We start from the raw sequence: 42,245 nt of genomic DNA on the forward strand, positions 1-42,245 counted from the left end.
GCGAGTTTTTATTAAACATGAGGTTTATTCTAAACATTAAATTTCTTAGGAATCACTGAAGAGTGTAAGCCTTATTCAATAAAAGGTTTGCAAGTCATTAAAGGAGAAAGAAACTTTGAAAACAGTAGAAAAAACCATTTATAAATATGTTGAAAATATACAGAAGTTAAGAAGTATGATGAAACCATCTGTTGAGCAGGAGTCTGCGAATAAATTACTTCATTTAGTTCAAAAACTAGAAGCAAAAGATCTATATCTCACTTTTTGTGGTCATTTTTCCGCTGGAAAATCTAGTTTAATAAACAAGTTAAGTGGGCATGAAATTTTACCATCTAGCCCCATTCCAACGAGTGCAAATTTAGTTGCTATATCAAATGGTGATCCTAAAGTTAAAATTAAATATAGAAATGAACAAAAAACGAAGCAGAGTTTTCAAAACATACAGTTGGACCAATTACAGGAATTTAGTAAAAATGGTACAGAAATTGAATCAGTTGAAATTCAGTATCCAATCCCTATGCTTGAAGATCATGTTTACTTACTAGACACACCGGGAATTGATTCTACTGATAAAGCCCATTTATTATCTACAGAGTCGGCATTACACTTAGCAGACATTGTTTTTTATGTAATGGATTATAATCATGTCCAATCTGAGATTAATTTTGCTTTTGCTAAAAGATTACAAGAGCAAGGGAAGAAATTTGTTTTTATTGTAAATCAAATTGACAAACACCAGCACCAAGAATTATCTTTTTCTGACTTTAAACAAAGTGTAAATCAAGCCTTTTCTGATTGGGATATTCATCCTGAAGCATCATTTTTTATTTCTGTGAAACATGATGATTTTCCATTAAATGAATTTGAACAACTTAAGTGGTATTTAAATAGATTAACGGAGATACGTGATGACTTGATTATTTCTAATGTGGAAAAATCAATGCAGTTTCTTTTGAAAGAACACATAAAAGAGTATAAAGAACAGAATCAATTTAAAAGACAACAGCTGTCAGAAGACGAGAATGTAAACAGTGATATTCTCTTGGAGAAACTGTCCAGTCTTACAAATCAAAGAAAAGAAATTGAGCAATCTTCTAACACATATTTAGAACGATTAAAACGTGAGCTTAATGATATTTTACAAAATGCAAACATCATTCCAGCTGGAACAAGAGATTTAGCCCATGATTATTTACAAAGTCTACAACCTGGGTTTAAATTAGGTTTCTTTTCTACTAGAGGGAAAATCCAGGCAGAACAGGAAAGAAGGTTACATCACTTTTTTGAAGATTTTTCAGAGAAGGTACAAGCTCATATCACTTGGCATGTGAAGGATTTATTACGTAAATATCTAAATATGAATGGTTCAAATGATCAGACAAAATTAAAAGTTATGGAAAAAATCGAAGCGATGGATATAAAAATATCACCAGATTGGTTAGTAAAGCAGGTGAATACCGGGGCCGCATTTTCAAATGAATATACATTAAATTATTCCAAACATATTTCTCAGGAAATGAAAACAATTTATCGTAAAAAAACTATGGAAGTTGTACATCATTTAGTTGATATAGCTAAACAAACATATCATAAAAAGTTAAAACAAGTAAAACATGAAATGAATCAAATTGAACATGAATTGGTGAATTACAAACGATTGCAAGAGATTAACAAAGAAGAAGTGGACTATGAGCAGCAATTATTTTCTCTATTTCATTGGGTGAAGCAAGATATATGTTTGCCTAATTTAAAAGATTATACTTCAACATTTTCTTCGAATGTTACAAAAAAGATTGATAAGGTTTTAGAAAAAAAGATACTTGAATCAAATGAAATTGTTTTATCTAGTTCTAGCAATCAAAAAAATCTTATCTCAAATTTCTCTAAAAAGGACTACAAAGAAAAAATAAAAAATACAGTTAAAAAAATAAATACAACCTATGAAGTGATAAATGATTTCCCTGCAATGAATTCATTAAGTAAGTCATTACTAGAAAAATCTGATCGTTTAAATAATCGAAAATTTACAATTTCATTATTTGGTGCTTTTAGTGCTGGAAAATCTTCTTTCGCAAATGCCTTATTAGGTGAAAGATTACTTCCTGTTTCACCTAATCCTACAACAGCTACTGTAATCAAAATTATGCCGCCAGATCATGATTGGTTGCATGGTTTTGCTAAAGTGAAGTTGAAATCGCTAGAAGCTTTCAAAGACGAAGTTGAATATGCCGTGGATCAATTAGGGCTTCAAAAGATGACATTAGATCAATCATTTCAACAAATATTAAAATTAAAAGCAAGTTTAATTCATCCCAAGGCAAAACCACATTATGTTTTTTTAAAGGCTGCTGCACATGGATGGAATGAAATGCAATCAAACTTAGGCCTAGAAATGAAAGTGGATTTAGAAATTTTTCAAAGTTATGCAGCTGATGAGAATAAGTCGTGTTATGTTGAACATATTGAATTATATTACGCTTGTCCATTTACAAATTCAGGTATGATTCTTGTAGATACACCTGGGGCTGATTCGATAAATGCCAGACATACTGGTGTTGCATTTGACTATATTAAAAATGCGGATGTTATTCTTTTTGTAACATACTATAATCATGCATTTTCTAGAGCAGATCGTGAGTTTTTGCTTCAATTAGGGAGAGTAAAGGATCAATTTGAACTAGACAAAATGTTCTTTATTCTAAATGCAGCTGACTTGGCATCATCGGATCAAGAACTTAAGGATGTAACAGAACACATGATTCTTAATTTAGCTCAGCATGAAATTCGAAATCCAAGAATTTATCCAGTATCTAGTTTGAATGCTTTAGAAGGTAAACAATCAGGTGATGAACAAATAATGGTTCATTCAGGTATCGAGACGTTCGAATTAGATTTTATTAAGTTTACAAATGAAGAATTAACCGAAATGATCATCCAAGCTGCGAATAGTGAAATAAATAGAGCCAAAAACATATTAGAACAATGGAGAAATAATGCACTTGAAGAAGCAGAAATCAAGCAAAAAAAAGTTAAGCAATTAGGAGATTCTTTTATTGAATTAAATGATTGGTTGCATCATTTTGAACTTTCTGAATCTGAAGTAAACTTACTAATAAAAGAAATAAAAGAGCTTTTATATTATGTAAAACAACGAGTAACGTATCGTTTTGGTGAATTATATAATTTATCCTTTCATCCATCCGATTTTCAATTGACTCGTAAAATGGATGTAAAACAAGCATTAGCTTCAGCTTGGAATGAGTTAAATCGGTTATTGTCTATGAATTGCTCTCAAGAGGTCTTGGCCACGACGCTTAGAATAGAAAATACAATGAATCATCAGCTTAAAGAAATCAATAAGCAAATACTTCAACAAGTAGTTTCAAAGCTGTCTCAGTATGAAACAGAACCCCTTTCTTTTCAGAATTTTAAAGCTCCGTCCATTAAGGAGTCTTTGAATCATGCAGAGATTGACTTCACTTGGTTGATGAAACAATTTAAAAATCCTAAAGCTTTTTTTGAAGAGCAAGGAAAAGATAGACTTAAGTTAGAATTGGAAAAGAAAATGAATCCAGTGGTTGAATCATATATAGGAGAACACGAAGATTTGTTAATTCAACAAGTAATAGAAGAGATGAAAAACTGGATTAAACATTTGGTGAAAAAACATACTACGGATGTTCAAGAACATGTGGAAGGATTAACTTCTGCATTAGAGATGAAGTTAAATGTTGAAGAAATTGAAATGAAGATTAGTATGCTGAATAAGCCAGATACTTAAATTCTCCAATATTTATATTAATGATTAATCAATTTTGTTTCTCTTTCCCTTGTTATTTATATTTATTTTGTTTTGGTTCATTTGATTAGAGCGAATAGCATTACCATCATTTATAATGTTAATACCAGCTCCATCATTATTGCTAACTGTATTTTTATCAACTAAATTTCCATTCCCCTCAAGGCTAATCCCATGGTAATTGTTGTTGGTTAATATATTATGAAGCATGCGGCTTTTAGTTTCTTTTTCTTTTGAAGAAAAAACTTCGATCCCATTTTTTTTATTATATTTACATTCATTTCCTAACAATAATGAATTTGAGTCAACTTCAATTCCATCATCCTCATTTTGAATTGATTTATTCCAAAATAAAAAATTGAGATTTTTTTCAGAATCGAATCCATCTTCCCCATTCTTTGAAGATGTATTATATATAAATGCGTTACATTCATTATCTGATAAAAAACCATCAAAGCGATTGCCAGTTGAATTATTGTTTAATGCCAGATTATGTTTACCTTGAATATTTACTCCACAGTCTTTGTTACTGCTTAATGTACTTTTCATGATAAAGTTATGATTTCCAAGGACAAGTATCCCATCTCTTTCATTTTCTATGGATTCACATTGCAGAACAACATTGTGGTAAGCACCGTTTTCTATACACACTCCATCACGTTGATTTTTTGTAATTTTAAGCTGGTTTAGAATATTCTCATTTTGCTGAATAAAAACACCAAATCGACTGAAATTTTGAATTGTTATGTTTTCGATCGTAATGAAGTTAGAGGCTTGAATATTAAATCCATCCAGGTTTGATCCAAGATTTGTACCATCTAGGATGGTTTTCCCTATCCCAGCCCCAATGATCCGAATTTTATTTTTGCCCACGCCGATAATCACTGCTTCGTTAAAAAAACCAGCGGCAATAAAAATGGTATCACCTTCTTTTGCTGCATTGATAGCATCTGTAATTGAAGGTTCATCTCCTGGTACATGAATAATCATACTGGACCCTCCTCTTAATTATTAATTTATTATATTCAGAACGATCAAAAAGGTCTTTTTCTAATAAAAAATGGGTGTTTGAGCAGGTAAAGAGTTTTTTATTGGTTCGGATCTTAAAGAATTATTAACATACGTGGCAGGGTCATTCATTTGCAAATGGAATAAAGAATTAGTAAGATAAAATAACATACTTACTTACGTTTTTACATTGATTTAAGGAGGATGAACTTTGAGATCGTCACGTTTATTATGGTCTGTTATTTTAATAGTGGCTTTATTAACAACCTCAATTTTTATTTATGGATTTGTGAATGCAATTCAAACGGTGGTGTATCCAGATGGATCAAACTTAACAACACCTGATGAGGAGAGGATAGAAGATATAGCTCCATCTGATGATGACATTGTAATTTTATCTTTAGGTGACTCACTAACAGAAGGTACTGGGGATAGAAGTGAGAATGGATATGTGGGAGTAGTAAAAAATCTTTTAGAAAAAAATGAGGAAAAACCGGTCTTTCTTCATACTTTTGCAGTTGATGGTTATACAACATCTCAATTGTTAGATTTTATTTCTACACAAAATGGAACACGGACGTCTATCAAACAAGCCAATTTAATCTTAATGACAATTGGTGGGAATGATATGTTTTCACCTGGAGAAGAAATTATTATAGAAACTTCGCGTGAATATATGACTAATGCTCTTGAAAACTTAGATAAGATATTTGCAGAACTTCAATCTTTAAACCCAGAAGCAGATATTATTTATGTAGGATTATATAATCCTTTTACAGAGATTGACAAGGATGGTGAAATATCTTTATTTGTCCAGGAATGGAACAATGAAGTATTTAAAATCACTACGAAATATAAACAAGCATTGTTTATTCCTACCTTTGATTTATTTTATAAAAACACTAAAAACTATTTATCTTCAGATGTTTATCATCCAAACGAAGAAGGTTATAAAAGGATAGGAGAAAGAATTGTTAAAGCTCTTCAATAACATCTAAACTAATATATTTATAGTTCTAGCAACAATTACGTTTTGAGATACCCTTAAACTGGAGGTTGAATTTATGGGAACAAAGGGAGAAGTCCTCGTATTATCTGTAAAACATTTGAAGAAAAAAATAAGCAATAAGTGGATTATTAAAGATATTTCATTTGATATTTATGAAGGTCAAATATTTGGATTTTTAGGACCCAATGGTTCAGGAAAAACAACAACAATTAGAATGTTAGTAGATTTAATTCGTCCTACTGAAGGATCAATATATGTATGTGGAAAAAATGTACAAACTGAACACGATGAAGCTTTGAAAAATGTAGGTTGCATTGTTGAGAATCCAGAGTTGTATTCCTATTTAACAGGATGGGAAAATCTTGAGCATTTCGCGGCTATGCTGCCAAATATATCAAAGCAAAGAATTCAAGAAGTAGTTGAAATTGTTGGTATGGATCAACGTATTCATGACAAAGTAAAAACATATTCACTTGGCATGAGGCAAAGATTAGGTATAGCTCAAGCTTTACTAGGTAAACCAAGACTTCTTATATTAGATGAACCTACAAATGGACTAGATCCTCAAGGAATTAAAGAACTTCGAATTTTTATTCGAAATTTGGCTAAAGAAGGGTTGAGTCTTTTCATATCAAGTCATTTATTAAGTGAAATTCAACTGATGTGTGATCGAGTAGCGATTATTAGAAAGGGAGAAGTGATTTCGGTAGGAAATGTGGATGAACTTCTTGAGCAATCCACAAGTACAGTATTATGGGGAATATCTCCTGTTGAACAAGGAAAAGAGGTACTTCAATCATTTCAATCCATTGAACTAATACAACTTAACGATATGGAAATAGATTGTTCTCCAGCTTCACAAACCGTTGCAACGCAGATGAATCCAGATGAAGTCTCTAAAGTAAACGAACAGATGGTGAAGTCAGGTATACAAGTAACATCTATTGAAATAAAAAAACCATCCTTAGAAGATATGTTTTTAACATTAACGGAGGGGGAGAAAATTGACTAATATTTACCCATTAGTTCGTAACGAAGTATTGAAAATATGGAAGAAAAAAAGATTTTTTGTCATCGTGCTTATTTTAGCTGTACTCATCCCAATTTTTACTTATGCTCAATTACGTGTTGCTTTAAATGTGCAGAAACAAATGGGGACAGAGGACTGGCGAATTGTTGTTCAACAACAAATTCAAGATTATGAAAATCGTGTTAGCAGCCCAAGGATGCAAGAAGAATGGAAACGTTGGTATATCGTTGAAATTCAACGATTACAACTTCATTTGGATCAAAATATAGATCCAAAATCTCCAAATGGAGTGACATTTACGAATCAGTTTGTTGCAAATTCTGTCGGTTTGTTTTTACCCCTATTGGTACTTGTTATAGCGGCAGATTTAGTTGCAGGTGAGCATTCAGCAGGTACGATAAAGCTGCTATTAACGAGACCTATCAAAAGATGGAAGGTGTTATTAAGTAAATACATAGCTTTAACCATTTACGTATCCATTACTGTTCTATTGTTAGCTGCCATGAGTTATCTCATCTCAGGTCTTGTGTTTGGTTTCAATGGTTGGATGCAGCCTGTTTTAACCGGATTTCAAGTGATTGGATCAGAACTGAATATAAACAATATTAACATTATCCCTCAGTGGCAATTTCTTGTCATGGAATTAGGATTAGCATGGTTTTCATCTTTGGTTGTAGCTTGCTTAGCTATGATGGTATCCGTATTAGTTAGAAGTATCGCTGCAGGAATGGGTATCATGTTAGCTACATTGATTGCGGGAACGATTTTAACGAATATGGTTTCTTCATGGGAAAGTGCGAAATACTTCTTTATGGTAAATTTACAGACTGTTTCATACTTATCAGGTGCAGTACCACCTATTCAAGGCCTTACTCTTTCCTTTTCTCTTTTAAATTTAAGCGTATGGGCCATGATTTCAATTGTCATTTCTTTTATTGTCTTTACGAAACGAGATATATTAAATTAATAACTGGGATCATTAATTTCAACAGAACTTGGGAATATAAAACAATGAAATAAGGTAGCCTGGTTAATAATCTTGATTTCTAAACTCAACAAAATATTTAAATTCATGGTATAATGCTAAATATCGTTTGAAGTCATTGGCAAGGAGGCGACATACTTTGGAACAGATTGATTTATTTTCGGAGCCAAAAGAAAAACAACAAACTCAATATGGTGCGGATGATATACAAGTATTAGAAGGATTAGTTGCCGTTCGTAAAAGACCGGGAATGTACATAGGAAATACAGGCAATTCAGGACTACATCACTTGGTATGGGAGATCGTCGATAACGCAGTTGACGAACACCTTGCTAAATTTTGTGATCAAATAGATATTACTATACATAAAGACGAATCTGTTACAGTTTTTGATCATGGACGTGGTATTCCTACAGATATGCACAAAACAGGCATTCCAACTCCTCAAGTCGTATTTACCATTTTACATGCAGGTGGAAAGTTTGGAGGAGCGGGATATAAAAAATCAGGTGGACTTCATGGAGTAGGTGCATCCGTTACAAATGCACTATCTGAATGGTTGGAAGTTGAAATTTATCGAGATGGAAAAATACATAAACAACGATATGAATATTGGATAGATAAAGATGGAAAAGAACACGTTGGTGAGCCTGTCACACAATTAGAAGTGATTGGGAATACACGCAGAACAGGTACAAAGGTTACGTTTAAGCCAGATCATAAAGTATTTAAAAATGGAATTCATATTCAATATGATACATTAGCTGAACGTTTGCAGGAAATTGCCTTTTTAAATTCCGGTTTAAAAATTAATCTAAAAGATGAACGAACAAACGAAGAAGTGACTTTTGATTATAGCGGCGGAGCGAAGCAATTTGTTGAATATTTAAATGAAAATAAATCTGTCTTACATGATGTCATTCATTTTTATGGAGAGAAGGATGATATTGAAGTTGAGATTGCTATTCAATACAATGACGGTTTTACTGAAACGATTGCATCTTATGTAAATTCAATACCTACTCGTGGTGGAGGAACACATGAGACAGGTTTTAAAACGGCATATACAAGAATCATGAATGAGTATGCTCGAAAATCTGGTTTGTTAAAAGAAAAGGATAAAAACCTGGAGGGTTCTGATTTACGAGAAGGTTTAATGGTTGTTATCAACATTAAAATGGGTGATGTAGAATTTGTAGGTCAAACGAAGGATCAATTAGGAAGTAGTTCAGCTAGAAGTGCAACAGATGCTGTTGTAACAGAAAATATGGCTGTTTTTCTAGAAGAGAACCCTAAGGTTTCGCAATTGCTGATCAAAAAATCAGTTCAAGCAGCTAAGGCTAGAGCTGCAGCTAGAAAAGCTAGGGAAGAAGTTCGATCTGGAAAAAAAGGAAAAAGTCAAAGCTCAAATCTAGGTGGAAAATTAACACCAGCACAATCTAAAGATTACTCACGCAACGAGATTTTCATCGTTGAGGGAGATTCTGCAGGAGGGTCTGCTAAACAAGGCAGAGATTCAAAACACCAGGCCATTTTACCTTTAAAGGGGAAACCGATGAACCCAGAAAAGGCAAAACTTGTGGATATATTAAAAAATGAAGAATATCGAGCTATCATTGCTGCTATTGGAGCAGGAGTTGGACCTGACTTCGAATTAGAAGAAAGCAACTATAATAAAATTATTATTATGACGGATGCAGATACGGACGGAGCACATATTCAAGTCTTGCTTCTTACGTTTTTTTATCGTTATATGAAACCTCTTGTAGATGCAGGGAAAGTATATATTGCACAACCGCCTTTATTTAAAGTGACCAAAAAAGGAAGAAAAACAGCTATGAAATATGCTTTTTCTGAGGAACAGTTACAAGACATATTAAAGGAATTTGGGAAAAATGTTGAACTGCAAAGATATAAAGGTTTAGGTGAAATGAATCCAGACCAACTATGGGAAACTACAATGGACCCATCCCTAAGAACCTTGTTACAGGTGCAAATTGAAGATGCTGCCATGGCAGAAAAAAGAGTATCCACTTTAATGGGCGATAAAGTTGACCCCAGAAAAAGATGGATTATTGAAAATGTAGACTTTACTAAGTTTGATGAATAGAGGGGATAACATGAGCCAAGTTGAACAGTTTTTACCCGCTTTTCTTGAAGAAGTGGTAGGAGACAGGTTTGGTAGATATTCAAAATATATCATTCAAGATCGTGCCATCCCAGACGTTCGGGATGGCTTAAAACCGGTACAAAGACGTATTCTTTATGCAATGTCTGAAGCAGGTAATCATTCGGACAAGCCGTACCGCAAATCAGCAAAAACAGTTGGGGACGTGATGGGGAATTATCATCCACATGGTGATTCTTCAATTTACGATGGTATGGTGCGTATGGCGCAATTTTGGAAAATGGGCCATGTTTTAATTGATGGACATGGGAACTGGGGTTCAATGGATGATGATCCACCAGCAGCTATGCGTTATACCGAAGCACGTTTATCTTCTATTGCGTCCGAACTTTTAAGAGATATTGAAAAGGATACCGTACTTTTCAAAGATAATTTTGATAATACAATGAAAGAACCTGTAGTACTGCCTTCTCGTTTTCCTAACTTGTTAGTTAACGGAGTAAGCGGTATTTCTTCTGGTTTTGCTACTGAAATCCCGCCCCATAATTTAGGTGAAGTGATAGAAGCATGTATTGACTTAATGGATAATCCTCAATTAACACTTGAAGATTTAATGAAAAAAATAAAAGGACCAGACTTCCCTACAGGCGGCATCATCATGGGAGAAAAGGGTCTTAAGGAAGCCTACACTACTGGTAAAGGGAAAATATTTTTACGAGCGAAAACAAGCATAGAAAACTTAAAAGGTGGCAAACAACAAATTGTCATTTCTGAAATCCCATATCAAGTTGTAAAATCTCGCCTAGTAACAGCTATGGAGAATATCCGTTTAGAGAAAAAAGTAGAGGGAATTGCTGAGGTTCGTGATGAAAGTGGACGTGATGGCCTGAGAATTGTTGTTGAATTGAAGAAAGAGGCTAATGCAGAAGGAATTTTAGCTTATCTGCTTAAAAAGACAGATTTACAAATCAATTATAATTTTAATATGGTTGCTATTGTAAATAAAGCCCCGAAACAGTTAGGATTAAAACGAATACTTGAAGCCTATATCGAACATCAAAAAGAGGTCGTGACTTTTCGGTCTCAATATGATTTGAATAAAGCACAAGACAAAGCCCATGTTCTTGAAGGACTTGTCAAAGCATTAAATATTCTAGATGATGTTATTGAAACCATTAAAGCCTCTAAAAACCGTCAGGACGCTCAGCAGAATTTAGTTGCTAAATTTACTTTTACAGAAAAACAAGCGGATGCGATTTTGACGTTGCAACTTTATCGTTTAACTAATTTAGAGATTTCCTCTTTAGAAAAAGAATTAGTGGAAGTAAATAAAATGATTGCAAAATTAAGAGCCATATTAGACAGTCCAAAGAAATTAATGAATGTAATTAAAAAAGAATTGACTGAAATCTCTAAAGTGTACGCTATCCACCGTAGATCCAATATACAAGAGGAAGTTGAAAAATTAGAAGTTAATCTTGAGGTCATGGTTAATCCAGAGGATGTTCTTGTGACTGTATCTAAGGAAGGGTATATTAAACGGAGCAGCTTATTATCTTTTACACGTTCTGGTGGTGAATTAGAAAGCACAGGACTAAAAGAAGGGGATATGGTTCGTTTTATAATGGAAGTGAATACAATTGAGAATCTGCTTATCTTTACAAAGAGTGGTCAATATTACATGCTGCCTGTTCATCAAATTCCGGAATATAAATGGAAGGATAATGGTACCGCAATCGTAAATGTGATTCCAATTGATAAAGAGGATCCAATTGTAAATATAATCCCTGTCAAAGATTTTGAGGAAGAAGGCAAATCCCTTGTATTCATAACTAAAAATGGACAGGTCAAGCGGAGTTTATTGAAAGATTATGCCACGAAACGATCGATTGGAATCGTTGCGTGTAAATTAAATCCTCATGATCAAATCATCGATGTACAATTAAGTGATGAAATGGGCGATTTATTGTTAGTTACTAAACTTGGAATGACCATTCGCTTCAGAGAAAATGAAGTGAAATCCATGGGTAGAGTATCTGCAGGTGTAAAAGGAATCCAGCTAAAAGACCTTGATGAAGTCATTGCAGCAGCATGGATTAAAGATAATGATTCAGGTGAAATATTCGTTATATCAGAGCGAGGATATGGAAAAAGTACATTGGTTTCCGATTATATGCTGCAAGGACGTGGAGGTAAAGGAGTTGTCAGTTTTGAATTTAAAACTGGTAAAAGAGTCAGATCCAATGGGTATCAATTAATGTATGCCTGTCTGATTAAAGAGCCAGAGAATTTAACTGCCATCCTCAACAATGGTCAAATCCAACAATTTACAACACAAGCAGCACCGATTCAAGAACGTAAATCTACAGGTAAGCAGCTTATAACTATGACAAAAGAAGAACAGATTTCAGAAGTTGTGAAAATATCCAAGTTGTAATAAAAATAAAAGTAAAATGGAATAAGATGAATCAGGACAAAAGATCACCAATTGGTGATCTTTTTGTTGTATTATTTTCCAAGTTACTGTAATATTAGAACAATATATAGTTAATTATAACTAACGTAAGAGATTGTTTATGTAAATAATATTCTGAATATTCTTGTAAAATAAGATCTTTCAAATACAAAGGTAATTGTTTATTTAGTTGTTAAAATTTAGATCAATATTAAGAAATGAAGAGTATAGATTTTATTTATCTTTATATTATTTTACAATAATCTCTTTACATATATATTTTTTCATAGAGAGGAGGGAATTAAACGATTTATATAGAGGCTTTGCAATTGTTTTCATTGTAGTTAATGTGGAACAGGATAGATTACTTCTAATTCAGTCAGAATATTCACAATTGTAAGTGATTTCATATGAATATAATAGGAGTGAGACTATGAAAATGAGAAAAAGATGGTTTAATAGTTTACTAGTTTTTGTTATGTTTTTTACGATGATTTTTCCTTCTATGGGGAATACCCAATTAAAAAGTACATTAGTAACGGGAAGTACCTGGAGTGGAATCATTCCAGAACTTCACTTTCCATCAAATACGAATTCTCATTTGCCAGATGATACATATGACAATAGAACAATATATAAAGGTTTAGATCCAGAAGATTTCGTGCCAGTGCTTTTAACGATAGATAATAGAGACTATTACGAAAGTCAACTGGCTGGTGAGTCTCTTAGTAAACTAAATGACAAGTTTGATGAATGGGATCCTAACCTAGATACGTTTATTGGTATTTATCGAACAACACCGGATACTATTGTCGATGAATTTGTTTCAGGTGTTACCAATATCACATTAATGATGAATAAAGATTCATATTTTGCTAGAGGAGTAACAGTGGACGTTGAAGAGTGGTTAGTAAAAAATGCAGGAAGCCGTACGTCGGCACAAGATACATTTTCCTATAATGTAAGATTTGGTTTATCTGAAGGACAGCAGCAGGATGTAAGTTTAACTACAGGATTTAAAGGCTCAAATACAACTACCCTTGGGTTTGAATTACATGGATTGTCTGCATCTAGGTCTTTTACATTTGAAATTTCCCAATCTGAATCAACCTCAACAGGTTGGAGCAGAAATATTACCACAGAAGACTCCCAAACTAGAAGTGCTACCTTCGGGAGAAATATCCCTCACCTTTACAGTGAATATAATTGGGGTGTATATCAGTTAGAATCGCGTTTGAAAATGAACTATTCTACTTCAAACACCTTTCATGAACTTGATGATGTCTTTTTGAATGACATCAATTGGTTAGGTCTTGTTCTAAAGAAAAAAAGTTATGTAGAAAACATTACTTTTGATAACTTTGTTTATGGTCGAAATGAAGAAGTTTCCGTTGTACCACAGGAGTATGTAGAAGAGCAGTTAGAAGAATCATTTGGATCGGACCATGCAGAACCAATTGAAATACCTGTAGGAGTTACTGTAACCGCTTTAACTAACGATGGGTCTGTAGAAATAGCTTGGAATGAAGTAGATGACGACCGAGTTTCTGGTTACTATATCCTTAAAGATGGGGAAGTGTTAACGAGAATTTCTGAAAGAAATGAAACAAGTTGGAAAGATTATGGGATTAAACCAAACACGAGAAGTGAATATCAAGTTGCTTCTTATATTGAAATTGATCAAACATATGGGAGTAATACAATACAACACAATAAAATAGATTTAGTTTCAAGTTTAAGTGATGAGGTAAGTGTGATTTTACCTATAAATAAAGTGTCTTTAAATGATCCCGTTATTGATTCTTGCTCTTTTACTTTCTCTTGGGAGGATGATGGGGCTGCATTTGGGGAGAGAGTTTATTATCAGTTGTGGCATGAAAACCCTTCAAATGGATCAACTTATTTCATTGGAAAATTTGAAGGAGATGGTGTCAAATTTAACTTAAATCCTGAATTGAGAGATAGATTGTCAATAGGTTCTAGCAATAAATTCTTTGTAGTTAAAGAGGTTTTATATAACGGCGAGTCTCTTGAATCACAACCTTCAAATTCAGTTAATAAAACAGTAACATTTGATGAAGGCGTATACTTGTTTACCAAAAAGGATTACAAAGGAAATTGTGTCAGAGTTGGACATGGAAATTACAACAATATAACAGATGTAGGCATAAGTGATAATGTATTGTCTTCAGTAATGATGATTGGAGATTACTTAACACATCTTTATAGAGATACTGGGTTGAATAATGATTTAGATGACAATACGAATCAAACATTTTTTTCCGATGTTAGTAATCTTGGGGATAAAGACATCGGTAATGACAAAGTTTCATCTTTAAAAGTAAGAGAAAAGAAAGATGGAGTGTATTTATTTAGAGGCAAAAATTATAAAGGCGGTTATAATCGTGTGGAGACTAGCAGCTCATATACTAAATATAATCAAATGACTGATGTGAATTTCCCTAATAATGAATTGTCCTCTCTAAAAATAGTTGGGGATTATGCAGCCATTTTATATGATCTTAAAGATTTTACAGAAGGATATGATGTTTGTTATCCAGGATGTACGTATCAAGAACAAAACTCAGTGAGTGCCTTTAAAGAAGGAACAAATGACTTGTCAGATTACTTAGTAGGCAATAACACAGCTTCTTCTATGAAAATATTAAAAGGAAAAGGTGTCCATTTATTTACGAATGATAACTGGAGAAAAACAAATGCTAAAGCAGGGATAGGAAATTACAATAATATTGATGATGACCTTCCATTTCCTAATGATAAATTATCAGCGATTGTATTAATAGGAGATGTAACGGTTGAGCTGTATCAGCATAATAATTATGAAGGAAGGAAAAGCACCTTCACTAGTCATGATCGATTTCTAATAGACAACAATATAGGGGATAATTCCACATCTTCATTAAAGGTATATGAAACACCAAGGAATGAAACAGACAGTGAGGATGATCAGTATGAAAATAAAGGGGTAGATGTCTTAAATGTGCCAGATGATTTACAATTGTTAGAATCACCAAACGATTTCTCTACTTTTAACTGGTATAATGGAGGGGTAGAGATTCAGGATATAGATGGTGTTGTCTCAACTTCAGAAGGAAGTTATCCATTTCAAGAACTTACACCTAATAATATAAATACATCTGTCTATCAAAATGTTTCTTTGAACCCACAAGGTAAGACCTTTACTTTCGGCATTTGGTTGAGAGCTGATGAACCGCATAAAACCACAATAAAAGTTCAAAACGCAGATTATAGCCAGTCTAATGGAGTTAAAGTTGATGTTACTACAGATTGGCAATATTTCGAGGTGTCGAAGGAATTCACAGAGAAAAGTGATAAAGTAACTGCAGTTATTTGGCCTGGAGGATATAATGAAACAACCGAGTCCGTTTATGCTTTTGGAGCTAGTCTTATAGAAAACTAAAATGCAAAAACAATAAATAGCAATAATACTATATTTAAAGCCCCAACTTTTTTAGTTGGGGTTTTAATGTTTTTATCTAAATAAAAATAACCATTATTTTCATTTTTAAAAATACCAAGGAATTCTTCACCTCATACCTTCATTGTAAACACTTAAATTTGCATCTAACTCCTCATAACTGTCATACCATATCCAATTGTAATCTTTTATGTAAATCCCCTTGTGATCGTAAACGAAGTTGATAGCATTAATTCAGGGTTTGCGCTATCCGAATCAAACCTTTTGATCTCATTTTGAATAGGTAAAATCAGGTGTATGTTCCTTTATTTATTATGTACAAGATCAAAATATATGAAAGAGAGAAACTAAAAGGGAAATAGATGAAACCTTTCTAAATCTCTAAACGTACTTATGATTATATGAATTTTTCAAATGATTCATATTGGTAGTTTGATAGTTTTTCAGACACTCTTTCTAAAATTGTTAATAATCAAATCAACTAGAAAGGAAAATGATAATGAGAAAAAGTTATGTTCTTATGTTTCTTTGTTTTCTTCTTGTTGTTAGTGGATGTTCTGTATCAACTACAGATTACAGTGATGTTCCAGATCAATTGAAACAAGATAAAAATGAAATCGAGTTCAAACCACTTGTAATCAATAATAAAGAAGAGCTTGAAACACAAATAGAAAAAGCAGTGAATGGATTTACAGAAGAGTTTTCTTTCTCAGGTGCAGTTTATGTTGGTGTAGGGGAGTTGGATATTTTCTCAAAAGGAGTAGGATTTGCAGATTATGAGGAGCAAATAGATAATACAGTCGATACAAAATTCTTAATAGGAAAAGGTACAACCGAGTTTACTGCTGCTGCGATTTTAATGTTAGAGGATGAGGGTTATCTTTATCTTGATGACCCAATTACAGAGTATTTCCCAGAACATACACATTGGGAAGAAGTTACGATTGAACATTTATTATCGATGTCATCAGGAATCGTTAATTATATGGAAGAACCTTATTTTAGTCAAATACCGGAATGGGTGTACACTACGACAGATGAAGGAAAAGACTTGGATGTCATTATGGGTATTTTTGAAAATGAGGAATTAAACTTTATACCTGGTGAGGAATTTGAATACAGCTTTTCAAATTACATATTATTAGGACGTATTATTGAGCAAGTTACAGGGATGCCATTTCATGAGTATATAAAGGAAAATATATTTAACCCACTTGAGATGACGAATTCAGGTTTAGGAAATAACTGGATTGATGAATATGATAAAGCCATTGGATATTCAATGATAGGTCAAGGGTATGCAGATGAAATGGAATTATATAATACTGGTGGTGTAGATGCATCCGCTGGTTTATACTCAACTGTAAATGATTTATCAAAGTGGTATAAAGCTATAAATACGAATGAAATTCTGTCCAAAGAAGTAGTTCAAAAGATGTTTACCACACATACCTCCATAGAGAATAAACCGAATAACATCAATGAATTTAATTATGGGTTAGGGACTTATTTGTATGGAAATGTAGCGGTTAATATAAATAGAATGCTTGGATACACTAGTTTAGTACATTATGAACCCGAAACAGGAGTACTGATTATTATATTAGGAAATCATGAAAGAATTTTTTATACTAATAATTCTCTTAAGAACATTCTGTTAGAAGTTATATATGGAAGAAGTTAAGTTTTCTATTTACTTTCAGAGAATAACAATAGGTAACTGAGTCGGTCATAAATTTCTACATAATGTGGTCAAGAAGAATATTTCTATTAGTTGGCTTTCCCGCCAATGGGTATTGTATTAATTGAATTAAGATGATGAGTAATATCCTCAAAATAGGTTTCAAGCAAAGGATAAGTATTTGTTGGGAGGAACTCGTCTTCTTTTGTTGTAATCACTTTTTCAATAGGCAATACCCTAAAGTTTCTTTTATTATTAGCATAATATTTATGTACCCAAGTTGGAATCGTTTGAATGTGAGTTAATTCTATTTTATTTTCTGGGAAATGTTTCTGGATTTCTACCTTAAAAATCACTCCAACATCTGTATATTTAGCGGTTCCTTGATCAGGACCTTGATTGGAAATGAAATTTCCCATTGAATAAATAACGACGCCTTTTCTCTTATTTCCATCATATCCTTCAAGTTCTAAAATTTCATATGGTTGAACAACATGCGGGTGACTACCTAAAATAATATCTGCACCTGCTTTAATTAGATGTTCAGCAATTTGTTTTTGTTTCTCATTTGGAGTTCTTGTATATTCTGTTCCAAAATGTACTGAAACAGTAACAACATCTGCTCCAGCACCTTTTAGTTTTTGAATATCTTTAGACATTTTTTCAGGATCAATTAGGTTGACTAAATAATTTTTTCCTTCTGGTATAGGAATTCCGTTTGTTCCGTATGTATAAGCCAAAAACCCCATATTAATTTCATTTTTTGAAATCATTAACATTGTTTGACCATCCTCTTTTGAAGCGGCAGTTCCTGTGTAATAAATATCTCGTTCATTTAAAAACTTCAGTGTATTTATAATACCGTTTTCACGTCGATCCAAAGAATGGTTGTTTGCGGTTGTAAGTACATTAAATCCAGCATTTTTAAGTGCATCTGCTAATTGCTCAGGTGCATTAAATTGAGGGTACCCAGAATAACCCATTTCTTTACCTGCAAGTGGAGTTTCAAGATTGCCAATAATCCATTCCCCTTCAAGAAATAAATCTTTTACTTCTGTGAAATAAGAATCGAAAGAATATTGACCAGTTTCTTTATTATACCCATGAGAGATTTGGGGGTAATGCATCATAATATCTCCAACTGCAAAAAGTTCGGCAGATGTGGAATAAGCTAAGGGTTGTTGATTTAATCGTACGTAATTTCTTTTAGCGACTGCTTTTTTAATGTCATTAAAAAGCTCATGTTCATCTAATGTAAGTTCATCAATAGATTCATTTTGTTGTAAGTCATCTGCAGTAAAGTTATTGCTGCAGCCAGATAAGATAATCATTGTGATAAGTATTATTTTTTTCATATTTACCTTCTCTTTTTTTAAAATAGAATATCCCTTTTCTCTTATTTTGACTTAAAATAATTAAAAAATACAACATGTGTGGAAATTAAAGGATATATCATGCTGATATTTTACATAAAGATTAAAAATCTGGCAATAGTAAGTGAAAGTTATGATCTAATTTCCTCCCACATATTCCACGGATATTCGGAAGGGGGAATGGAAAAAAACTCAACCTCTTTTTTTAAAGTTGGATGGAAAAAGCTTATTCTTTTTGACCATAATGCAAGCTGTTGATTTTTTTTGCTGATTTTCTCTCCATACTTTTGATCTCCATATAAAGGACAACCTATTTCAGAGAATTGAACTCTAATTTGATGTGAACGTCCAGTATGTAAACGAATTTGTACGAAGCTTAATCCATTGTTAAATCCTTTTACTTCATATTCAAGAATGGCCTCTTTACTATTTTTCTCATTTTTTGAGACACTAAATACTTTATTAATAGATGTATCTTTTTTTAAATAGTGAATCAATTTTCCTTTATGTTTGCTTGGTGATCCATGAATAACTGCTATATATTCCTTTTGCAGCTGATGAGTCCGAATAGCATTAGATAACCGTGAAGCAGCTTTGGATGTTTTTGCAAACACCATAACCCCGCCAACGGGTCGATCGAGCCTGTGGACTAAACCTAAATATACATTTCCTGGTTTATTATATCGCTTTTTTATGTCTTGTTTTAGTAAATTTAATAAATCTATGTCTCTAGAACTATCTTGCTGTGTTGGAATATTTATAGGTTTTTCTACAATAAGAATATGATTATCTTCAAAAATAATAGGTATAGGATGAATTTTATCCATATAATCCTCCACTTTCAATAATATAGCTTTAGCTTGTCCAATTTTACATACAATTTCTTTTATAGGCAAGTTTTAAATATAATAAGCGGTGCGTATAAGTTTAATTATAACGCACCGGAAAAATTAGATTATAACAGTATTTTTGAAAATACTTATATAAAAAAGCCTCCTGGAGGTGCACCACTGCTAGAAGCCCCGCCGCCACCTAACAAGCCACCAAGGCCACCGCCACCGCCGGAACCACCACCGCCGAGCATACCGCCTAATAAACCTGGTAACATTCCTCCGAGGCCACCACCGCCGCCGGAACCACCACCAGATCCACCGCCACCGAGCATACCACCTAATAGACCTGGCAACATTCCTCCGAGGCCACCGCCACCGCCGGAACCACCGCCGCCGAGCATACCGCCTAATAAACCTGGTAACATTCCTCCGAGGCCACCGCCACCGCCGGAACCACCACCAGATCCACCGCCACCGAGCATGCCTCCAAGAAGACCTCCTAAGCCACCACCACCAAGTTTACCCATGCCTAACATACCTTTTAATAACAAAGGTAATAAAAATTTGGTCTGTGCTTTATTACCACTTTTTGGACTGATATATATAGTTCCACCTTTGACTTTAACAAGCTTTCCAACATATAACGTTCCATCTTTTTTTATAGCATAAATATCTTTACCAACAAGTTTATTTACTTCTTTTTTAGATATCATTGGGTTTTTGGAATATTTTTTTGAATGTTTTTTGTGTTTCCTCTTTTTCTTTGTCTTGTTAACTTTTTTTGGCATTTATTAGATCACTCCTTTCCGTACAATGTTATCCCTCATTGATTGTCCGTAAGATTTCATTGTCTTCACCTTATTCGTTCTCCATTTATTGTATGTTTGAAGATTGAAGGTGGTATGGACATTCGTTTAGATTAACTAAATTGTACATTTGTCTATACATTTCATTGAACTGCAAACATTGGGAAGCAATACTTCATTTGAAATGGTACTTAGTTCATATTTTTGTGGAAAAATTTTCTCATATTACGATTATTATGTTCATACATATAAAAAGAAGTTTTGGGAGCATGGTTATATTTTTATATTTAGTTTTAAAAGGAGTTGAATTTATGATAGATTTGCTTCCAACTATTGAACATTTAGATTTGTTTAAAGAGGGGAATTTATTTCATGCCTTTAAAGTGTTCGGGGCCCATTTAGAATGTGAAGGTGAGGAAATGGGGGTTCGTTTTACCGCTTGGGCACCAAATGCAAAAGAAGTCAGAGTCGTTGGGGATTTTAATGATTGGAACGGTAAGGAACATACGATGCATGAAATAGAAAGTACTGGAGTATGGAGTCTGTTTATCCCTCAGTTATTTGATGGCACATTATACAAATATGAAATACATACAAATGAAGATAAAGTATTTCTCAAATCTGATCCGTATGCTTTTTATTCAGAAAGAAGACCTCAAACAGCCTCTATTGTAAAGTCTTTAAACGTTTATAAATGGCAGGATGAACAATGGCAAGATAAAAAACGAAAAACAAATGTACTGAGTAATCCAATTAATATATATGAGGTGCACTTAGGTACTTGGAAAAAGGTAAATAATGAGTCTTTATCCTATTTTGAACTAGCCAATAAACTTATTGAATATGTAGTGAGTATGGGTTATACCCACATTGAGCTTTTACCCATTATGGAACATCCATTTGATCGATCATGGGGTTATCAAGTTACAGGATATTATTCTATAACTAGTCGTTATGGTACGCCAGAACAATTTATGTATTTTGTAGACCGTTGTCATCAAAATGGAATTGGGGTCATTTTAGATTGGGTGCCTGGTCATTTTTGTAAGGATGATCATGGATTGAGGGAGTTTGATGGTACTCCTTTATATGAATATAAAGATGGTATGAAAGCTGAAAAACCGTCATGGGGCACATTGAGTTTTGATTATAGCAAACCAGAGGTTGTATCTTTTCTCATCTCTAATGCGCTGTTTTGGATGGATGTATATCATATAGATGGACTTCGAGTAGATGCTGTGGAAAGCATGATTAATTTAAACTTTGACAAACCTCCGGGCCAACACATAAAGAACAAACAAGGTGGTACTGAGAATATAGAAGCCATCTCCTTTATAAAAAAACTGAATGAAACTGTATTTCATCACTATCCTAATGCATTAATGATGGCAGAAGATTCTTCAAATTGGCCTTGCGTTACTTCTCCAACCTATATGGGTGGATTGGGGTTTAATTTTAAATGGAATATGGGTTGGATGAACGATATGTTGCGTTATATGGAATCAGACCCAATTTATAGACCTTATAAACATCAGTTAATTACCTTCTCATTACTTTATACGTATTCAGAGAATTATATTTTACCTTTTTCACATGATGAAGTTGTTCATGGAAAAAAATCCATGTTAAATAAAATGCCAGGAGAATATTGGCAAAAATTTGCTAACTTAAGATTACTTTATAGTTATCAAATGGCTCATCCTGGAAAAAAACTTACATTCATGGGTGGTGAACTTGCACAATTTGAAGAGTGGAAAGACTTGGAACAAATAGATTGGATGTTATTAGATTTTGATATGCATCATATGTTTCAACAATTTGTTAGAAGTTTAAATTTATTCTATAAACAAGAATGCGCATTATGGGAGTCAGATTATCATCACTCCGGTTTTATGTGGATGGATGCGGACAATAACAAGGACAGCATCATTTCATTTATTAGAAAGGGGAGGTGTGAGGAGGAAATCATTCTTGTCGTTTGTAACTTTACACCATTATCGCGTCAAAGTTATGACATTGGAGTTCATATCCCTGGCATTTATGAAGAAGTTTTTAATAGTGATGATGTGAGGTTTGGGGGAACAGGAAGAAAGAATGGGAAGGTAAAAGCCGGATTAAAATCTTGTCACTTTCAAGATTTTAGTATTCAATTAACCATTCCTCCACTTGCCACCATCATGCTAAAAAGAATACCTGCTATATCTAAAGAAATAAATTAGTTTTTTATTGTAGGGAGAGATTAAATGAGATCAAAAGAATGTATAGCCATGCTGCTGGCAGGTGGGAAGGGGAATAGATTAGGTGCTTTGACCAATAAATTAGCAAAACCTGCCGTTTTTTTTGGAGGGAAATATAGGATCATTGATTTTACGCTTAGCAACTGTACCAATTCTGGAATCGATACGGTAGGTGTTCTAACACAATATCAACCCTTAGCATTAAACTCATACATTGGGGCAGGAAAACCTTGGGATTTAGAACGTGAAGATGGAGGTGTGACTTTACTACCTCCTTATGTAAAACAAAATGGAGGAAATTGGTATAGTGGAACAGCAGATTCCATTTTTCAAAACATTGATTTTATTGAACAGTATAACCCTAAATATGTACTAGTTATTTCTGGTGATCATATATATAAAATGAACTATGAATTGATGTTAAATTATCATATACAAAAAAATGCAGATGTAACGGTTGCGTCCATTCGCGTAGATTGGAAAGAAGCGAATCGCTTTGGTATTATCCATACGAATAATGAAGAAAAAATTATTTCCTTTTCTGAAAAACCTAAAAACCCTAGCAGTAATCTTGCATCCATGGGTATTTATATTTTTAATTGGAATGTTCTAAAACAAAATTTAATTTCTGATGCAAATGATAACAATTCAACTCATGATTTTGGAAAAGACATTATACCAAAGATGCTGGGGAACGAGTATGTTTTGTATGCATATTCCTTTGAAAGTTATTGGAAAGATGTAGGTACAGTTAATAGTTTATGGGAAACACATATGGATCTTTTAAAAGAAAACTCACGGCTAAATTTAAATGATAAAAAATGGAAAGTTTACTCAAGGAATTTAAATCAACCACCACATTATATTTCTTCAAAAGCCACAGTGAGAAATAGTTTAGTGAATGAGGGGTGTACTGTATTTGGAGAAGTTGAAAATTCCATCCTTTCGTATGGCGTTTATGTAGAAGAAGGAAGTAAAATTAGGGATTCTGTGATCATGCCAAATGTAAAGATCGGTAAGTATGCGGACATTAATCGATCAATTGTAGGTGAAGGAGCGGTTATTCATGATCACAGTGTTGTAGGAGATCAGAAGGAGATCACTTTAATCGGACATCGTGAGATTGTTTCGTAACTCTAATTCATATGAAAGGGTGAAACTTCTATGAAAAATGTGATGGGCATCATTAATCTGGTCAATGAGATAGACCAACTTGAAGAGTTAACCTACAACAGATGTATTGCTTCAACTCCTTTTGGGGGCAGATATCGATTCATTGATTTTATCCTATCTAGCTTTGTTAACTCGGGAATACACAAAGTATGTATGTTTACTCATACGAAATATCGTTCCTTGATGGATCATCTAGGTTCAGGTAAGGAATGGGATTTGGATAGAAAACAGCACGGGTTGAGAGTATTACCTCCTCTTTTTGAAGAACCAAAAGAGATCAGAGGTGATTTACATTATTTTTATGGTCATAGAGATTATTTTTTTCGAAGTAATGAAGAGTATGTGATCCTTACAAAATCTCATATGATTTGTAATATCGATTTTGATCCCATACTTAAGTTTCATAAAGATCATAAGGCGCAAATAACATTATTATATAAGGATATAAAAGATGAACAATTCTCATTAGCTCGTCCTATAAAAGTGAGTTCAGATCAAACCGTAACCTCTATGTTAGATCATCAAATAAATGCAACAAATGATCAAATCAGTATGGAAATGTTTCTAATGAAAAAAGACCTGTTTCTAGATTTAGTAGAAACCTCAATCGCTAGTGGATGGAAAGATTTTATAGAAGATGCTGTGATCAAAAATTTAGACATTTTGAATGTGTATGGATATAAATTTACAGGTCATTTAGGCATTATGAATACAGTTCAAAGTTATTATAAAAACAGTATGGATTTATTGAATATGTCTTTATATCAAACATTATTTCAACAATCTTATTCTATATATACAAAAACAAAGGATGAAGCTCCTGCTACTTACAAATCGAACGCATTAGTCTCAAATTCTTTAGTGACAAATGGATGTATTATCGAGGGTACAGTAGAAAATAGTATTTTGTTTAGAGGTGTTGAGGTAGGAAAGGGAGCTCGGCTCAAAAACTGCATTATCATGCCTAACTCTGTAATTCAACAGAACGTGATTTTAGAAAATGTCATTTTAGATAAACATGTGATTGTAAATATGGATAAGGAGATTATTGGTGATCCAAAAACCCCATATATTGCAGAGAAGTTAAAAGTAATTTGAGAGGAGGTATAAGTATATCATGAATATACTATTTGTTGCATCAGAATCAGCTCCTTTTGTGAAATCAGGAGGGCTGGGTGAAGTAATTGGCTCTTTGCCAAAACAAATCAAAAAGAAAGGTGCAGATATCCGAGTGATTCTGCCCAAATACGGAGATATTCCAGAAAAATTTAAGAATAAAATGACTACAAAAACTGAATTTACTATCCAGCTTGATTGGAGAAATCAGTATTGTGGTGTTCAGGAGCTTCAAGAAAACGGTATTCATTATTATTTTATAGATAACGAGTTTTATTTTAAGAGACCAGGACTGTATGGTTATGGAGATGATGGTGAAAGGTTTGTTTATTTTAATAAAGCTGTATTAGAAGCAATTCCACACTTAGATTTCATTCCAGATATCATTCATTGTCATGATTGGCAATCTGGTTTGATTCCGGTTTGTTTAAAAGCTCAATACGCTGATAAACCAATGTATAGAAACATAAAAACCATTTTCACAATTCATAATTTAAAATATCAAGGGGTTTTTCCAAAACCATTGTTGAAGAGTTTAACTGATCTTGATGATTCATACTTTGCTAATGATTCACTTGAATTTTTTGATCAGGCTAATTGTATGAAAGGTGCACTTATATATTCTGATGTTATAACAACAGTTAGTCATACCTATGCAGAGGAAATTCAGACCTCTGATTGTGGAGAACAACTTGAAGGAGTTATAGAAAAAAGGAAAAAAGATTTGTACGGCATTTTAAATGGGATAGATGTTAAAAACTACAATCCTGTTACTGATCCAAATGTGAGAGTAAAATATCAAAACTCACTATTTAATAAAAGACTGAACAAAGAACGTTTTCAAAAGCAAATTGGCTTGCCTGTTAACAAGGACATTCCTATGATTGGAATGGTTTCACGATTGGTTGAACAAAAGGGTTATGACTTAGTTGCTCATGTATTGGATGAAATATTGGAAATGGATATACAGCTTGTCATATTGGGAACAGGTGAAAAAAAATATGAACTGTTTTTTGAAGATGCTGCGAAGCGAAATTCAAATAAAATGGTGACAATAATCAAATTTGACGAAGTACTAGCGAGAAAAATATATAGCTCTTCAGACATGTTCCTTATGCCATCTTTGTTTGAACCGTGTGGAATAGGTCAATTACTGTCCTATCAGTATCGAGCTGTTCCGATCGTTAGAGAAACAGGGGGGTTAAAAGATACGGTTAAACCTTATAACCAATATTCTGGTGAGGGAACTGGTTTTACATTTGTAAACTATAATGCTCATGATATGTTATTTACGATTCAAAGAGCAGTTGAATGTTATCATAATAAAGAGGTTTGGCATAGCATTATAAACAGTATAAAGAAGGTTAATGTAAGTTGGGATAAACCTGCTAGAGAGTATATTTCCTTATATAAACAATTGGTATTTGTCCTTAATTAATCTAATTTTTAGTTTACAAACACCAAGTTCCTACTAAAATCTATTCTGTTCTTGAATGAATGATAATTTTGTTTATAAATAAAAGATAGGAAAATTCGTGGTCTTATTTCAGTTATACAATAAGACCACTATTCTATTAACATAAAGGTTCAGTTTTATTTGCTGGAAATAAATCAGGATAAAACAATGAAGCTAAAAGTTCGATGCCCTCAATTACTCCGATACTTGGCTGTGTAAAGAAGTTCGCATCTAAAAGAAAAACTTGATTATTTTTGACTGCTTTAAGTTCTTTCCAACCTTCCAAATCTTCTAATTGAAGTACTTCTTGTTTCGCTTTTTCACCATTATATCCACATGGTGATATTACAATCATTTCTGGATCATAGTTTTTTAAATCCTCAAAATGTATAACATTAGAGTGACCTTCTGGTGACGCTAATGCATCTTTGCCTCCAGCCAGCTGTACAAGCTCTGGAATCCAATGTCCTGAGTTGTAGATAGGGTTTATCCATTCCATGAAAAACACAGAAATTTTTTGTTTATTGTTGTGTTTTATCTTATTTTGAATATGAATAATTCGTTTGTGGTAACTTTCTACTAATTCGATTCCTTTTTGCTCTGTACCTAATTCTTTAGCAACTATTAGTACATTTTCAAATATTTCATTCAGATTTTTTGGAATTAGAGGAATGATTTTAGGTTGTTTTTTTAACTGATAGACGGCTTTTTCAACATAAGAGGTTCCCACCTGACATACATCACAAACATGTTGGGTAAACATGATATCTGGTTCAATTTTCTCAAGTAATTCTTGTTCAATATAATAAAGTGACTTATCTTCCTTCACATGTTGTGAAACAATTTCATTAATTTCTGAAGAAGATAAATCCTTGCCTTCTAATACAGATCTTACAACTTTAGGTTTATCTGATGGACATTCAAAAGTTACTCCACTTAAATATGAATCGAGACCTAATTCGTAAATCATTTCAGTTGCAGCAGGTAAACATGAGATTACTTTCATGATTTTTGTTCTCCTCAATGTAAGATTTATTTCATCCTATCATAAAAATTCATATTTTGGTTTATTAGTTACAAAATCAGGACTATTTTGATTGGATTTAATCTTACGTATGTACTGAATAATAAAATTGTTCTGTTGCATATGATCCTGTACATCTTATATAATAAGAACAATTGTTTCGTTAGAGAAGAATAAATGAAGCTATTTTTGAATCTAACTAGGGGTGGAGTAAATGAAAATACTAAATATTCTCGGTAGTTCTAGAAAAGAAGGAAACTCTGAGATTTTATCAGATTATGTTTTAAATAATATAGATCACAATAAAATCTATTTGTCTGATAAACATATAAATCCAATTATAGATAAGCGGCATACTAAAGAAGGTTTCAGCATTGTAGAAGATGATTACGAAGAAATTTTACCTGCATTATTCAGTCATAATATATACATATTCACAACTCCACTATATTGGTATGGCATGTCTGGACCCATGAAAATCTTCTTTGATAGATGGTCCCAATATTTACGTGATGAAAGGTTTGATTTTAAAGAAGAAATGTCAAAAAAGAAAGCTTATGTCATTGTTACTGGTGGTGCAAATCCTCAAATAGAAGCTTTACCTCTAATTCAACAATTCAAATACATTTTTAACTTTGTGAATATGGAATTTGTAGACTATATTACTGGACGAGGGAATGAGCCAGGTGATGTTAAAGAGGATCAAGCCGCAATTTCAAAAGCTTTATTATGGAATAAATCATTAAAAGGTGAATAGATATTACAGCCATCATCATTTCAAATCATGATCCTATCATAGTGACACAATTATAAATTGAAAGAAAACATCTAATTTGGATGTTTTCTTTTTGGTCACTTAAAAATCTATATGTATAACCACCTAACGTAATTTGGTCAGATGATTTCTCCTGGGGTATGTGGTTTTAGAATTTATTAATCATGGAGAATAGGGAATTGCATTAGAAGTAATTTGTAGTGTTGTTGAAAAAGTTAAATGAGATATTAGAGAATATCGTTAAGGATTAAATTCGAGAAGGTGAACCTTATAAAAAGAAAAATAATAGTCATAATTTTATTTACATTAATTGTTTTGATTACTACCGTCATTATAACTAAACCAGATAAAAATGATTTTGTTAATTGGTTTGAAAACGAGCATGATATTAAGTGCTATGATCCAGAATGCGACACAATTATATTAAAATTATATTATGGTGAGATTTCAAAGAGTACAGCGCTTGGCCTAGAAGAAGAGTCGTATTCTAATGGGATATTCAATATAAAATTGTCAAGGTTATATAGAGGCGTAGATGATAGAGATGATTCGTTCTTTATAGATGCGGAGGTTTTTTTGGTAAATTTAAAGAAGTTGAACAATGGGAAAGAACTGGAAAATTAAAAAATTCTTCAAAATAATGGTTAATATATTATTTGGAGTAGCCTTTAATAACCAATATTCTTTGTTAGCTTCGGCATTAGGGTTTACCTTATTCATATTTTAAGATTTTATATGCCGTTTCCAGATTCTAATATAATTAAGGAATGGGATAAAGTTAATAAGGTTAAAAAGAGAAGAAGTTGTTGATTTGGAAAGTTACTGACTTACTAAAGTCAGTAGGCAGTCAGCTTTTATTTTGTTTTTCAAGCAATTCAATGACTCTATCAAGCTTTTTACTAATTTCATCATTTTGTGTCATTTTGGTAGATGAATTAATAAGTAGTCTTCGAATAAAAAGAATAAAATTACGGTTCTTAATTTTTTAGTAGATTTCTTCAGTAGATATAAAAAAATCATCGTATTAAATAAGTAAAAGAAAAAAGTAACAATCAAGATAATTGAATCCGTGAAATAAAATGAATCTAAATCGGGGCTATTTATGATAACATCCATTATTTTAATTATTGGAAGTATTTCTACCATAGGTGGAAAAGAGACAATCGTAACTATAAACGAATTAAGGATTTCCCAAAAAGAAGTTATTTCTTTTTCAAAAACCATGTCAAATTTAGATGCCATATATGAACAAATTATTGATATAGTGAGAGAAATTATAAAATTGGTACTGCGTAAATAATTGATGAATTGTATCATAAACCTCCAAATTAATGAAATGAGTTTTAACTATGTATCCTTAAGTGTTCTAAAAGGTCTTGGAGAAGGTAAAGAGATCAAGTGTTGAACTAATTCTATATACTCTTCTTCAGTAATTTGGAATGGTTCCCATTCAGCAGCACAAGGGTAACCACCTTCTAAGAACATTCTATTAAGGGTGCTTAGTGGTGGAATTACCTTATCAATACTTGAATCTAGTAACATTCCAGTATCAACTATTAATTCAGCAATTGTTCCTTCTTTAGAAACAAATTTATTTTTTGCACCATATGCTTCAGGTTCTAACTCATATTTTATAGTTCGCATTTATGTGTACCCCTTTTACTTTCAAATTAATTGATATTTAAAGGTTATCACAGGCGTAGATTAAAGAAAAATCTTTTTTAGTGAACTGTGTAGATTGTTATAGTGCAAAGATAGTAAACCGAGAGAGGAAAAATCATATGGTAAAATAGAATATAGATAACTACTTTTCGAAGGGGATAAGGGATATGGACTTTTTATTGTACTTTTGGTCACTGGCTCTCGTTAATGCTGTATTAGCTCAAATGAAGGGAATGAATACATGGTTTTGGTTTATAATTTCATTATTCATTGGACCTGTCGTTACTATTTGTATTTTATTTGATAAAGGACATAAAAATAGGAATGTAAAGATTAGGTGACAATTCATAGTAATCTTAGGTACTGGAAAGATGTTCAATAGATAACTTTTAAATGTGTAATCAGTTCGCAATGTTGGAGGATACAATGGGAAAAGAAGAGTTTCTAAAGGAATTGGAAGAAATAATTGAAGAAAATATATTCATTGGTAACACAATTGATGACTTAGATAAAGAAATATCACAAAACAATTGGTCTTTTTCATTGACACAAGAATTAGTGCAGGAGTTTACGGCTGATGATTTAAAAAATTTCTTTGATAGATTGCTGAAAAATAGAAAAGATCAATTTTTGAATGCCAATAGTAAGCACGGTATGATTTTCTATGCTTGGTTTGAGTGGCAATCAGGAAGGATTCTGTTTACTTTAATTTCTGATTTTCATTCTAAATTACCTTTTGGTAGGGAATATAAGGTTGTCAACAATATAGAATTAATAATAAAAGAATTTTTGAATTATCCTTATCACGATGGAATTCCAATTATAGAAATTGAAAATGATGAGATAGAGTGTGATGATCAAATAATAAATAAGCCTTTTAATATTTATGTAACTAATGTTCATGTAAATTAAAAGCGGAGGGAAATATAATGGGATACAATTGGAAAAATTCAGTTAAGTACCTTATCTATGGTGTTGGATTTATTGTTTTGCTAATTTTTTTAAGTGAAATGACTAATTATTTTCAAAACATAATGCAACGAACATACAATTTTTATCCTTGGACAATGTATTCAACTTTAATTTATCTCCCAATTGGGATATATCTTGGGGTTCCTAAACTATTAAAAGAATTTAAAAAAACTGGAAAGTGGAAAATAAATTTTCAAAAGTTAATTTTTATCGGATTACCAGCTCTATATTATGCATTTTATTTGTATATACCGTTTTTCCGCCCTATACCGAGGTTCTTAATTCCTTTAAATAGTATTTTTAGTCTTAGCATTATTATGGTGGGTTATATAATAATTGATAGTTTTATCAAAGAACAAGAAAACGAAAAATAGCAAAAGCATTTAGTATAACACCTTGCCATTCATCCATCTATATAAATTTAAAAAAGGGCAGCTACATTCCTCTGAGACAGGGTGGTTTGACAAACGACACCCAATATATCAAAAACGGTACGATCCATGATTGATTCAAAAAACATAAATCCCCATAAATCATCTTTTTATCTAAATTCCATTAATATCTCTGTTCACCCTTTATAGTACAATTTATACTCTTGTTTTCCTCTAACAAAAAAACCTTTCTCTGTTATGAAAGGTTTATTTTGATTTCTCTTTAAGATTAACAATCTTTAAAAGTAACATATTTCCATTAGAAATAAGAAAAAAATTTGTATATGATTTAAAGGTAAATTAATGAAGGTTTTAGTAAATGAAGGGGGGAAATTGGTTTTAAGAGTCTACTAGATTATATAAAAAAGTAACTAGGAGGGAAACAATGAAATATTACTCGACAAAATCTAGTATCTCAAAGGTACTAGTCTTTTCAATTCTTTTATTAACTTTTTTACCTGTACAGGGTCAAACGAATATGGATGTTTCTTCTGCAACAGATATAGAATATGAATTAACTTATTCAGGCGTATTGAATTCCAACGACCCTGAAGGTTTATACAAATATGAAGCATCAGGAACTGGGATAGATACGTTATCTCTTATCGTTCCAAATGATGTCAATTATGATGTTTATATTTACGATGAGAATTTAAATATAATAGGATCTGACATTAGCAGCTTAGGAGTTGAAGAAGAACTATACAGAGTCAATAGAGGGAAGATTTATTACATAAAAATTTTTAGCAATGACGGGATGTATTCAAGTAATGAATATATTCTTAATATAAAACCTTACAAGTTTAATCTTCAAACGAACTATGAATACGACAAGAATGGAAGTTTAGTTCGAACAGAAGTATTTGATGTACAAAAACAAAAGGAATTATTGAAAAGTGGGTTGAACTATGTCGAAGTAGATATGGATACCTCTGCATCACTTACTTCACTAAAAGGACGTACACTTGTCAATTTGTTAGGGAATGAGGGAAACTTTGAAGAGCAAGGTTTATGGGCAAATACCTTAACTACTGATATTTCAACAAACAAATTTGGTACATCAAGTGGAAAAATTGATAACAGCCTAGAAAGTATAGAGAAAATTGCTAGAAACTCCTCTTCATTAGACCTTAGTGGAAAAAAGGTTCTAGTTGGTGTTTGGGCTAAATCAAATAGTGCAAATTCTGAAATTGAGTTATTTTTAATAGGTAGAAAAGGTGAAGATGGCTTTAATTCAACGGATAAATATATAAGATTTTATGATGTAAGTGAGGAATGGAATTTATATTACACAATATTTGATCTATCTACCAAAACAGATGACGATTGGATCTTTCGTCTTGATGTAAATAACCCAGGAGATATTGTTAATTTTGATGGTGCATTTGTTTATGAAATCACAGATGAAGAGGAAAGTTACATCAACTCTCTTTCTCTACCTGATGGACACCAATATATCGAGGATATGTATCCTTTTGTCGATGGGATGCAGAGTGTAACTAATCCTTATTTAGTGAGAAGAAGTCAGAATCTATTGCCTCCTCCATCAATGTGGGGTGAAATAAATAAAGAATATACAAGGAACATACTGAGTGATTATAAAGAAATATGGGAGAAAAATAATACGGATGAGTTCGTAGACGTTCGAATCAATCATATTCCTGTGATTGAAGATACGATCTATTCTTTTTCTATGGATTTAACAGTAGAAAATTATGGAGGTAGTGGTGGTTTTTATTTATGGGTGAGAACTCTAGATGATAATATGAATAAGATTTCATCATGGGGAGAGAAAACTCAAACTTCTACAGGAAAGTATACCGTAAATGTTGAGATCCCATCAGGAGTATCCTATATTAACTTAGGACTCACAGTTACAGATACTGCAACTGGCACCTACACAATTAGTAATCCAATGCTTAATTTTGGTCCAGAACCTCTACCGTTTGAACCTATGGAGGAAGATGATCTTTATATAAATACAATTCTTACATCAAGTGTGGATGGAAGTGTAAAAGATGAGTTATATCAGAGAGGTGATAAATACTATAAGTGGAAAACTCATGAGGTGTTAACAGTAGATGGATCAGTAGGTTTGCGAAGTTATGTACATTTAAGATCAGGCTATAAGATAGTAAGTTTTGAACACATATCTGATTATCTAGATAAAGCTAAAATGGGTGCTAGTCAATTAGTTAGTTCTAGTGATGTAACTTATAAGGAATCAGGAACAGTATTCGATAGTTTAACAGATGAAAATCAATATTATATCAGTGTAGGTGAAGATTTTAAGAGGGTTTTTATTGCGATTCCAAATACCGATAGTGGTTGGGGAGAAGATTATACACCTAGTACAGAAGAGATTAGAGCTTACTTTGATGCTAATCCATACACACTTCAATACCAACTTGAAGAGCCCTACGAAGAACTAGTCACATTATACACGTTAAAAATACATAAAAAAGTAATATTGGATGGTTCGAAAAACTGGAGAAGTGTAATAGATGATAGGTCAGGGTATAAAGTGGTTAGTTTGGATGGCTTTGATGATTATATTGGAAAAAATGGAAGTGGTGTAACTGATGCTAGCAGCTTAATTAAGTTTAATCAAATCTCGTTAGAAGAATCGGGGTTAGTCTATGCAAAATTATCTAATTATGATCAGTATTATTTTAGTGTAAACCCTACCTATAAACGTCTTTATATTACGATATCAGACGCTGATAGTGGTTGGGGCGAAGATTACATCCCTAACACGGGAGATATTAAATCCTACTTTAGTCAAAATCCATATACACTTGAATACAAGTTAGCAACACCAGTAGTAGAGGAAACTCAAGTGGAAAATAAGACATTTACACTAACAAAGGGATTAAATCAAATTGAGCTAGGTTCTTGGGGTATAGATAGTGGTTATGAAGCAGAGATTGAATATAATATTGAACGTTAAATGTTCTATTGAAATGAAATTCAATTAATTAGTTTTTGCAAATATATTTGAGAAAATAGAAGCTCAGTATGAAAATATAGAAGGGAGGATCATTTCAAATACCGTTTTTTCTATGATTATTCTAAATAAGAGAGCTTAGAATAACATAAATATACAAATTTGAGGATGATAAAAGTGGAATACTTTAAAAAATCAAATGCTTTAATTACATTACTTATCGTTTCAATACTTTCATCAATGATATTACCTGTACAAGGTCAAATGAATATGAACGTTTCTTCGGCAACAGAGATAGAATATAAATTAACTTATTCAGGTGTATTAAATTCGAACGAATCTGAAGGTTTATACAAGTATGAAGCATCAGGAACAGGAATTGATACATTATCTTTAATCGTTCCGAATGATGTGAATTATGATGTTTATATTTATGATGAGAATTTGAATCAAATTGGTGCTGGAGTTAATAGTACAGGTGAATTAGAAGAAGTTTATTATCGAGTGTCTAGAGGAAATATTTATTATATAGTAATTATAAGTCAAAATGAGAATTATTCGTTAAGTGACTACACACTCAAAATAGAACCTTACAAGTTTAATCTTCAGACGAACTATAAATACGACAAAAACGGTAATTTAGTTCTAACAGAAGTGTTTGATGTACAAAAGCAAAAGGAAATTTTGAATAGTGGTTTGAATTATGTGGAAGCAGATATGGATACCTCTGTATCGCTCACTTCACTAGAAGGTCGTACACTTGTCAATTTATTAGGGAATGAAGGAAATATTGAAGAGCAAGGGTTGTGGACCAATAAATTAACTACTGATATTTCAACTAGTAAATTTGGTAGATCTAGTGGAATAATTGATAATAGCACAGGAATCACTGAAAAAACAGTTCGTAATTCTACCTCACTAGACTTAAGTGGCAAAAAGATTCTGGCTGGTATTTGGGCTAAAGCAAACAGTGGTACACCTAATATGCAGCTGTATTTACTAGGTAAAATGAATGATATTGGTATTAATTCACCTCAAGTTAATAGTTATGTTGTAGATAATGACTGGAAATTATACTATGATACGTTTGATCTTTCTTCAAATACAGATGATTATTGGCATTTTCGAGTGGATGTGGATAGCTTTGGTACCTCAGATGATATTATTAATTTCGATGGTGCATTTGTTTATGAAATCAAAGATACAGAAGAAAGCTTTATTAATTCTCTAACTCTATCTGATGGACAACAATATATCGAGGAAATGTATCCTTTTGTCGATGGGATGCAATCTATCACAAATCCTTTATTTTTAATAAAGGGAAAAAATATATTTCAACACTCAGACTATGCTCTAAAAGGACTGACGGCTTTAAAATGGTATGATATTGAAATGGATATTCCTATGATTACTAATCAATCTTACACATTGTCTATAGATAAAAATAATTCAATCTTTGAGGGATTACAACTAATTAATAGTGATAATAGTGAATTTGTTGAAATTAATGATTTAACAATAAACAATTATGGAAACATTACTTTTACAAAATCCTTGCCAATTAGATTGAGAGTGAAAACGGATGAAAATGGCAGTTATAATCTAAAAAACTTGATGCTTAACATAGGAGATGAGCCTTTACCTTTTGAAAATCCAAATGAAAAAACCATGAATATCCAAACTTCACTTCATTCAAATATTCATGGAGATATTAAAGATAGACTTTATCAAAACGATACTAAGATGATAGTAAATAGAAAAATTGGATATAAAGAGTTAAACGGAAATGATGAGTATAATTTAAATTTTAAAGAACCAGATTACACTGTGGTTGTATACAAGCATGGTTACAATACTAAACAAAATCTTGTAAGTTTGATAAAAGATAGTGGTATTCCTTTAGAGCTGAAAACTACTTTATTTAATGATATGAATCAAGTGTCTCATTTATGGGATAGTGGAAATTTATTTATTTCAATTTCCAATGAAGATAGTGGTTGGGAAGAAAATTATACTCCATCAAATGAAGATATCCAACGTTATTTTAATGGATGGAAGTATATAGATGGATCTACATGGATCAGTAAAACAGGAAATGGGGGAACAACTGATGAGACCTCTGCATTATCTTCTATGCCAAATGACTATACACCGTATCAGTTACAATACGAACTTCAGAATAGTGTAGTAGAAGAAATACAGATAGAAAATCAAATTATGTTATTAGAGGGTTATAACCAATTAGAGCTAAGGTCATCAGTTATAGATAATATAGGATTCAAGGAATTGAATAGTTCAGATAAGTTTGAGTATTCAGGAAAAGGATCAGGTTATACTGTGGTTACTTATAAACACGGGTATAATACCAAGCAGCCAGTTATATCTATGACAAAATATGATAGAGAACCATTAGAATTAAATACTACTTCTTTTAATGATATGAATCAAGTGTCTCATTTATGGGATAGTGGAAATTTATTTATTTCAATTTCCAACGAAGATAGTGGTTGGGGAGAAAATTATACTCCATCAAATGAAGATATCCAACGTTATTTTAATGGATGGAAGTATACAGATAGTATGAGGTGGGTAAGTGTCACAGGAAATGGAGAAGAAATAGATGCTCAAAATTCTCTATCTTTTAAACCTTCAGATTACCTACCTTATAGACTAATTTACCAATTGAAAAGCGAAACGAAAATACAAGATCTTACTAGTGGTTTTAAAGCAGAAATTGAATATAATATTGAACGTTAAATGTTGGGTAAATGTACAAATAGAAGTTCAGTATGAATATTCAATTACCATTTATTATTAACATAATCTTATGGTTTTCTATGACTCTAATAAATAAGTGAAAATGAAATCTATGTGCTAGTTGACAGAATAGAAATTGCATAAATACAACAAATACGAGGATGATAATAGTGGAATACTTTAAAAAATCAAATGCTTTAATTACATTACTTATCGTTTCAATACTTTCATCATTGATATTACCTGTACAAGGTCAAATGAATATGAACGTTTCTTCGGCAACAGAGATAGAATATAAATTAACTTATTCAGGTGCATTAAATTCGAACGAATCTGAAGGTTTATACAAGTATGAAGCATCAGGAACAGGAATTGATACATTATCTTTAATGGTTCCGAATGATGTGAACTATGATGTTTATATTTATGATGAGAACTTGAATCAAATAGGTGATGGAGTTAATAGTGCTGGAATATTAGAAGAAGTTTATTATCGAGTGTCCAGAGGAAATATGTATTATATACGAATTATAAGTCAAGATGGGAATTATTCCTTAAGTGATTATTTACTAAAAATAGAACCTTACAAGTTTAATCTTCAGACGAACTATAAATACGACAAAAACGGTAATTTAGTTCGAACAGAAGTGTTTGATGTACAAAAGCAGACGGAAGTATTGAAAAGTGGTTTGAACTATGTCGAAGCAGATATGGATACCTCTGCATCGCTTACTTCACTAGAAGGACGTACACTTGTCAATTTATTAGGAAATGGAGGCAATTTTGAAGAGCAAGAGTTATGGGGAAATGGATTAACTACTGATATTTCATTAAATAAATTTGGTACATCAAGTGGAAAAATAGATAATAGTTCAGGAAGTACTGAAAAAGTTGCTGGTTACTCTACTTTATTAGATCTAAGTGGTAAAAGAGTTTTGGCTGGTTTCTGGGCTAAAGCAAGTAGTGAGAATCCTGAAATGGATTTATATTTAATAGGCAGAAAGGGCAATGATAATTTTAATTCAACAGATAAATATATGAAGTTTTATGATGTAAGTGAGGAATGGAATTTATATTACACAACATTTGATCTATCTACTAAAACAGATGACGATTGGCTTTTACGTTTTGATGTAAATACTCCAGGAGGTATTATAAATTTTGATGGTGCATTTGTTTATGAAATCACAGATACAGAAGAAAGTTTTATTAATTCTCTAACTCTATCTGATGGACAACAATATATCGAGGAAATGTATCCTTTTGTCGATGGGATGCAAAGTGTAACAAACCCTTATATTGTGAGAAAAGGAAACAATTTACTACCTCCATTTAGTCAATGGAAGGATTTGAATGGGAATAAAATAATCAATTATATTTCAGATTATGAAATTGAAGTCGAATTTGGAAGTCCTTCTTGGTCAAATGCTTTAGAGGTATTCGTTCCTGCACTTCCTAATACAACATATACACTTTCTATTGAAGAAAATACTTCGTCTAAGTTTTGGATTGCAAGCACAATGGATGACACACCTGGTACTGAAAATTTTGGGTCAGTTCATCTTGCTAATGGTGGTCAATATACGACAACCAATGAAGCAAAGTATATTAAAATTCGCTGGTATGAAACTGAAACAGGTAACTACAGATTAAAAAAACCAATGCTAGTATTAGGTTCTGAATCTATGCCATTTGAACCTCAGAGTGAAGCTGCTATATATATTGACACTCTATTATCATCTAGTGTTGATGGTAGTTTGAGAGATAAGTTATATCAAAAGAATGATGAGTTGTATCAATTGAAAACATATGAGGTTATGTCGTTGGATGGGAGTTTAGATTGGAAATTTAATTCAGATCAAGAAGGATTCAAGTTAATTAGAGTTGATGATTTTGATACGAATGTAGATAACAATCTAAAACCTCAATTAGTAAAATACGATGGAAAAGTTTTAAATTATGGCAACTCTTTGCTAGAGTCAGATATTCTAGGCCAAACTTCATGGCAGTTAGGAGATATATTAATATCTATTGCTGACACAGACAGTGGTTGGGGAGAGAATTACACTCCTACTAATGAAGAAATTAAATCATATTTTAATGGTTGGAAAATGTACGTTGAAGGTAGCGCAGGTAGTATACCATATAACGGAACAGGTAATAAATATTGGGCTAAGCGAACTCCGGAAGGAATACTTAGAGAAGGTCAAAATACTGTTCCGACAGTAAATAATGAATATTTATCTAGTTATCAACTGCTATATCAATTAGCAGAACCTTACGAAGTTGAAGTAGAATTTGAAGGTCAATTAACATTAATAGAAGGATTAAATCAAATTGAGCTGGGTTCAATTGGTTTACCAAGTGGTTTTGAAGCAGAGATTGAATATACCATTGAACGTTAATGTTCAATGGTAACTAAACGATAGGGGGATAAGATCTTTGTTACTAAAGAGAATATGTTTGTTTTTGTTCTGTATTTTTACATTCATTTTCATTACTTCCCAAGCACATGCAAAATATGAATATTTTTATGATGAATCAAATCGATTGGATTATATTAGTACAGTTTCAGGGAGTAAAATAGATTTTGAATATGATTCCAATGGCAACTTAATAAAAAGGAACAAAGTAAATATAAGAGAAGCATCACTAGCTTTTGATGGAGTAGATGATTATGTTGATATAGGAGTTAGTAATGCATTTACTGTGAGTGAACTTACGATGGAAGCTTGGATTAAAACGCCAGAAGAGATGAGTCAACAATGGCGGAATATTGTAAGTAAAAGCGAAGGAAATGATGTTTCAACAAGAGACTACAACTTTTATGTACAAAGTACTGAAGATTTTCAAAAAATAGGTTATCTTCATTTTTCCTCAGGTATATTTGGAGCATCTATAGTAGAATTACCAACACCCTACGAACCCAACACATGGCATCACATAGCCGTTACAGTAGATAATACAGGGTTGCAAAAATATTATTCTGATGGGGAATATATCGGAGAATTTCAAGGAGTGGCAGGGATAGCAGACAATGATTATCCACTATGGATTGGGAAATCAAATAATCTGTGGAATGGAATAATGAAAGATGTTCGCTTATGGAATAAAGCTCGCAGTGAAGAAGAGATCCTATCTACGATCAACAAAGAACTGATAGGGAACGAATCAGGACTCATTGGCTATTGGAAATTAGATGAATTAGAGGGAACTATCGCATATGATTCAGCAAAACATGGTCATCCTGGAACGATTGTTGGTGAACCTTTAAGAGAAGCAGCATTAGCTTTTGATGGAGTAGATGATTATGTTGATATAGGAGTAAGTAATGCATTTTCTGTGAGTGAACTTACGATGGAAGCATGGATTAAAACACCAGAAGAGATGGGTCAACAATGGCGGAATATTGTAAGTAAAAGCGGAGGAAATGATGTTTCAACAAGAGACTACAATTTTTATGTGCAAAGTACTGAAGATTTTCAAAAAATAGGATATCTTCATTTTTCCTCAGGTATATTTGGAGCATCTATAGTAGAATTACCAACACCCTACGAACCCAACACATGGCATCACATAGCCGTTACAGTAGATAATACAGGGTTGCAAAAATATTATTCTGATGGGAAATATATCGGAGAATTTCAAGGAGTAGCAGGGATAGCAGACAATGATTATCCACTATGGATTGGGAAATCAAATAATCTCTGGAATGGAATAATGAAAGATGTTCGCTTATGGAATAAAGCTCGTAGTGAAGAAGAGATCCTATCTACGATGAACAAAGAACTGATAGGGAACGAATCAGGACTCATGGGGTATTGGAAATTAGATGAATTAGAGGGAACTATCGCATACGATTCTGCAAAACATGGTCATCCTGGAACGATTGTTGGTGAACCTTTAAGAGAAGCAGCATTAGCTTTTGATGGGGTAGATGATTATGTAGATATAGGAGTAAGTAATGCATTTACTGTGAGTGAACTTACGATTGAAGCATGGATTAAAACACCAGAAGAGATGGGTCAACAATACAGAATTATTGTAAGTAAAGAAAATGGAACAGTGGATACTAGGAATTATAACTTTTATGTTAAGAGTACTGAAGAAAATCAGCAGAAAATAAGTCATCTTCATTTTTCATCAGCAATCTTTGGATCTACCAATATAGAATTGGAAACACCCTATGAGCCAAACACATGGCATCACATAGCCGTTACAGTAGATAGCACAGGGTTGCAAAAATATTATTCGGATGGGAAATATATTGGAGAGTTTCAAGGAGTAGCAGGAATAGCAAATAATGATTATCCACTATGGATTGGGAAAACGTGGAATGGAACAATGAAAGATGTGCGCTTATGGAATAAAGCTCGCAGCGAAGAAGAGATCCTATTTACAATGAACAAAGAACTGATAGGGAACGAATCAGGGCTCATCGGCTATTGGAAACTAGATGGGCAGCATGGAATACTAGCAATGGACTATTCACCTTATAAGAGCGATGGGACAATCTATACCGAATAAATAGATAGATTAATACGTTCAGTTTAAATTTAAATAAATCACTTATAGGAGGCAATATTTTGAACTCAAGAAAGATGATCGTACTTATTTGTATTTTCTCTATGCTATTTTCGAATCTAGCATATGCAAATCCTAGTGAACTGTTAGAAAAAGAAGAGGTTACATCGTATTTAATCGGTTTACATGAAGAAGTTTCTTCAGACGAATTTAAAGAAAAAAAATTAAAAGATAAAAAAACAAAAAAGATCAAAACCAAAAAGAAAGATATGATTGTTGCTGAGTTAACCGAATTGGAATTATTAGAATTAGCCAGTGATGATCAAGTTTTATTTGTGGAAGAAAATGCAATCGTTGAAGTGACATCCGTAGATAAACCAAAAAAGAAAGATGTTGAAGATAATCAATTGATTCCTTGGGGAATACAGGCTATTGGCAGTCATCTTGCCCATGAGAATAAATTTGAAGGTAAAAATATAAATATCGCTATTCTAGATACGGGAATTGCTGATCATCCAGATTTGAAAGTAAAAGACGGAGTTTCTTTTGTTGAGGACAAATCGTTTGATGAAGATGATCATGGTCATGGAACTCATGTAGCTGG

30 protein-coding genes are annotated in these 42,245 nt (G+C 32.5%); 23 read left to right on the top strand and 7 right to left on the bottom strand.

The features are described 5' to 3' along the window. Positions 1 to 115 precede the first annotated feature (115 nt). Positions 116 to 3,781: a dynamin family protein gene (locus ERL59_RS03595; RefSeq protein ID WP_160644604.1), complete on the top strand. Its 3,666-nt coding sequence runs from the start codon at positions 116 to 118 to the stop codon at positions 3,779 to 3,781. Between the two features lie 24 nt (positions 3,782 to 3,805). On the opposite strand, the gene ERL59_RS03600 is transcribed toward ERL59_RS03595, so the two are convergent. Then, positions 3,806 to 4,789, bottom strand: coding sequence for a right-handed parallel beta-helix repeat-containing protein (locus ERL59_RS03600; protein ID WP_160644606.1), 984 nt, complete (start codon positions 4,787 to 4,789; stop codon positions 3,806 to 3,808). A gap of 229 nt (positions 4,790 to 5,018) precedes the next feature. On the opposite strand from ERL59_RS03600, the gene ERL59_RS03605 reads away from it, so the two are divergent. From ERL59_RS03605 to ERL59_RS03635, 7 genes are all read left to right on the top strand, one after another. Continuing rightward, the gene (locus ERL59_RS03605) at positions 5,019 to 5,798 is read left to right on the top strand and encodes a GDSL-type esterase/lipase family protein (RefSeq protein ID WP_160644608.1); all 780 of its coding nucleotides are present in this window, start codon (positions 5,019 to 5,021) and stop codon (positions 5,796 to 5,798) included. Between the two features lie 73 nt (positions 5,799 to 5,871). Continuing rightward, complete coding sequence (locus ERL59_RS03610; protein ID WP_160644610.1) at positions 5,872 to 6,828, top strand: ABC transporter ATP-binding protein; 957 nt, start codon at positions 5,872 to 5,874, stop codon at positions 6,826 to 6,828. Then, positions 6,821 to 7,813, top strand: coding sequence for an ABC transporter permease (locus ERL59_RS03615; RefSeq protein WP_160644612.1), 993 nt, complete (start codon positions 6,821 to 6,823; stop codon positions 7,811 to 7,813). The genes ERL59_RS03610 and ERL59_RS03615 overlap by 8 nt, the downstream gene beginning before the upstream one ends. Before the next feature lie 157 nt (positions 7,814 to 7,970). Next, on the top strand, positions 7,971 to 9,941 hold the full coding sequence (parE, locus tag ERL59_RS03620; RefSeq protein ID WP_160644614.1) for a DNA topoisomerase IV subunit B: 1,971 nt from the start codon (positions 7,971 to 7,973) through the stop codon (positions 9,939 to 9,941). Between the two features lie 10 nt (positions 9,942 to 9,951). Further along, entirely contained in the window at positions 9,952 to 12,396 is a 2,445-nt protein-coding gene (gyrA, locus tag ERL59_RS03625; protein ID WP_160644616.1) for a DNA gyrase subunit A, read from the top strand. Positions 12,397 to 12,847: 451 nt separating this feature from the next. Beyond that, the gene (locus ERL59_RS03630; protein ID WP_160644618.1) at positions 12,848 to 15,856 is read left to right on the top strand and encodes a hypothetical protein; all 3,009 of its coding nucleotides are present in this window, start codon (positions 12,848 to 12,850) and stop codon (positions 15,854 to 15,856) included. A 517-nt stretch (positions 15,857 to 16,373) separates the two neighbouring features. Further along, positions 16,374 to 17,558 (top strand): serine hydrolase domain-containing protein, encoded by a 1,185-nt coding sequence (locus ERL59_RS03635; protein ID WP_160644620.1) that lies wholly within the window; start codon positions 16,374 to 16,376, stop codon positions 17,556 to 17,558. 86 nt (positions 17,559 to 17,644) lie between these two features. On the opposite strand, the gene ERL59_RS03640 is transcribed toward ERL59_RS03635, so the two are convergent. From ERL59_RS03640 to ERL59_RS03650, 3 genes are all read right to left on the bottom strand, one after another. Continuing rightward, positions 17,645 to 18,910 (bottom strand): CapA family protein, encoded by a 1,266-nt coding sequence (locus tag ERL59_RS03640; protein WP_201763470.1) that lies wholly within the window; start codon positions 18,908 to 18,910, stop codon positions 17,645 to 17,647. A gap of 149 nt (positions 18,911 to 19,059) precedes the next feature. After that, a complete protein-coding gene (locus ERL59_RS03645; RefSeq protein ID WP_160644622.1) occupies positions 19,060 to 19,755 on the bottom strand; it encodes an RluA family pseudouridine synthase in 696 nt (231 codons plus the stop codon). A gap of 152 nt (positions 19,756 to 19,907) precedes the next feature. Next, positions 19,908 to 20,288 (bottom strand): hypothetical protein, encoded by a 381-nt coding sequence (locus ERL59_RS03650; RefSeq protein WP_160644624.1) that lies wholly within the window; start codon positions 20,286 to 20,288, stop codon positions 19,908 to 19,910. Between the two features lie 590 nt (positions 20,289 to 20,878). Here ERL59_RS03650 and glgB point away from each other — a divergent pair. The 4 genes from glgB to glgA are packed head-to-tail and all read left to right on the top strand — an operon-like array spanning position 20,879 to position 26,531. Next, positions 20,879 to 22,786 (top strand): 1,4-alpha-glucan branching protein GlgB, encoded by a 1,908-nt coding sequence (gene glgB / locus ERL59_RS03655; protein WP_160644626.1) that lies wholly within the window; start codon positions 20,879 to 20,881, stop codon positions 22,784 to 22,786. A 24-nt stretch (positions 22,787 to 22,810) separates the two neighbouring features. Further along, complete coding sequence (locus tag ERL59_RS03660) at positions 22,811 to 23,938, top strand: glucose-1-phosphate adenylyltransferase (protein ID WP_160644628.1); 1,128 nt, start codon at positions 22,811 to 22,813, stop codon at positions 23,936 to 23,938. 30 nt (positions 23,939 to 23,968) lie between these two features. Next, on the top strand, positions 23,969 to 25,075 hold the full coding sequence (gene glgD / locus ERL59_RS03665) for a glucose-1-phosphate adenylyltransferase subunit GlgD (RefSeq protein WP_160644630.1): 1,107 nt from the start codon (positions 23,969 to 23,971) through the stop codon (positions 25,073 to 25,075). A gap of 19 nt (positions 25,076 to 25,094) precedes the next feature. Then, positions 25,095 to 26,531, top strand: coding sequence for a glycogen synthase GlgA (gene glgA, locus ERL59_RS03670; protein ID WP_160644633.1), 1,437 nt, complete (start codon positions 25,095 to 25,097; stop codon positions 26,529 to 26,531). Between the two features lie 136 nt (positions 26,532 to 26,667). On the opposite strand, the gene ERL59_RS03675 is transcribed toward glgA, so the two are convergent. Further along, the gene (locus tag ERL59_RS03675; protein WP_160644635.1) at positions 26,668 to 27,555 is read right to left on the bottom strand and encodes an ABC transporter substrate-binding protein; all 888 of its coding nucleotides are present in this window, start codon (positions 27,553 to 27,555) and stop codon (positions 26,668 to 26,670) included. A gap of 232 nt (positions 27,556 to 27,787) precedes the next feature. Here ERL59_RS03675 and ERL59_RS03680 point away from each other — a divergent pair, with 232 nt between their 5' ends. Then, complete coding sequence (locus ERL59_RS03680; protein WP_160644638.1) at positions 27,788 to 28,330, top strand: flavodoxin family protein; 543 nt, start codon at positions 27,788 to 27,790, stop codon at positions 28,328 to 28,330. Between the two features lie 279 nt (positions 28,331 to 28,609). Next, complete coding sequence (locus tag ERL59_RS03685) at positions 28,610 to 28,972, top strand: hypothetical protein (RefSeq protein ID WP_160644640.1); 363 nt, start codon at positions 28,610 to 28,612, stop codon at positions 28,970 to 28,972. A gap of 223 nt (positions 28,973 to 29,195) precedes the next feature. On the opposite strand, the gene ERL59_RS20970 is transcribed toward ERL59_RS03685, so the two are convergent. Then, positions 29,196 to 29,330: a DUF4083 family protein gene (locus ERL59_RS20970; RefSeq protein WP_160644662.1), complete on the bottom strand. Its 135-nt coding sequence runs from the start codon at positions 29,328 to 29,330 to the stop codon at positions 29,196 to 29,198. Between the two features lie 120 nt (positions 29,331 to 29,450). On the opposite strand from ERL59_RS20970, the gene ERL59_RS03695 reads away from it, so the two are divergent. Then, on the top strand, positions 29,451 to 29,648 hold the full coding sequence (locus ERL59_RS03695; RefSeq protein WP_160644642.1) for a hypothetical protein: 198 nt from the start codon (positions 29,451 to 29,453) through the stop codon (positions 29,646 to 29,648). Between the two features lie 47 nt (positions 29,649 to 29,695). On the opposite strand, the gene ERL59_RS03700 is transcribed toward ERL59_RS03695, so the two are convergent. Next, a complete protein-coding gene (locus tag ERL59_RS03700) occupies positions 29,696 to 29,992 on the bottom strand; it encodes a hypothetical protein (protein ID WP_160644645.1) in 297 nt (98 codons plus the stop codon). A 185-nt stretch (positions 29,993 to 30,177) separates the two neighbouring features. On the opposite strand from ERL59_RS03700, the gene ERL59_RS20675 reads away from it, so the two are divergent. The 8 genes from ERL59_RS20675 to ERL59_RS03735 form a co-directional block, all read left to right on the top strand. Beyond that, a complete protein-coding gene (locus ERL59_RS20675) occupies positions 30,178 to 30,351 on the top strand; it encodes a hypothetical protein (RefSeq protein ID WP_201763471.1) in 174 nt (57 codons plus the stop codon). Positions 30,352 to 30,436: 85 nt separating this feature from the next. Continuing rightward, entirely contained in the window at positions 30,437 to 30,922 is a 486-nt protein-coding gene (locus ERL59_RS03705; RefSeq protein ID WP_160644647.1) for a hypothetical protein, read from the top strand. A 17-nt stretch (positions 30,923 to 30,939) separates the two neighbouring features. After that, entirely contained in the window at positions 30,940 to 31,356 is a 417-nt protein-coding gene (locus tag ERL59_RS03710) for a hypothetical protein (protein ID WP_160644649.1), read from the top strand. A gap of 442 nt (positions 31,357 to 31,798) precedes the next feature. Then, positions 31,799 to 34,363 carry a hypothetical protein gene (locus ERL59_RS03715; protein ID WP_160644651.1) on the top strand — a complete coding sequence of 855 codons (2,565 nt, stop codon included), beginning with the start codon at positions 31,799 to 31,801 and terminating at the stop codon, positions 34,361 to 34,363. A 174-nt stretch (positions 34,364 to 34,537) separates the two neighbouring features. Next, entirely contained in the window at positions 34,538 to 37,117 is a 2,580-nt protein-coding gene (locus ERL59_RS03720; protein WP_160644653.1) for a hypothetical protein, read from the top strand. A gap of 170 nt (positions 37,118 to 37,287) precedes the next feature. Continuing rightward, the gene (locus ERL59_RS03725) at positions 37,288 to 39,522 is read left to right on the top strand and encodes a hypothetical protein (RefSeq protein ID WP_160644656.1); all 2,235 of its coding nucleotides are present in this window, start codon (positions 37,288 to 37,290) and stop codon (positions 39,520 to 39,522) included. A 37-nt stretch (positions 39,523 to 39,559) separates the two neighbouring features. Next, positions 39,560 to 41,644, top strand: a complete 2,085-nt coding sequence (locus ERL59_RS03730) for a LamG domain-containing protein (RefSeq protein WP_160644658.1) — start codon at positions 39,560 to 39,562, stop codon at positions 41,642 to 41,644. 59 nt (positions 41,645 to 41,703) lie between these two features. Next, positions 41,704 to 42,245 (top strand): S8 family serine peptidase (locus ERL59_RS03735; RefSeq protein ID WP_235929777.1); only part of this gene is annotated, 542 nt, incomplete at its 3' end.

This window comes from Chengkuizengella marina (genome assembly GCF_009910845.1).
GTDB classification, from domain to species: domain Bacteria; phylum Bacillota; class Bacilli; order Paenibacillales; family KCTC-33759; genus Chengkuizengella; species Chengkuizengella marina.

Excerpts from the sequence above, each read along its gene's own strand:
- gyrA (WP_160644616.1), top strand. The coding sequence starts at position 9,952 with ATGAGCCAAGTTGAACAGTTTTTACCCGCTTTTCTTGAAGAAGTGGTA.
- ERL59_RS03705 (WP_160644647.1), top strand. The coding sequence starts at position 30,437 with ATGGGAAAAGAAGAGTTTCTAAAGGAATTGGAAGAAATAATTGAAGAA.
- ERL59_RS03650 (WP_160644624.1), bottom strand. The coding sequence starts at position 20,288 with ATGGGTAAACTTGGTGGTGGTGGCTTAGGAGGTCTTCTTGGAGGCATG.
- ERL59_RS03600 (WP_160644606.1), bottom strand. The coding sequence starts at position 4,789 with ATGATTATTCATGTACCAGGAGATGAACCTTCAATTACAGATGCTATC.
- ERL59_RS03700 (WP_160644645.1), bottom strand. The coding sequence starts at position 29,992 with ATGCGAACTATAAAATATGAGTTAGAACCTGAAGCATATGGTGCAAAA.
- ERL59_RS20675 (WP_201763471.1), top strand. The coding sequence starts at position 30,178 with ATGGACTTTTTATTGTACTTTTGGTCACTGGCTCTCGTTAATGCTGTA.
- ERL59_RS03715 (WP_160644651.1), top strand. The coding sequence starts at position 31,799 with ATGAAATATTACTCGACAAAATCTAGTATCTCAAAGGTACTAGTCTTT.
- ERL59_RS03660 (WP_160644628.1), top strand. The coding sequence starts at position 22,811 with ATGAGATCAAAAGAATGTATAGCCATGCTGCTGGCAGGTGGGAAGGGG.
- ERL59_RS03680 (WP_160644638.1), top strand. The coding sequence starts at position 27,788 with ATGAAAATACTAAATATTCTCGGTAGTTCTAGAAAAGAAGGAAACTCT.
- ERL59_RS03695 (WP_160644642.1), top strand. The coding sequence starts at position 29,451 with ATGATAACATCCATTATTTTAATTATTGGAAGTATTTCTACCATAGGT.
- glgB (WP_160644626.1), top strand. The coding sequence starts at position 20,879 with ATGATAGATTTGCTTCCAACTATTGAACATTTAGATTTGTTTAAAGAG.
- ERL59_RS03635 (WP_160644620.1), top strand. The coding sequence starts at position 16,374 with ATGAGAAAAAGTTATGTTCTTATGTTTCTTTGTTTTCTTCTTGTTGTT.
- ERL59_RS03640 (WP_201763470.1), bottom strand. The coding sequence starts at position 18,910 with ATGAAAAAAATAATACTTATCACAATGATTATCTTATCTGGCTGCAGC.
- ERL59_RS03610 (WP_160644610.1), top strand. The coding sequence starts at position 5,872 with ATGGGAACAAAGGGAGAAGTCCTCGTATTATCTGTAAAACATTTGAAG.
- glgD (WP_160644630.1), top strand. The coding sequence starts at position 23,969 with ATGAAAAATGTGATGGGCATCATTAATCTGGTCAATGAGATAGACCAA.
- ERL59_RS03630 (WP_160644618.1), top strand. The coding sequence starts at position 12,848 with ATGAAAATGAGAAAAAGATGGTTTAATAGTTTACTAGTTTTTGTTATG.
- ERL59_RS03645 (WP_160644622.1), bottom strand. The coding sequence starts at position 19,755 with ATGGATAAAATTCATCCTATACCTATTATTTTTGAAGATAATCATATT.
- glgA (WP_160644633.1), top strand. The coding sequence starts at position 25,095 with ATGAATATACTATTTGTTGCATCAGAATCAGCTCCTTTTGTGAAATCA.
- ERL59_RS03675 (WP_160644635.1), bottom strand. The coding sequence starts at position 27,555 with ATGAAAGTAATCTCATGTTTACCTGCTGCAACTGAAATGATTTACGAA.
- ERL59_RS03710 (WP_160644649.1), top strand. The coding sequence starts at position 30,940 with ATGGGATACAATTGGAAAAATTCAGTTAAGTACCTTATCTATGGTGTT.